The organism is Rhizobium sp. Root483D2 (assembly GCF_001426685.1).
Lineage (GTDB): Bacteria > Pseudomonadota > Alphaproteobacteria > Rhizobiales > Rhizobiaceae > Pararhizobium > Pararhizobium qamdonense.
In genome coordinates this window covers 18,478-76,148 of the sequence record NZ_LMFB01000013.1, presented here as the reverse complement: position 1 = coordinate 76,148, position 57,671 = coordinate 18,478, and the positions used below count along the sequence as shown (strand labels likewise).

The following is a 57,671-nucleotide window of genomic DNA, read 5'->3' as shown; positions in this document are numbered from 1 at the left end:
GCTTTTGGCCAGTGCTGCGCCCGGCCGTTTTCTCTGTGTCGCAAAGCAGTGGTGCGCGGCAACGGCAGCGCAGGGATGGCGGATTGTCACCGTCGATGATGCGCGGTTCATCGGCGTTGCCTGCGACGAGGCGGATATCGTCGTGACGCCGGCCATGCTGCGTTTTCGCACCTGCCGGTCGGGCGCGCTGCTGTTCAGCGGCCAGAGCCTGCGCCGCACGGGAGCCGTGGAGATTTTTGGCACGGGTGCGGGAACGGCGGACAAGGCAGATGGCCGGGCGGCGATGCGCATGGTGTTTGCGCAAGCGCAACTGCAACTTCCCTGGGCGCAGCACAGGACGTATGACTGGCGCAGCGGCCAGTTTGATGCGGGCGGAACGGTGGAATGAAAGCGCGAAATCTCACAGGATTGTTATTCTTGATTAAACTACTCCACAAATACTTGTCTTTCGTCCATAGTATGTCATATGAAGCCGCGATGGATGCAGGCGCGTGCGGCGCCGTCGTCAAATGATGTTTTACGTACTCCCGCCATCTTGTCCTCCCAAGGGGTTGGCGGGCGAAAACGAGGTAAGGATAGGTCATGCCGAACCGTGCAATGCAGAAATGGATGATGCTGGCGGCCGTGCTGCTGACGGTCTCGAATGCTGGAACGCTCCGCGCTCAGGAAACCCAGGCTCCTGCCGTCACCGAGACGCAGCAGCCGGCCGATGTGACACCGTCGGCAGGCGCCGTGCCGGTTACGCCGGCAAATGAAGCAACGCCCGCAGCGCCGGCCGATGATCAGATGGCACCTGCCGCCGGGACAGCAACGGACGAGGCACAGGCAACGTCGCCAAACCCGGTTCTGCCGCACGATCTGTCGCCGCTTGGCATGTTCATGGCCGCCGATATCATCGTCAAGGCGGTGATGACCGCTCTGGCGCTCGCATCCGTTGCCACCTGGGCGATCCTGTTTGCCAAATCCTTCGAGCTTGCCGCCGCCAAGCGCAGCGCCAAGCGTGCGGTGCGCATCCTGTCGGACGCCGTTGTCCTTCGCGACGCCCGCGAGATGTTGACGGCGAAAAAAGGCCCGGCGGCGCAGATGATTGCCGCCGCAAACGATGAATTGTCGAAGTCGGAAGCCATTCTCGATATCGTCTCGACGCAAGGGGTCAAGGAGCGCGTCGCATCGCAGCTCTCCCGCATCGAGGCAGGGGCGGGCAAGCGCATCGCCACCGGAACCGGCATTCTGGCGACGATCGGATCGATTTCGCCGTTCGTCGGCCTGTTCGGTACGGTCTGGGGCATCATGAATTCGTTCATCGGCATCAGCAAGGCGCAGACGACCAATCTTGCGATCGTGGCGCCCGGTATCGCCGAAGCGCTGCTGGCAACCGCCATCGGCCTCGTTGCGGCCATCCCGGCCGTCGTCATCTACAACTATTTCGCCCGCTCGATCAGCGGTTACCGCCTGATCCTGGCCGATGCCTCGGCTGCCACGGAGCGTCTGGTTAGCCGCGATCTCGATTTCCGTCAGGCACGCCGTCTGGCGCCGCGCAAGGCTGAAGGCCATGTGCATTCGGAAGCCGGCATAGCGCGGATCGGATAAGACCATGGCCAGCAAAATCAGCGAGGGTGGCGGCGATCTCGAAGAAAACAGCGAAATCAACGTCACGCCCTTCATCGACGTCATGCTCGTTCTTCTGATCATCTTCATGGTGGCAGCACCGCTCGCCACCGTCGATATGAAGGTCGATCTGCCGCAATCGGCAGCCGCTCCGGTAAAACGCGAAGATAAGCCGGTCTTCGTGACGCTGAAGGCGGATCTGTCATTGGCACTCGGCAACAACGAGATCAATCGCGACGGTTTCGTTGCCGAGCTGAACGGCATGACCGAGGGCAATATGGAAACGCGGATTCTTCTGCGCGCCGACAAGGCTGTCGACTACGGTGAGCTGATGACGGTGATGAACCTCATCCAACGGGCCGGCTATACCAAGATCGGCTTGGTTGGCCTGGAAGCCGCACCTGCCGGCTAAGGCCTACGGCTCTTAAGACGCCGTCGGCTTAGAACTTGTAGCCGATGGCGAGGCCGGCGTGGCTGAGGCCATTGTTCGGGCCGTCGCAGAGATTGGCATGCGACGAATGGTCGGCGGTCGCCAGGATTTGCCAATTGCCGGTGACGCGATAGCCGACTGCGACCTGTTCGCGAAAGAGCAGGCGGCAGCCCAGTTCCGGCCCTTGGCCGCTGCCCCCATTCAGCTTACCGTTATGAACGGTTGCTCCAAGTCCGAGCTCGACGAACAGGCGGCTGGTGATATCGGCGGTCCAGCTAAAGCCGCCAAACACCTGATCGACGCCGGAGCCGGTCCCGGCGGAGGCGCCGAGATAGATCCTTGGCTCGAGAATGCTTTGCTGCCATGTCGTCGCCGTACCGCTCGACAGTGGATCGAAGAAGATGGTCGCGGACGGGAAAAGACCGGATTCGCGGGAATTGCCCGTATTGATCGATCCGCTCGCCCCAAACCGCAGCTCGTCGAAAACCGTTTCGGCCGCCACCGCATGGCTCACGCTCAATGTGGAAAGCAGCACGCCGGCTGAGAGACAGACAAGCCGGGGCGCGAGGCGGCCTGGATGATGGAAACGTCCTGCCACTTTGTAAATCTCCTCTTCCGGTGATTCGCGCCGATACAGCGAATCTGCCCAAACTTGCTGCCCATTAGAAGAGCAGAATATGTTGACCGGCTTTCGCGAAGCTTGCTTTTTTGCAAGAACTGCATTCCATAGCTTGAAACGGCGGATGCGCGGATTTATGAGCGTGGCCATGCCCGGTCGGCTCAAGCGCCACCGGTTGTTTTATCTGCGTAAGCCAAAAGCGCGCACACGCCGGAAGACGATCCGGATTACGAGGTCAGGCAAGATGAATTTCGAAGCAGCACGCATCAAGATGGTCGACAACCAGATCCGCACGACGGACGTGACGTCGCACCCCGTTCTCGCGGCATTCCTGTCGGTCCCCAGAGAAGAATTCGTTCCTGCCGCATTAAAGCCTCTCGCCTATATCGACAGCGATATCGAGCTGGCTGCCAATGGTGCCGGTGGCCGGCGCTACCTGATGGAGCCGTCGCCACTGGCCAAGCTTCTTCAGCTGGCCGAAATTTCCAAGGATGACACGGTTCTCGAAATCGGCTGCGGCACAGGTTACGCTTCGGCGATCCTGTCGGAGCTTGCGGCGTCTGTCGTGGCCCTTGAGAGCGACGATACCCTGGCGTCGGAGGCGACGGCCACTCTTGGCCGGCTTGGGCACGCGAATGTCAAGGTGGTGACCGGCGATCTCGAAAAGGGTCATGCGGCGGGTGCGCCGTATGACGTGATCTTCGTTCATGGCTCTGTGGAGACCGTACCGGAAGATTTGCTCTCGCAGTTGAGCGACGGTGGGCGCCTGGTTGCCGTGGTTGGCTTTGGCAATGCCTCGAGAGCGCAACTTTTCCTGCGCGAAAATGGCCGGACATCCGAGCGCCTGGCGTTCAACACCGCCGTCAAGCCGTTGCCGGGCTTCCGTCTGGCACGCGAATTCGTCTTTTAACGGTTGAGCACCGATACATCTTTTGTGGATAGGGGATTGGCAAAACGATGATTTGCCAATCCATTGATTAAATATTAGTTAAAAATAATATAAAGATTGCGCTTGGCGACATTTTGACCATTTTTCCTCGATATCGGGACCGGACAACACGCGACGAACAGGTCCGGCATCGCCGGGGCGCCGCGTTTCGCAATGAGGATGTGCCCTGCCGGCCTTTGTTTTTGGAGTGATATGCGTGTCGATTTTTCGTAAAACGGCTTTGGCGGCCGCCCTTTCCTCCGCCGTGTGGCTTTGCCCACAGACCGTTCTTGCGGAAACCATTTCAGCCGCGATGGCAAAGGCCTATCAGAACAATCCGGATTTGAACGCCGTGCGTGCCGGGCTTCGCGCCACCGATGAGGGCGTGCCGATTGCCAAGGCCGGCTACCGGCCGCAGATCTCCGCCGCCATCACCGGATCGGCGACACGGCTGGGGGACGAGGGATTTGGACCGGGAACGCCGCTTGTCAGCCAGGACTATACCAATGGTTCTGCCAGCATCACCATCACCCAGCAGATCTTTGATGGCTTCCAGACGCTAAACAATGTGCGGGCTGCCGAGGCCAATGTCTTTTCAAGCCGCGAAACATTGAAGGCGAACGAGATTTCCATCCTTCTCGCCGCCGCCCAGTCCTATGCCAACATTGCCCGCGATCAACGGATCGTGGCGATCCGCAAGCAGAACCTGGCCTTTCTCAGGGAACAGCTGAGTGCCGCCAAGTCGCGGCTGGATGTGGGCGAGGGCACGCGCACCGATGTCAGCCAGGCGGAAGCGGAACTGGCAGGCGCGAAGGCCATTCTCGTCAATGCCGTCGCGCAGTTGAAACAGAGCGAAGCCGTCTACGTCCAGATCGTCGGCGATGCCCCGAAGGGCATCAAGCAGCCGGTGCCGGCATCGAAGGAACTGCCGAAAAGCCTGGATCAGGCTGTCGCTGCAGGCTTGCGCGATCATCCGACGATTGCCGCCGCTGAATATAATGTCGATGCCGCCGGATATCGGGTGAAATCCGCCGAAGGCACCATGCTGCCTGGCGTGGTGGTACAGGGTTCGGTGTCGCGCAACACGACCGATCGCACCAATAGCGGTGATAGTTCCAACGCGTCTATCACTGCCCGGCTGGAAGTGCCGCTCTATCAGGGAGGCGCCGAATACGGGCAGATCCGCCAGGCGAAGGAAAGAATGGGCCAGCAGCGCATCCTGGTCGATTCGGCCCGCGCCGAGGTGCAGCAGACGATCATCACGGCCCATGCCCAGTTTGAGGCAGCGCTGGCAACGACATCAGCCAACAAGGCCCAGGTCAGCGCCGCAAACCAGGCTTTGGCGGGCGTGATCGAGGAGCGCAAGGTTGGCCAGCGCACCACGCTCGATGTGCTCGATGCGCAGCAAAGCGTACTGGTTGCCGAAGAAAGCCTGGTGACGTCGCAGCGTAATGCCGTCGTTGCCAGCTATTCGCTGCTGGCATCCATGGGGCGGCTGACCATTCAGAGCCAGGGCCTGCAAGTGGCGGAGTACCGCGCCGAGGAACATTACGAGGCCGTCAAGGACAAGTGGTTCGGCCTTCGAACCGTCGATGGCCGCTGAACGTCATCCCTGTCACATTTCTGTCGATTGCTCCCGGCAAGTGCGCGCGCGTCGCTTTGCCGTGGACATGAGGCGGGTGACGCCGCCAACAAATCTGTGCAAGATTCCAGCTATATGATTCGCAGCGTTTTGTTCGGCGCCGAACTCGCATACAGTCCGCCGCAATGACGGCGCGGCCATGTATCGATCCGGCGCGACGCAGAAACGGGGATAATGATGGCACAGCCCAATGTAGCGCGTGAACCTTCGATGGACGAAATCCTAGCGTCCATCCGCAAGATCATCGAAAGCAATGAACCCGGCATTCCCGGCTTCCCCGCCAATGATCTCGGCCCGGCTTCGAACAATGCCTATCGCGGCTATGACGACGATGATTCCGGCGAAGATATTCATCTGACGATCGACGACGAGGTTCTCGCACAGGAATTTGAAGCCGGGGAGCAGAAGAATTTTGCGCCCATGGATCCCGCTTTGCGGGAGGCCCAGATGCTGGAGCCGCAATTGCCGGAAGCGCAGTCGCGCAGCGTCGAGGACGCCAAGCCGGCTGTGACCCCGCCGTCCATCACCCCGCCGTCCATGACCTCGCAGCCCGTATCGCCGCCACCCATGTCGCTTGCCGATGTCGCAGCCCGCGTCCGCGCTGCCTCGGAGCGGCATTCGGCACCCTTGCGCGATGCGGAAAACCAGACTGCCGCATCACGGGCGAAATCCGACAACCCGATGGTCACCGCGCGCATGGCGCCGACGTCTTCGCCTCCGCATGTCGAAAGCACGCAGGAAGCCGCACCAGTGCCGGCAGCTTCCGTGGCGCAACCTGTTGCCGCTCCGGACCAGCGCACTGAGACTGTCGAACCGTCTGTAGCTCCGATCGAGGAAGCCCCAGTGCAACGCCAGCCTCTGTCCATCATCAGTGAAAAGGATGTGGCAGCTTTGGTGTCGCCAGCCGTCAGCGAACAGGTCGCGCGCTCCTTTGGCGATCTGGCCCTGGCTGTGGACAGCAGTTCGCGCCGCTCGTTCGATGAGATCGCCGAAGACATGCTGCGCCCGATGCTGCACGAATGGCTCGACGACAATCTGCCAACACTCGTCGAACGGCTCGTGCGTGAGGAAATCGAGCGCGTTGCGCGCGGTCCACGGCGCTAGACCCCGCATTTCTCTCTTCCAAAGCCGCCAGCGATCACACTGGCGGCTTTTTTGCTGTTATTGTTGACAGCAATGCCCCGTTCCGATTTACAAACCACCGATATCAATCAGCAAGTTTGGCTTCAAAATGCTCGAAAAAACCTATGATTCCGCCGCTGTCGAACCGCGCATCGCCAAGATTTGGGATGACGAGGACGCCTTCCGTGCAGGTGCTGGGGCAAAACCGGGTGCAGAAAGCTTCTGCGTGGTCATCCCGCCGCCGAATGTGACGGGCTCGCTGCATATGGGCCACGCGCTGAACAATACGCTGCAGGACATCATGGTCCGCTTCGAGCGCATGCGCGGCAAGGACGTGCTCTGGCAGCCCGGCATGGACCATGCCGGCATTGCCACGCAGATGGTCGTCGAGCGCAAGCTGATGGAACAGCAGCTGCATCGCCGCGAGATGGGCCGCGAGGCGTTCATCGATAAGGTCTGGGAGTGGAAGGCCGAATCCGGCGGCCTGATCTTCAACCAGTTGAAGCGTCTCGGCGCGTCCTGCGACTGGTCGCGCGAACGCTTCACCATGGATGAAGGTCTGTCGAAGGCCGTCCTCGAAGTCTTCGTTTCGCTCTACAAGGATGGCCTGATCTACAAGGACAAGCGCCTGGTCAACTGGGACCCGAAGCTGTTGACCGCAATTTCCGACATGGAGGTCGAGCAGGTCGAGGTGAAGGGCAGCCTCTGGCATCTGCGTTATCCGCTGGAAGACGGCGTCACCTATCAGCACCCGGTTGCGTTTGACGAAGACGGCAAGCCGACGGATTGGGAAACGCGCGATTATCTCGTTGTGGCGACCACCCGTCCGGAAACCATGCTGGGCGATACCGGCATTGCCGTTCATCCCGATGACGAGCGTTACAAGGCGATCGTTGGCAAACATGTCGTGCTGCCTTTGGTCGGCCGCCTCATTCCGATCGTCGCCGACGAATATCCGGATCCGGCAGCTGGAACCGGCGCGGTCAAGATGACGCCGGCGCATGATTTCAACGACTTCGAGGTGGGCAGGCGCCATCATCTGCGCCAGGTCAATATCCTCACCATCGAGGGCCATCTGACGCTCGCCGGCAACGAGGAGTTCCTCGAAGGCCTGCCGGCAACTGATGCGCTGGAGGCGCTGGTCTCGGCGCTCGACGGCGTGGAGCGCTTTGCGGCACGCAAGGCGATCGTCATGATGTTCGAGGAACGCGGCCTGCTCGACAAGATCGAACCGCACCAGCACACCGTCCCGCACGGCGATCGCGGTGGCGTGCCGATCGAGCCGCGTCTGACCGAACAATGGTGGGTGGATAACAAGACGCTGGCCAAGCCCGCGATTGCGTCCGTCCGGGAAGGCCGCACCCAGTTCGTTCCGAAGAGCTGGGAAAAGACCTACTTCCAATGGCTGGAAAATATCGAGCCGTGGTGCATTTCCCGCCAGCTCTGGTGGGGACATCAGATCCCCGCCTGGTACGGCCCGGATGGTCAGGTCTTCGTTGAAAAGAGCGAAGAAGAGGCGCTGCATGCCGCCATTCAGCATTACCTCTCGCATGAAGGGCCGATGAAGGCCTATGTCGAGGATCTGCTGGAGAATTTCAGGCCGGGCGAAATCCTGACGCGCGACGAGGACGTGCTCGACACATGGTTTTCGTCCGCACTCTGGCCATTCTCGACGCTGGGCTGGCCGGACAAGACGCCGGAACTGGAAAGATATTATCCGACCAACGTTCTGGTCACCGGCTTCGACATCATTCCGTTCTGGGTCGTCCGCATGATGCAGATGGGCCTGCATTTCATGAAGGACGATGCCGGTAATCCGGTAGAACCTTTCCATACCGTCTATATCCACGCCCTGGTTCGCGACAAGAACGGCGCGAAAATGTCGAAGTCGAAAGGCAACGTCATCGATCCGCTCGACCTGATCGACGAATATGGCGCCGATTCCCTGCGGTTCACGCTGGCGATCATGGCAGCCCAGGGGCGCGACGTGAAACTCGACCCCGCCCGCATTGCCGGCTATCGCAATTTCGGAACGAAGCTCTGGAATGCAACACGCTTTGCCGGCATGAACGGCGTTGCCAACGATCCGAAATTCGTGCCGGAAACCTGCTCGCTGACGATCAACCGCTGGATCCTCACCGAACTCTCGCGCACGATCCGCGACGTCACCGAGGCGATCGAGAACTACCGCTTCAACGATGCCGCTGGCAGCCTCTACCGGTTCGTCTGGAACCAGGTCTGCGACTGGTACCTGGAACTGCTGAAGCCTGTCTTCGGCGGCGAGGATGAGGCCGGAAAGGCGGAATCGCGGGCCTGCGTCGCCTATATTCTCGACGAGACCTATAAGCTCCTGCATCCGTTCATGCCGTTCATGACGGAGGAATTGTGGGCGCAGACCGCAGGCGAGGGCGCGGCACGCGATGGCCTTCTGTGCCACGCGGACTGGCCTGCCGCATCCTATGCGGATGATGCTGCCGCCGGTGAAATCAACTGGCTGATCGATCTCGTGTCGGGCATCCGCTCGGTCCGCTCGGAAATGAACGTTCCGCCGGCTGCCATTGCGCCGCTGGTCGTGGTGGAAGCAAGCCTTGCGACCAAGGAACGCCTGGAACGCCACGCAGCCGCCATCCGCCGTCTGGCGCGTGTCGATGCGATCGATCTGGCAGCCTCGGCCCCCAAGGGCAGTGCGCAGATCGTCATCGGCGAAGCAACGGTCTGCCTGCCGCTCGGCAGCCTGATCGATTTGAGCGCTGAAAGGACCCGGCTGGAAAAAGCCGTCGGCAAGGTTGAGCAGGAACGCGAACGCATCCTCGGCAAACTGTCGAACGAGAAGTTCGTCGCCAATGCACGTCCCGACGTGGTCGAAGCGGAGCGGGAACGTCTGGCGGAACTCGACAGCCAAAAGGCGTCTCTCGCCGTGGCGCTGGCGAGGGTCGCCGACGCTGGTTAGTTCGGAGATGGGCCATGACGGGCCATGCCCAGCCTGATTGAATGTGGGATAAAATGATCAAAAAAGGCGGTTTCGACCGCCTTTTTCCGTTTTATGTGATTCTCGTGAGACTTCCCGAAAACGCTCGAAATGGCTCGATCTGCCCCTGCAGTCTCAATATCCCATTCAAGTTGCGCCCATCTTCCAAAAAATGGCATTGTTGTGTCGAAGTAACACACGCCAAAATTTATGGAGGATTATTCCTCTTCAGGCATTTTATTGCCGCGATGGCGAAATTATTTACCCAATTTTCTCATTTTGACGCGACGCTGGATTTTCTTACGTAAATTTTTAGTGCGCTGATGTGTCCGGTTGCGAAATTTAGGGATTTGCCTTTCGCCCTTCGCAGTCGATAGTTCCTTCAACAGGTTGGCGTCCGCGCCGGCCAAAGATCTGAATTCAGGGGGGAAACGGATGATTGACTTCAAAATCAAGGCGGCGATGACGGCAGCGGTTGCAGTGCTGTTGACCAGCACGGCAGCACATGCCGGCGGTCTTGAGCGCGGCGGCTACAATATCGACCTTTTGTTCGATCCATCGACCTATGCCGCCGAAGCTGCGGCAACCTATGTCAATCCGCAGCGCGAACTCGACAATGTGGTGGATGTTGATCCGACAGACGGCATTGGTTCGAACGGCATTGGTGGCGGCCGAACCGACGGTGTCAGGGATACCGAAGGCTATTGGGTGCCGCGCATCGGCGTGAAGGCCGGTTTCGGTGACAGCGTCGATTGTATGGCTGATTATTCCCAGCCCTGGGGTGCGCACACCAAGCCTGGCGCCAACTGGATGGGCGCCAACGACAATATCGAAACGAAAATCGAAAGCGACAACTACGCTGCGACCTGCTCGTACAAGTGGGATGTCGGCCAGGGCCAGTTCCGCATCATCGGCGGTGGCTTCTATCAGGAAGTCGGCGGCTTCAAGGAACGTCTCGTGACGCCGGTTCTCGCTCCGGGATTTGACGGCGTTGGCCGCCTCGACCTGGACGGCAGCGGCTGGGGCTGGCGCGCAGGCGCGGCCTACGAAATCCCTGAATATGCGTTCCGCGCCAGCCTTGTCTACAACAGCGCCGTGGATCTCGACAATCTGGGCGGTAAGATCGACCTGACCAAGGTTCTGCTTCCGAACGGCGTGGGCGGTTTTGTTCCGGGCACGAAGTACGACGTCTCCAGCTTCGCCTCCATGCCGGACTCTTTGGAACTGAAGGTTCAGTCCGGCGTCGCACCCGGTTGGCTCGTCTTCGGATCGATCAAGTGGACGGACTGGAGCCAGCTGCAGGTCATCCAGATTAATCCGAACAGCACGCTCGATCCCCGTAACCTTCCCACCAACCTCACTCTTCTTTATCGGGATGGCTGGACCGTGTCCGGCGGCGTTGGCCACAAGTTCAACGATCAGTGGAGCGGTGCGGCCAGCCTGACCTGGGACCGCGGTACCAGCCATGGCTACGGCAACCAGTCCGACACCTGGACGCTCGGCACCGGCGTTTCCTATTCGCCGACTGAAAATGTCGAGCTGCGGCTTGCCGGCGCAGTCGGTGTGCTGACGAGCGGCAGCTCCGTCGGCGAAGACGTTGCATACGATTTCGGCACCGATATCGTCACCGCAATCTCGACGTCTCTGAAGGTCAAGTTCTGATATTTGAAGACGCAGTAAAAACAATGGCCCGGTGTTCGCATCGGGCTATTTTTGTATGTGCAGGCCGGGCAGCGGCAAATTGTCTCCAATTCCATGACCATTGAATTTTGCAGATGAACGGGATCGACGGCAAAAACGCGTCTTGGTCATGGTTCTGCGGCAATTTATTTCAATGCCGGCAGCGGAAATTTATGGTCATAAGGCATCACGTTTTGTGACGATTCAGCAACACATTGTTTCTATACTTCGCGCCAGCTGGCTGGCTGGCGATTGTGTCTATTTCCCGCCACAAACTGGGAGCACCGATGGACTTGACAAAGATGCCGGTAAGTTTTGAGCATGCGGCATTTGGGGAAATATGAGTCACAGCGTTTTCGAGAAAGTTCAAATCTCCCATCATGTTACGAGGCTTCAAGGCAGCTTTTCGGAGCGGGTTGTCGCGTGCGGCATGGGGGAGGTGGATGGTGCAGCCGGGGCAGGCCGCACTCTTGCCGGAAACATTGGCTACTGTTTGGAAAATGCGGGTGTGAACAGCGCTTTCGACAGGGGCTCATTGGGAACTTTTATGGGTCGGCTCTTGGTTTCGAACGGAAGAAATAGACTATCATGCTGATACGCGGTTACCGGTCGTTGACGTTTCTTGTTCTGAGTGTGGCGCTTGCACTGTCCGCTGAGCACCGCATGGCCTACGCTTTTGATCCCAATGCCGGCGTCACCAAGGAATCGGGACCGTTCGCGCTCTTCAAGTTCGGTTTTTCCGCCTATAAGAACGGCCGCAAGGACGAGGCAGTCGAGGCCTACCGCTATGCCGCCGAACAGGGCCATACGGGGTCGCGCTGGGCACTGGCCAATATGTACGCCTATGGCGACGGCGTGGCTGAAAACGACCTGGAAGCTTTCAAGATCTATAACGAGATTGCCGAGAAGGGTGTCGAGCCCGGCTCTGAGGATACCGGCTATTTCGTCAATGCGCTGATTTCGCTTGCAGGCTATTATCGCCGCGGCATTCCCGACAGCCCCGTCAAGAGCGACCTCAGCCAGGCCCGCCAGCTCTATTTCCAGGCCGCCTCCACCTTCGGTGTTCCCGAGGCGCAGTTTCAGCTGGCCAAGATGCTTCTTTCCGGCGATGGCGGCAGCGTCAATGTGCAACAGGCCAAGAAATGGCTGAACCGCGCCCGCAAGAATGGCCATGCCGGTGCCATGGGCGTGTTCGGCAATGTGATCTTCCAGGAAGGCCAGACAGCGCGTGGGCTCGCCTATATGACGGCGGCACTGGACCAGTGTACGCCGAAGGAACGGCCATGGCTGCAGTCGCTGCAGGAGCAGGCCTTTTCGATTGCCGGTGAAGACGACCGCCGCAAGGCCGTCGCCATGTCCCACAGCATTCATCTGGACAGCGACAGCGACTGAGCCGTCAGGCCCTTTCGTTCATTCTTTCAAGCCGCAAAATTGAACTGGGCTGCCACCGGAACGTGATCGGACGGCTTTTCCCAGGCGCGCACGTGCTTTTCAATATCGGTCGAGACCAGCCGGTCGGCCGCTTCCGGCGACAGCATCAGGTGATCGATCCGGATCCCGAAATTCTTCGGCCAGCAACCGGCCTGATAATCCCAGAATGTATAAAGCGGTGCGGCATCCGTGGTTGAACGGACGGCATCGGTAAAGCCCAGGTTTTCAAGCCGGCGGAAAGCCTGGCGCGTGCGCGGCTGATACAGGGCGTCATTCTGCCAGACCTTCACGTCCCAGCAATCATGCGGCTCGGCAATGACATTGTAGTCGCCGGCGAGTATCAGCGGCTCCTCCAGGGCGAGCCGGCTCTCAGCGAAGGCGTTGAGGCGGTCCATCCAGGACAGCTTATAGGGAAATTTCTCCGTTTCGACCGGGTTGCCATTGGGCAGATAAAGCGAGCAGACGCGGATGGCGCCGCCCTCGACGGAAAAGACCCCCTCGATGAAGCGGGACTGCTCGTCTGCATCGCCGCCGGGCAGGCCGCGATTGATTTCGTCGGGCTTCAGCTTCGACAGGATGGCGACGCCGTTGAAACCCTTCTGCCCATGTGTCTCGACATGATAGCCAAGCGCCTCGATCTCGGCGCGCGGAAAGCCTTCGTCCATCGTCTTGATTTCCTGGAGGCAAACGATATCGGGCTGCGATTCCTTCAACCAGGCCACGAGAACGTCGATGCGGGCCCGAACGCCGTTGATGTTCCAGGTAACGATTTTCATGCAATCACGTCCTTTTGGCTGGCGGCGCAGCGGCCTGTCTTTCTTTTAGAGCGCTTCATCTTTAAACGGAAGCATTCTGCCGAAATTCATCCGGCCCTTCGGGTTGGCTGAAAACGGCCGTCCACTATGTCGGATGGCTGGCCCGATGGATCGGCATCGCTCTGCGCCACCTTTGTGTGGAACGGCCGTTTTGAGCCAACAGAATCGCTCCCGTTTAAAGATGAAGCGCTCTGGCGCCACCGCACCCTTTTCACAAACCCGGTGCAGACAAAGACGTGTGGACGGCAGGTGAATTGCTTCCTGATCGCGGCCCGTTATAGTTCCGTGCATGATCGATCTTTTGACAACCTATTGGCCGCATATCCTGGCGGCGCTCTCCATCATCCTTGGCGTTCCCGCCGCCATTCACGCGGCGATGACCAAGGATGAGGTACGCTCGGCGCTTGGCTGGGTGGGTGTCATCCTTCTGTCGCCGGTCATCGGTGCGCTGATCTACGCGGTTGCCGGCATCAATCGCATCCGCCGCTCGTCGATCGGACAGCAGCGGTCGCTGTTTCGCGAACGCGGACCGGATGCCATGGAAAAATTCGATATTTCCAGCACCGTGGTCGCCGAGCGGTTCGGGCAGCGATTCGGCGCCATGAAACTGCTTGGGGATCGCGTCAGCCGGCATCGCATGTGTGGTGGCAACGGCATCGTAATGCTGGAAGGCGGCGATAAAGCCTATGCGATGATGCTGGATCAGATCGGCGGCGCGACGCGCTCCATCCTTCTGGAAACCTATATTTTCGATCGCGATCCGATTGGCCTGCGTTTTGCAGATGCCCTGATTGCCGCTGCCAAACGCGGTGTTGCCGTTCGCGTCCTCATCGATGCCGTCGGCGCGCGCTATTCGGTGCCCAGCATTGTCGGTTACCTGCAGCAGGGGGGCGTGACGGTCAGGGTCTTCAACGGCAACATCATCATGGGGCTGCGGCTGCCCTATGCCAACCTGCGCACCCACCGGAAAATCCTCGTCGTCGATGGTGCCGTGGCCTTCACCGGCGGGATGAACATACGCTCTGGCTTTACCGGCGAGTTTGCCGGTGAAGGGCAGGCGCGCGACACGCATTTTCGCGTCACCGGCCCGGTCGTTGCCGATCTTTTCCAGGTGGCGTCGGAGGACTGGCGGTTTTCCAGCCGCGAAGCACTGGATGGGCCGGAATGGAAAATCTCTGCGGCACCATCCCAGCAAAAGCCCACCATGCTGATGCGCGCCGTGCCGTCTGGACCGGACCGCGCCAACGAATCCAACCACAAGATGATGATGGGAGCTTTCTCGGTCGCCAGACGCAATATCCGCATCATGTCGCCCTATTTCCTGCCGGACCGGGAGTTGATCAGCGCGCTGGTGACGGCATCGCTGCGCGGGGTCGAGGTCGATATCGTCGTCCCCGCCGTCAACAATCTGGTGCTGGTGGACCGGGCAATGACGGCGCAGTTCGACCAGACGCTCAAGGGCGGCTGCCGCATCTGGCGCGCCACCGGTGCGTTCAATCATTCCAAGCTGATGACGGTTGATGACCGCTGGGCCTATGTCGGCTCCTCCAATCTCGATCCGCGCTCGCTGCGGCTCAATTTCGAGATCGATCTGGAGGTTCTGGACGCAGGCTTTGCCAGCACCGTCGGCAACAAGTTGCAATCCGTGCTGAGCAGTGCCGAGCCAGTGACCCTCGCTGACCTGCGGGCCAAGCCGTTCACCACGCGCCTGCTCAACAAGATATTCTGGCTAGGATCGCCCTATCTTTAAAAGGCCAGGTGGCCGTCAGACCGAAAAACTGGTGCCGCAGCCGCAGCTTGCGACGGCGTTCGGGTTCTTGATCTGGAAGGATTGGCCGAGCAGGTTATCGACGAAATCGATTTCGGAGCCGCTCATATAGACCAGAGACAGGCTGTCGATCAGAACCTTGGCCTCGCCTTTTTCCAAGATGAGGTCGTCGTCATCGGCATCGCCGACCAGATCGAACTTGTAGGAAAAGCCAGAGCAGCCGCCACCTTCGACGGAAACGCGCATGGCCTTCTTCTCGGCATCCGATTTCAGGATGACGGCAATGCGTTTTGCCGCCGAGTCCGAGAGAGTTACGGTGTCTATCGTCATATCTACCTCCTGCCGGGGTCAAGAACCGGAGAGATTCGCTGTTCATATCACCCGTCGTCCAAAAGTGCCGGCGGACGGGAAGGATCGATTGCGCGGCAAATCCTTGTTTTCGTTCAAGGTCACGAGCGATTTCCACTCGGTGCTTTCCTGCAGCGCCCACTATAGGTATGAAGGCTTTCATACCGCGTCAATGGGATGCTGAACGGGAAATGACATTGGACAGACATGCGCTTGGTTTCGGTGCGGGTGAACGCGCGACTTTCGCCTCGGATCCCTGGTCCAGCCGCGGACGGCTTTATCCTGAAACCGGCAGCGCAACGCGATCCGATTTCCAGCGCGACCGCGACCGTATCGTCCACACCACCGCCTTCCGTCGGCTCAAGCACAAGACCCAGGTCTTCATCGCCGCCGATGGCGATCACTATCGCACGCGCCTCACGCATACGATCGAGGTGGCGCAGATTGCCCGGGCACTGGCGCGCGCCATGCGGCTGGACGAAGACCTCGCCGAGGGCGTCGCCCTGGTTCACGATTTCGGCCACACGCCCTTTGGGCATACCGGCGAGGATGCGCTGCACGAAATGCTCGCCCCCTATGGCGGCTTCGATCACAATGCCCAGTCGCTGCGCATCGTCACCAAGGTTGAGCGCCGCTATGCCGAGTTCGACGGGCTGAACCTCACATGGGAGAGCCTGGAAGGGCTGGTCAAGCACAACGGGCCGCTGGTGGCTGCAAATGGCGAGGGCACGCGCGGTCCCGTGCCGCAGCCTATCCTCGATTATTGTGCCGTCCACGATCTGGAGCTGGCAAGCTTTGCCAGCCTTGAGGCCCAGGTGGCGGCGATTGCCGACGATATTGCCTATAATACCCACGATATCGACGACGGGCTCCGCTCCGGCTATCTCAAGTTCGAGATGCTGGAGGAAATACCGTTCCTGGCCGGGCTGATGCGCGAGGTTGGCGAGCGTTATCCGGGACTTGAGGCCAGCCGCTTCACCCATGAAATCATGCGCCGCCAGATCACTGCCATGGTTGAGGACGTGATCACGGTTGCGCAGGACAATCTGAAGGAGATCCGGCCGCAGAGTGCGGCTGATGTGCGCAAAGCGGGCAGGGTGATTGCCACCTTCTCGCCTGCTATGGCCGAGACCGACCGGTTGATCAAGAAGATGCTGATGACGCGGATCTACCGCCATCCGGACGTCATGCGCGTGCGCAAGGATGCGGCCCTGATTGTCACCGACCTCTACAAGGCCTTCATGGCCAATCCCGGTGAAATGCTGAAACACTATTGGATCGGCCAGATCCCCGGCATGGCGGAACCGGCCAAGGCCCGCCATGTCGGCGACTATCTGGCCGGGATGACCGATACCTATGCAATCTCCGTGCACAGGCGATTGTTTGACCATACCCCTGATTTGCGGTAGTCACCGCGCCGGTTGGCGGCAGCATCGCGATATCGGGCTGCCGTTGATGTGAACGATAGGAACGCGGCCTTGCACCTGGAGGTGCAGCTGAGCGGATGGGTGCTATGAATCTTTTCACTGACTTCGGATCAAGAATTAAAAACGTGCTTGAAGCACTTGATATCGTGCGTGAAAACCGATCAGAGCTCGATTTCAGCCGAATCAGCGTGGAATCACCGCGTGACGCGAGCCATGGCGATGTCGCGACCAATGCGGCGATGGTCCTGGCCAAGCCGCTCGGCACCAATCCGCGCGCGCTCGCCGACCAGATCGTTTCCAAGCTGAAGGAAGATCCGGAAGTTGCCGGCGTTTCTGTCGCAGGCCCCGGCTTTATCAACGTCAAGCTTTCGATCGCCTATTGGCAGAAACTTCTGACCGTGATGGTTGCCGAAGGCACCGAATACGGCAAGAGCACCGTGGGCGCCGGCCGCAAGGTCAATGTCGAATATGTCTCGGCCAATCCGACCGGTCCGATGCATGTCGGCCATTGCCGTGGCGCCGTCGTCGGCGACACGCTCGCCAACCTGCTTGAATTTGCAGGCTACGAGGTGATCAAGGAATATTACATCAACGACGCCGGCTCGCAGATCGATACGCTCGCCCGCTCGGCCTTCCTGCGCTACCGCGAGGCGCTGGGCGAAAAGATCGGCGAGATCCCGGCGGGGCTCTATCCCGGCGACTACCTTGTGCCGGTCGGCGAGGCGCTGGTCGCTGAGTACGGCTCGAGCCTGCGCATCATGCCGGAAGACAAGTGGATGCCGCTCGTCAAGGAGCGCACCATTGCCGCGATGATGGTCATGATCCGCGAGGACCTGGCGGCTCTCAACGTTCATCACGACGTGTTCTTCTCCGAGCGCACGTTGCATGCGGATGGCGCAACGCGCATTCGCAACGCCATCAACGACCTGACCTTCAAGGGCCATGTCTACAAGGGCACGCTGCCGCCGCCGAAGGGCCAGCTGCCGGAAGATTGGGAAGATCGCGAGCAGACATTGTTCCGCTCCACCGAGGTTGGCGACGATATCGACCGGCCGCTGATCAAGTCGGATGGCGCCTATACCTATTTCGCCGCCGACGTTGCCTATTTCAAGGACAAGTACGATCGCGGTTTCAACGAGATGATCTATGTTCTCGGCGCCGACCACGGCGGCTACGTCAAGCGTCTGGAAGCGGTTGCGCGGGCTGTTTCCGGCGGTGCGTCGAAGCTGACGGTGCTCCTGTGCCAGCTGGTGAAGCTTTATCGTGACGGCGAGCCGGTGAAGATGTCGAAGCGGTCGGGCGATTTCGTCACGCTGCGCGACGTCGTCGAAGAGGTCGGCCGCGATTCGGTGCGGTTCATGATGATCTACCGCAAGAGTTCCGAGCCGCTGGACTTCGATTTTGCCAAGGTGACAGAACAGTCGAAGGATAACCCGGTCTTCTACGTACAATATGCGCATGCGCGCTGCATGTCGGTTTTCCGGCAGGCGGGCGAGGCGTTTCCGGGCATCGACTTTGATACCGTCGATCTGGCTGGCGCCATTCAAGGCAACATCTCTGATTCGAACGAGCTTCAGCTTGTTGCCAAGCTGGCAGAATATCCGCGTATTATCGAGGCTGCGGCACTGTCCCAGGAGCCTCATCGCATTGCATTTTACCTCTATGATCTTGCGAGCGCCTTCCACGCACACTGGAATAAAGGTAAAGATTCTCCAGAATTACGTTTTGTTAACGATAAAAATGGAGAATTGACCATTGCCAGACTTGGGCTGGTGCGTGCTGTCGCCTCGGTGTTGAAATCGGGCCTGTCCATTACAGGTACCGCTGCACCCAATGAGATGCGATAGTATTGTCACCATTTACCCACAATGAACTGGCAATGACTGGCTAGTACTTGTGAGTGGAGCGGATGGCAGAGAAACAATTGGCACGAAGCGGGGCTGCGGATTTCGGCGTATTGGCGGATGATGATCCATTGGCCGAACTCGCGCGCATCGTCGGCTATGACAATCGGCCCGCAGTCCAGCAGCTGCAGGAACTCGAACGGCATCGCGAGATGGTGAGCCGGGAGCCGGTTCTCGATCTCGAAGACGAGCTGTTGCGCGAATTCGATTTCTACGATGCGCCGCAGGTTGCGCCGGCAGTTCATGCCGTCGATCCTGTTCGGGCCGAAGAGCCCGTGCTTCATGAAGAGATCGTGCATCATGTTGCCGAGCCTGTGGCTGTCGAAGCGCCTCTGGCCTTTGCACCCGCACAGGACGAGCAGCCTGCAGCGCCGGAATATCCGGCCGAGCCGCCCGTCGTCGAATTCCAGGCTGTAGAAATCGCCGCTCCCCCTGTCGAAGCGGTCACGCCAGCGGAAAACATCGCGCCAGTTGCTGTCGATGCGCTGGTTTACGCGGAAAGCATTCCTGTCGAGGCAAGCGCCCCCGTCCATGACGTCGCGGTTGCTCCGGTTGCCGAACCTGTCCCGCACGTGGACGCTGGCTGGGCAGTCGAACAGTGGACTGCGCCAGATTTTGACGGCACGGACCTGGAGCGCGAACTTGAGCTGTCGATCGGTTACGACGACGCACAGGTTGAGGCAGCGCATGCAGAAGCGAGTGCGGTGCGGGCGCCGCATGACGAGCCGGAGCCGGATTTTTCCGCTGCTGCGATCGCAGATATCGCCGCGCCCGCTGGTTTTGAACCGGCCGTTGCTTCGCCCGTGATCGAGACCCCTGTTACTATCGAGACCCCGGTTGCGGTTGAGCCCGTGCACACGCCGCCTGCCACGCAGGCCGCCGTCGAGCCCGACGTTCTCATGCAAGCCGAATTGCCGGAATGGCAGGACACGCCGGTCTCCGGCAATGTCGTCATTTCGCCGGCGGATACCAATGGTATCGACGCTCTCCTAGCCGATATCGAGCGTTTTCCAGTCCCGCCCGCAGCCGAAGTGAAGGCTGCCTCTCCGGCGGAGGTTGCGCGCAAGGTCAATTACCCGTTTACGCCGACATTCAGCCGCGCGACCCCAGTTGCCTCCAACGGCGGCGCGTCCTCTCAGAAGGCCTATGCAACGCCGCTGGCTGCCGCTGTCGTGGCGACGCCTGTCATGGCGACTGCCGCTGAGGCTGTCTACCGGCCGGCAGAGGCTGCCGTCGAACCGGTGATTGTCGAAGCTGCCGAGGCCTTGAAGCCGGCTGTGAACGCTGAGCCGGAATTCGATCTCGACACGTTCGAACTGGATCTGTCCGATATCAACCTCGATATCGATCCCTCCGAGTTTGATGCGGCCGAGTTTGATGCGGCCGAATTTGCGGCGCCAGAATTAGCAGCGCCGGAACTCACACCCGCCGTCGTGCAAACCGCCCCTGCGCCCATAAAGACTGTTGCTGCTGAACCGGCGGTGGTAGCCCCAATTCCCGTTGCCGCACCAGAGCGCTATGTTCCGGAGGCCGTGGAAGAGGTTCGCGAGGAGCCGGAAAGCGCTCTGGCATTCGATCCGTCGATGATTTCGGAAACGGAAGAGGGCCTGACGGCGATCACAGATCTCAACGTTCCGCAATTGCCCGTTGTCGAGCAGGAGCGTCCGGTCGTTCAGCATACCGACTACGATCTCGACATCGATGCCGAAATGGCCCAGCTGTTCGCAGCGCCTGGCCGCAATGCCCAGAGCGTCGATCGCGGGTCCCATGCTCCACAGGCGGCGGCTCCGGTTCAGGCGTCCAATGTCCGCGTCGAAGAGGATTTCGACGAGTTTGAAAAGGCGATGGAAGAGGATTTCCGCCGCTCGCTTAACCAGCCGCAGGACAATGACCCGTCTTCCGATCGCCTGGCCGTCGGTTCCGGCTATGCCGCCAACAATGATTATGACGACGAGGGCCGGGGCTCGGGACGGCGGCGTCTGGCGCTGCTGGCCGCGACCGTTGCCGGTCTGGCGATCTTCGGCGGCGTCGGGGTCTATGCCTTCATGGGCGGCACCGGTTCTGCGCTCTCGGGCGGCGAGCCGAAAATCATTCTTGCCGACAAGTCGCCGGTGAAGATGGTGCCGGTGGAAAAGGGCGGCAAGACCGTTCCGAACCAGGACAAGGCCGTTTACGACCGTGTCGCCGGTGCGCAGGACACCACCCCCCAGCAGGGCACGCTGGTATCCTCCACCGAGGAGCCGATCGATGTGGTTCAGCGCACACTGACGCCGGAAAATATGCCGCTTGACGGCGCCGATAACGAACTTCCCGGTTTGATGCAGGCGGAGGAAGACGGCGATGAACGTCTCCTGCCGGATGGACAGACGGCCAGCACGGCCGATGCTGAACAGACGCCTGCCGTCTCGCCCCGCAAGGTGCGCACGATGATCGTCAAGCCGGATGGCACGCTGGTCGCCCGCGAGGAGCCGGCGCCTGAGCCGCAGACGAACGTGGCTGCCAATAGCGGCGATCCGCAGATCAATGTCGTCCGGACGACGACCGTGGCTGCGCCGATCGAAACCGCCTCGACGCCGAAGTCGCAGCCGGTGGTGGAACAACTGGCCGAGCAGGGGCAAAAGAGCGCTCTCGCAGAGGCCGCCGCCGCAACCGTCGATGAAACCGCACCGGTTCGCTCCGTCAAGACGACGGATGTGGCAAGTGCCGAAGCCGTACCGCAGACGCGTCCGGTGGCCGAGCGGAAGGTTGTCGATACGTTCAAGAACGATATCGCCGCAACCCAGCCTGCCGCTGCGGAAAAGCCGGTCGAGACAGCCTCGATTGCGCCGGGCACCTATGTGATCCAGATCGCGTCGCTGCCGTCTGAGGCCGAAGCCCAGACGTCCTACAAGACGCTTTCGGGCAAATTCGGCAGCGTGATCGGCGGCAAGGGTGTCGATATCAAGAAGGCTGACATTGCGGGCAAGGGCACCTACTACCGGGTCCGCATTCCCGCCGGTTCCCGCGATGCCGCCAATGCGATGTGCGCCCAGTACAAGAGCGCCGGTGGCAGCTGCCTGGTCACGCGATAATCTCGCATTGAACTGCCAGACTTTGAAGGGCGCGGCCACCAGCCGCGCCTTTTGCATGTCCGCATCGGCCGCAATCGCTGTGGAAGGTCAGGCAATACGAGAAACCGGCTTTCGCCGCCATGAGAGCTGCGGCTATCATGCGGCATGAGCGAATCAAAAGCATTCATTTCAGGCTGCAAAGGCCTGTCCATCACCCCCGACGAAAAGGCTTTCTTTGCGGACGAGCGTCCGTGGGGCTTCATTCTGTTCGGACGCAATATTGGCGAAGCCAGCCAGATCGCCGATCTGACGGCGTCATTGCGCGACAGTATCGGCAATCCCGATGCGCCGGTACTGATCGACCAGGAGGGCGGCCGTGTCCAGCGCATCCGCCCGCCGCTCGTTCAGCAATATCCGAATGGCGCCGCGATCGGCGAAATCTACCGCCGCGACCGCGAGCAGGGCCTGCGTGCCGCCTGGCTGATGTCGCGCCTGCATGCGTTCGACCTTATGCGGCTCGGTATCACCATCGATTGCCTGCCGGTGCTGGACGTGCCGATCGAGGGGAGCAGCGAGGTGATCGGCAATCGCGCCTATGGCTATGATCCGCACGCCGTTGCCGAAATCGGTGCTGCTGCGGCAGCCGGTCTGAAAGCTGGCGGCATGCTGCCGGTGATGAAGCATATGCCGGGTCATGGCCGGGCGTTTGTCGATTCGCATCACAAGCTGCCGGTGGTCGATGTGCCGTTCGAAGAGCTGGCGAAGAGCGATTTTCTGCCTTTCGTGGCGATGAAGGACGAGCTGATGGGCATGTCCGCCCATATCGTGTTCACCGCGATCGATCCGGACAATCCGGCGACAACCTCGGCCAAGGTGGTCCGTGACGTCATTCGCGGCCATATCGGTTTTGACGGCTTGCTGATGTCGGATGACGTCTCGATGAACGCGCTGGCGGGCAATATCGAGGAGCGCGCACGCGGTATTATCGCCGCCGGGCTCGATCTGGTGTTGCATTGCCATGGCATCATGGATGAAATGGATCAGGTCGCGCGGGTCGTGCCGGTTATCGCCGGAGACCGGTTGCGCCGTGTGCAGGCGGTTGAGGCTGGTTTTGCCAGGCCCGACGCTTCGGACGAGACAGCGCTGCGCGACGAGTTTAACGGCATGCTGACCATCGCTTAAGGGGCATGCGCTGATTTCAGGGGCAGGGGTATCGTGAGTAACGCCGGCGACATGCAGAAGAAACCGGCGGCGAAAGCGCCGATGGATCCGCTGTGGCAGGACGAGCCCTCCGATCGTGGCCTGCACGAGGAAGAGCTGGTCGTCGATATCGCCGGCTTTGAAGGTCCGCTGGATCTTCTGCTGCACCTAGCCCGTAACCAGCGCGTCGATCTCTCACGAATTTCGGTCCTGGCGCTGGCCGAGCAATATATCGCCTTCATCGAGCGTGCCCGCAGCATCCGGCTGGAGCTTGCCGCCGATTATCTGGTGATGGCCGCCTGGCTCGCATTCCTGAAATCGCGTCTGCTGATCCCCCAGCAGGCAAAGGACGAGGGGCCGTCCGGCGAGGAGATGGCGTCTGCTTTGGCTTTCCGGCTAAAGCGGCTGGAAGCCATGCGCGAGGCAGCGACCCGGCTGATCAACAGAAACCGGCTTGGCCGCGATGTGTTTGCCCGTGGCGCACCTGAACATATTCCGGTCGAAAAGAAATCCGCGTTCGAAGCCTCGCTTTACGATCTTCTCAATGCCTATGCGTCGCTGCGCCAGCGCGAGGCGGTGATGCAGGTGACGATCGAGAAGCGGCAGGTCTGGTCGCTTGCCGATGCCCGGCTCGTTCTGGCACGGCTGATCGGCGACATGGTCGACTGGACGGCGCTCGATCATTTCCTGCTGCGCTACATGACGAGCCCGAAGGAGCGGGCAACGGCCATCGCTAGCTCCTTTGCCGCCTCGCTCGAAATGGTGCGGGAAGGGCGGCTCGAAATCCGTCAGGACGGGGCGTTCGCGCCAATCTACCTGCGTCAGGGACCGAACCCGCTCACGCCGGAAGGGCTGGCGGCCATGGAGGCGGGGCGTGATTGAGCCGCAAGAGCGCCTGCCGGAAATGGTCGAAAACGAAGAGGACGGCGGTTCAGCCCAGATGACGCTTGATCCGCGCATCGAACTCGAAGCCGAGCGCATTGCCGAAGCCCTGGTCTTTGCCTCGGCCCAGCCGGTCTCCGAAGGCTATATTGCCGCCCGCCTGCCGCAAGGCGCAGACGTCAGGCGTATCATGATGCGGCTCAAATCCATCTATGCCGGCCGTGGCGTCAACCTGGTTCAGGTCGCCGATTACTGGGCGTTCCGCACGGCCGCAGATCTCTCCTTCGTGGTGCAGGCGGACGAAAACGAGGTGCGCAAGCTCTCGCGCGCAGCCCTCGAGGTTCTGGCGATCATCGCCTATCATCAGCCGGTGACGCGGGCCGAAATCGAGGATATTCGCGGTGTTCAGACCTCCAAGGGCACGCTGGACGTGCTGATGGAAGCCGGATGGATCCGCTTTCGCGGAAGGCGCCGCACACCAGGGCGGCCGGTGACATTCGGCAGCACGCGCGATTTCCTCGACCATTTCGGCCTGGAGGAACTGCGCGATCTTCCTGGTCTTGAGGAGTTGAAGGGGGCCGGCCTGCTATCCGGCCGTATTCCTGCGAATTTCCAGATCCCGGTTCCGCTGGGAGATGATGGTTTTGGCGATGACGAGGATCCGATCACGCAGCTCGATCTGGAAGAACTCGGGCTTTTGCCGCCATCGGGCGGGGACGGCTGATAGCGCCGTGTTCTGATCCCGCTCTTTCCACCGTTTTCCGGTCACGTCCCCGTGAGCATACGGTAAAATGCGCTGGAAAGCTTCGATATTCCGGCAGTTGGCTCTATCGCCGCCTCAGTCTCGCTGTAAGGATTGCGCGACGCGCACCTTTCCGCTAACCAGCGAAATGAATTGCTGTTTGAAAAAGATGGTTGAACATCTTAAATCGGGGTTACAGGCTTCAAGGGAGTAAGAATATGGGTTCCTTTAGTATTTGGCATTGGCTGATTGTTCTCGTCGTGGTTCTGCTGCTGTTCGGCCGTGGCAAGATCCCCGAACTGATGGGCGACGTTGCCAAGGGCATCAAGAGCTTCAAGAAGGGCATGACGGACGACGAAGCGGCGGCTGCCGAAAAGGGCGTCGATGGCAAGACTGTCGAACACAAATCCGACGAAGTCCGCTGATCATGCATTTTGTTCAGGGCCTGACCTTTAAGGGCGGGCCCTGTCGCCTTCGGTTTTGTGGAGTTCCTGAGAATGCTTGATGTCGGCTGGACCGAGCTTGTCGTTATCGCGATCGTCCTGATCATCGTGGTGGGGCCGAAAGACCTTCCGCCCATGTTACGAACCTTCGGCAAGATGATGACGAAGATGCGCGGCATGGCGAATGATTTCCGCCAGCAGTTCGATGAAGCGCTCAAGGAGGCCGATCTCGACGACGTGCGAAAGACGTTGAGTGACGCTCAAAAGCTCAATCCGGCCCACACCATCCGCGAGGCGATGAACCCGCTGCGGCAGATGGGCAACGAGATCAAGGCCGATCTGCAAAAGGCAACGGCCGCCGAGAGCAAGCCGGCGGCGCAACCGGATGTGCCGGCTGCAGCTGAGGTTTCCGCCGATGCCGTCGTTCCCGCAGAACAACCGAAAGTCGATCCGGTTGCCGCCGCCGCTGTCGCTTCCGCAGCCAAGCAGCTGAACCGGGCAGCAGAGGCTGAAAAGCCGAAGGTCAAGCGTGTTTCCAAGCCGAAGATTGTGGCTGCTGACGCCGCTGCCGTTGTTGCGCCGGTTGCCAAAGCACCGGCAAAGCGGGCGAAAGCGGTTCTTGCCAGCGATGTGAAACCGGCTGTGAGCAAGCCTGCTGCCAAGACGGCGACGAAGAAAAAAGGTGACGCATGAGCGGCGATATCGAAGACAAGCCCCAGCCGCTGATGGCGCACCTGATCGAACTGCGCGCCCGCCTGATGTGGGCGGTCGGCGCATTTTTCGTCGCGTTTCTCGTCTGCTTCTATTTTGCCAAGGGCATCTTCAATATCCTGGTCCAGCCTTTCAAATGGGCCGTTGACTGGGCAGGGCTCAATCATGGTTCGGTCGAGCTGATCTACACGGCGCCGCAGGAATTTTTCTTCACCCAGATCAAGGTGGCGATGTTCAGCGCGCTGGTGATCGCGTTTCCGGTGATTGCCTCGCAGGTCTACAAGTTCGTGGCGCCGGGGCTCTACAAGAACGAGCGCGCGGCCTTCCTGCCGTTTTTGATCGCATCGCCGCTGCTGTTCATCATGGGCGGCTGCCTTGTCTATTTCTTCTTCACGCCGATGGTCATGTGGTTCTTCCTGGCCATGCAACAGGATGGCAGCAACGGGCAGGTGTCGATCCAGCTTCTGCCCAAAGTCTCCGAATATCTCAGCCTGATCATGTCGCTGATCTTCGCATTCGGCCTGGTGTTTCAGCTGCCTGTCATCACCACGCTTCTGGCGCGCGTTGGTTTCGTGACGGCTGATGGCCTGAAGGAAAAGCGAAAATACGCCATCGTCATCGCCTTTATCGCTGCGGCAATCCTCACGCCGCCGGATCCGGTTTCCCAGATCGGCCTTGCCCTGCCAGCCATCCTTCTCTACGAGATTTCCATCTACACGGCCCGACTCATCGAGCGGCAACGGGCGCGCGACGCTGCTGCGCGTGAGCTTGCCGAGGCGGAGGAAAACGCTGGCTGATACCAGAAGTATCAGCCGAGGCGTTCGGGTCACAGTTTTACCAAGACCGATCAGGACCTGAACGACCATGCTTGATATCAAATGGATTAGGGACAATGCCGAAGCCCTGGACGCCGCATTGGCAAAGCGCGGCGCAGAGCCCCTGTCGGCCGCACTGATTTCACTCGATGAAAAGCGCCGTTCCCTGGTCCAGTCGCTGCAGGACATGCAGTCGCGCCGCAATGCCGCCTCCAAGGAGATCGGCGCTGCGATGGCGCAGAAGAATGGCGCGCTTGCCGACACGCTGAAGGCAGAAGTGGCCGAGTTGAAGACCACGATGCCGGCGCTGGAAGAGGAAAACCGGCTGACGGACGCCGCCCTCATCGAGGCCTTGTCCAGCATTCCCAACATTCCCCTCGACGATGTGCCAGTCGGCAGCGACGAGCATGGCAACGTGGTCAAGCATACCTCTGGCCAGAAGCCGGGCTGGAACCACACGCCGAAGGAACATTTCGAAATTGGCGAGGACCTTGGCTGGCTCGATTTCGAGGGCGCTGCCAAGATTGCCGGTTCGCGCTTCACCATCGTCAAGGGCCAGCTGGCGCGCCTCGAGCGGGCGCTTGGGCAGTTCATGCTCGACCTGCACACGAGCGAGCACGGCTATCTCGAAGTCCAGCCGCCGCTGATGACGCGGGATGAAGCCATGTATGGCACCGGCCAGCTTCCGAAATTTGCCGAGGACCTGTTCAAGACCACCGATGGCCGCTGGCTGATCCCGACAGCCGAGGTGCCGCTGACCAATATGGTGCGCGAGCAGATCCTTGAGGCCGACACGCTGCCGCTGCGCTTTACGGCGCTGACGCCATGCTTCCGGTCCGAGGCCGGCTCGGCTGGCCGCGACACGCGCGGCATGCTGCGCCAGCATCAGTTCAACAAGGTGGAACTTGTGTCGATCACCGACGCGGAAAGCTCGATCGATGAGCATGAGCGGATGACGGCCTGCGCCGAGGAAGTCCTGAAACGCCTCGGCCTGCATTACCGCGTCATGACGCTCTGCACGGGCGACATGGGTTTCGGCGCCCGCAAGACCTATGATCTGGAAGTCTGGCTGCCGGGACAGGATGCCTACCGCGAAATTTCGTCCTGCTCGGTCTGCGGCGATTTCCAGGGGCGGCGCATGAACGCGCGCTACCGCGTCAAGGACGACAAAGCGCTGAAGTTCGTTCATACGCTGAACGGCTCCGGCACCGCCGTCGGCCGCGCCCTGATCGCCGTCATCGAAAACTATCTGAATGAAGACGGATCGGTAACCATCCCGGAGGTATTGTTGCCCTATATGGGCGGCCTCACGAAGATCGAAAAGGCCGGTTGAGCCGCGTCTTGCGGCAGGGGTTAAGATGCGAATTCTGCTGACCAATGACGATGGCATCCATGCCGAGGGCCTTGCCGTTCTCGAGCGGATTGCCCGCACGCTCTCCGACGACGTCTGGGTGGTGGCGCCGGAAACGGACCAGAGCGGCCTTGCGCATTCGCTGACCCTGTCGGAGCCTCTGCGGCTGCGGCAGATTTCGGAAAAGCATTTTGCCCTGCGCGGCACGCCGACCGATTGCGTCATTATGGGCGTGCGCAAGGTTCTCGACATCAAGCCGGACCTCATCTTCTCCGGCGTCAATGTCGGCGCCAACATGGCCGATGACGTCACCTATTCCGGGACGATCGCCGGTGCCATCGAAGGCACGCTGCAGGGTATCCGTTCGTTTGCGTTGAGCCAGGCGTTTCGCCATACGGACGGCGGCATCGTTCCCTGGGATGTCGTGGAAACCCATGCGCCAAAACTTTTGAAAAAGCTAATGACGCTGGATCTGCCCGATGGGACATTCCTGAACCTGAATTTCCCGAATTGTGCCGCTGATGCGGTTGCTGGCACCGAAGTGACCTGCCAGGGCAAGCTCGATTTCGGCCTGACGATCGACGAGCGTTCCGACGGGCGCGGCCATCCGTATTTCTGGCTGCGTTTCGGCGAGCGCTTTGGCGATTTCCGGGCAGGGACCGATATTCATGCCATCCGCGAAAACAAGATCTCCGTGACGCCGTTGAAGCTCGACCTGACGGATTATGCCGTGCAGGACCGGGTCGCCCGCGCGCTTCTGGACGGAGAGGCCGATTGAGCCCGCGCGTCATCGAGCAGGAGGGATTTGCCGCCTTGGTGTTGCGCCTGCGGGCCGAAGGCATTTCCAGCAAGGAATTGCTCAACGCCGTCGAACAGACGCCGCGATCGATATTCACGCCGCCGCAATATCAGGAAAACGCCTATTCCTCGCGGCTGGTACCGCTCGATTGCGGGTCGTTCATGGAAGGCTTCGATTTTGCCGTGCGGCTGTTGCATTGCCTCAATGTCAAATCCGGCCAGCGCGTGCTTGAAGTCGGCACCGGCAGCGGATTTACGGCCGGCGTCATGGGGCGGATGGCAGAGCGCGTGCTGACGATCGAGCGCTACAAGACACTGGCGACGGGCGCCCAGCGCAACCTCGAAAAAGCAGGCATCCGCAACGTCATCGTCCGTCACGCCGACGGCAGCATCGGCCCGACGGGCGAGGGGACCTTCGACCGCATCCTGGTGACCACCGCCTTCTCCAGCCTGCCGCGGGTGTTTTCCGATCACCTCGTTTCGGGCGGCATTCTCATCGTGCCGATCATGATGAGCGAAACAGAATGCCGGATCGTCCGGTTGACGCGCACCGGCAGCCGCTTCGACCGCGAGGACCTGTTCGAGGCGCCTTACCTGCCCTTCGTGCCGCAAGTCGCTTCATTCCTGTAAGTTCAGATATCCTGCCTTTGGCATGACGAGCGTCCGGGAAGCTTCGGGCAATCGCCTTGAATGCAGGCCGATTCCTTCGTCTTCCGGGCAAAGCGGAAATTTGCGCGCGCTCACGGCTGCTTATCCGGTGATTTATTCCTGCAGAAACAGAGCGTTAATCCTCCGTTAACTTTGGTCAGTTTCGCGCAAGCTTCGGGGCCTAACCGAAGTCTGTACGCCATAGTCATACCGATGAGCTGACCTCTGAGCGGAAGCGTATATGTCAGTTCCGGTCCGGGCGTCAAAACGCAGGAGACGGCAGATGCAGATCGCGAACAGATTGACCTCGGCAGCCACCGGCGACGGCCTGAACAATCTTGCCGGCCGCGCAGGCGCGCCGGGCGCATCGGGCAACCGGGAGGACGGCGGCGCAGCAGTCTTGCCAGTGGGCGGCTATGATCCTTCTTCGCGTGTCTCGCTTTCGGCGGAAGCACTGCTGTTCCTCGGCCGCACCAAGCGGGTTCAGGAAAAATATCCGCCACTGACGCGGGACGAGTGGAGCAACCAGCTCTCACCGCAGCTTGCCGCACGCGAATACCAGGCTTTCGGCAAATATAGCGAAACAGGCGATCACAAAGCCTATTACCGCGCCTTCATCGAATATTACGACAACCTTCGGCCGGAAGATCAAAACAGCCTTCGCTATTTCGGCACAAGGGATGCGGCCATCGCCGGCGCCCGCTCCGTCGCCTATAATGACGAAAGTGGCATCGATGGCGCAGCGGCATTCCAGACGCTGGTCAGCGTTCTTCTGGACACGGACAAGGTACAGTCCGAACTGACTTCGACGCAGCCGACCGCCGGCATGGTCACCGGCGACATGTTCGGCTGGGACACCGGCACCATCAGCTACGAGGATGTCACGCAGACCCGTAGTCCCGTCTCCGGGATAGAAAAATTCTACCGCGAAAATTTCTGATCCCCGTATAAAAAACGCAAATGCAAAGTTTCCTGCGCTCTCGGGGCCGGGCGCCGGTTAAGACGGAAGCCCTTTGATCATAAGGCGTCAGCGCCTGTCCGTGGCTCGTCCGCATGGGCATTTCGCCGGGCAAGCCAGGCTTGGTTCAGCCGGCTGCGGCGATCATGGTTATCAATTCATCAAAAAATATGGGTGCCGGGGGCCGTTTTAACTGCGCGGTAACTCTAATGCGTTTTAATCATTTTACACCGAGTTGTGTTCCAAGTGGGTAAAGTGTCATGCGTATGAGAGTTTCGTCGATTGTGGGAAAATCCGCTGTTCGCCTGCTTGCAGCGGTCTTGCTGGCAAGTGCCGCGACAGGATGCAGCTCCGATGCGAGCCGCTTTGGCGGGCTTTTTTCGAAGTCCGATAATCTAACGACCAGCTCCGTTCCCAATAACAATGTGCCGGTTCCGCGCAACGATGTGCAGGGTGGCGGCATGGCGATGGCGCCGGCGGCGAACAATCGTCAGGATGCCGTCGATCAGCCGTTCCCTGATCCGGTGAACACGGCATCGATGCCGGTTTCGCGGGCTCGTGAAGCCTCTACACCGATCAACGTCCAGCGCGGCGTTCTTACCGAGCCCACCGCAAAGGCGCGCGATACCTCGCTGCAGCAGCCTTTCCCATCGGCCCGCGAAACGGCGAAGGCTGAGCGGAAGCTCAATGCCGATCCAGTCACGACAGCGACGACATCCAAGGGTGGCTGGTCCACGGCAAATGCTCCGGCTGTCCTGCTTCGCCAGGGCGATACGGTCGCCACGCTTTCCAAGCGGTTCGGTGTGCCGGAAAAGGAAATCCTGAAGGCGAACGGCCTGACATCCTCGTCGCAGGCTGAGCCCGGCCAGCGCATTCTGATCCCGACCTTCGGCGTTGCCAGCAGTGCTGCCAAGGCGTCCGCATCGGATGCCGCCGCCAGCCTCGATGTCGACAAGCAGAAGAACATTCCGGTCCAGCCCGACAGCCGCGATGTGGCCATCCTTCCCGGACAGTCCCAATCCCGCGAAAAGGGCGTCAACCGTACCGACATGGCTGCCGGCAAGCAGCCGGTTTCGGGCGACGGCAACGGGCAGAGCGGCACCTACACCGTCAAGGCGGGTGATTCCATCAACCGGATCGCCAAGGCAAACAACGTGTCGGTCGATGCCCTGCGCAAGGAAAACGGCCTGACCAGTGCTGCAATCCGTATCGGCCAGACGCTGAAAATCCCCGGCGGCAGTGCCGCAGGCGCCGATCAGGTCGTCACGGCTTCGGTTCCGAAGAAGGCCGAGGCGAAGGTTGCCAAGGCGGAAAGTGGCAAGCCTGCCGAATACACCGCGCCGGTCGCCAAGCAGTCGGTGACGGAGGTCGCCTCGAAGGAGGACACGACCGAGGCGTCGCCGAAGGCAACCGGGATCAGCAAATACCGCTGGCCGGTGCGTGGCGCTGTCATCGCCGGCTATGGTGCCAATGTCGAAGGCAACCGCAATGACGGCATCAACATCTCGGTTCCAGAGGGAACGCCGATCAAGGCAGCCGAAAATGGCGTGGTCATCTATTCCGGCAGCAGCCTGAAGGAACTCGGCAACGCTGTCCTGGTTCGCCACGACGACGGCACGGTCACGGTCTATGGCAATGCGTCTGAGCTGAAAGTTCAGCGCGGCCAGAAGATCCAGCGCGGCCAGACGCTGGCTGCATCCGGCATGAGCGGCACGGCAACGCAGCCGCAGGTTCACTTCGAAGTGCGCAAGAACGCCGCTGCGGTCAACCCGGCGACCTTCCTCGAATAGCCGCTCCTGGCGCCATTAATCAGCACAGGAAAAGCCCCGTTTCGGGGCTTCTCTGCGTTTTGGCGCGCTTCCGGCTGACGATGAAGCGCTTTAGACCAGATCGATCTTCTTCTGCGCGCGCCCGGCGAGGTCCTGGATGAATTGCCAGGCGACGCGGCCGGAGCGCGCGCCGCGTGTCGTGCTCCATTCCAATGCATCCGCATGCAGCTGTTTGGGATCGGTCTCCAGCCCGAAATGAGCGGCATAACCGTCGATCATCGCCAGATAATCGTCCTGGCTGCACTTGTAGAACCCGAGCCAGAGCCCGAAACGGTCCGACAGCGACACTTTTTCTTCGACGGCCTCGGAGGGATTGATGGCGGTCGACTGCTCGTTTTCCATCATGTGACGCGGCAAGAGATGGCGCCGGTTGGAGGTCGCATAGAGCAGAACATTGGCCGGACGGCCCTCGATGCCACCATCGAGAACCGCTTTCAGCGACTTGTAGGACGTGTCATCGTGATCGAAGGACAGGTCGTCGCAAAAGACGATGACCGGAACCGGTGCGGCTTTGAGGATCTCCATCAGGGTGGGCAGCGTCGCGATATCCTCGCGATGCACCTCGACCAGTTTCAACCGCACGCCGGCATCCGCCGCAACGCTGGCATGGACCGCCTTGACCAGCGACGATTTACCCATGCCGCGCGCGCCCCAGAGCAGCACGTTGTTGGCCGGAAAACCCTGCGCAAATCTGAGCGTATTGTCGAACAGGATATCGCGGACATGATCGACGCTTTGAATGAGCTTGAGTTCGACGCGGTTCGGCTTGACGACCGGCTGGAGATGCAGGCGCTGGGGGGACCAGACGAAGCATTCGGCGGCGTCCCAGTCGTTGACGGCAGGGGCGGGACCGGCGATCCGCTCGATTGCATCAGACAGCTTGCGCATCTCGGCGATCAAAAGGTCGATTTTCGTATCCTGCATGTGAACTTCCCCAAGAATGACTGTGGTTTTGGCTGTGGGGCCGAACTGTCCGGTAGCATGGCTGATCTAACGGTAAAAGGCGTGAAATCCAGTAGAAAGGGCTTCTCCTGAGGCCGATTTCATGTATGAGGCTGAAGACAGAAGCCGGTTGGTCTGTTGTTGCATTGAAATCAGCCTTTCCTATAGTCCGGCGATCCGAAACGCGGGCATCCGTCCGCCAAACTGCATTCAAGGAGTGATTGATGTTCATTACCGAGGCATTCGCCCAGACGGCACCCGGCGCAAGCGCTGGCGGCGCTGATATTCTCATGTCGATCCTGCCGTTCCTGCTGATCTTCGTCGTGATGTACTTCCTGATCATCCGTCCGCAGCGCGCCAATATGAAGCGCCGCGAAGAACTGTTGAAGAACATCCGCCGTGGCGACCAGATCGTGACCGGTGGCGGAATTCTCGGCAAGGTGACGAAGGTCGTCGATGACAGTGAACTTGAAGTCGAAATTGCTGACGGCGTGAAGATTCGTGTGGTACGCAGTGGTGTATCCGAAGTCCGTGTGAAGGGCGAACCTGTCAAGGAATAAGCTTGCAGGGGGGCCGGGCACACTGGCCACCTTGTAACGACATACCTTCGAGAGCTTCATGCCGTATTTTTCCCGCTGGAAAACCATCATCGTCTGGCTCGTCGTGCTGTTCAGCATTCTGGTGGCTGTGCCCAACGCGGTACCAACCGCGACGCTGGCCAGCCTGCCGGACTGGCTTCCCAAGAAGCAGATGATGCTCGGCCTCGATCTTCAGGGCGGATCGCAGATCACGCTGAAGATCGAACGGGACGATGTCGTCAAGGCGCGGCTCGAAGCTGTGATCAACGATGTCGGCACGCGCCTTCGCGCTGCCGGCATAGGCTATTCCGGGCTTTCGGGAACAGGCCAGGCAATCCAGCTTCGCCTTCGCGACCCCGCCCAGGCTGATGCGGCGCGCGCGGCCCTCAAGCCTCTGACCGATCTGGTCAAGGCTGCCGGCCTGACCAAGTCCGACTTCACCGAAGTGACCATCAACCCGTCGCCGGACGGAACGCTCTCGATTGCCATCACCGACGAGGGCATCAACCACAGGATCGCGGCAACGGCCGATAGCGCGATCGCGGTTCTGCACAGCCGTTTGACGGAACTCGGCTCCCTGCAGCCGAAAATCCGCAGGCAGGGTGGCGACCGGATCATCGTCCAGATCCCCGGGCGCTATGATCCCGAGCAGGTCAAATTCATTCTCGGCCAGGCGGGGGCTCTGTCCTTTCGCAGCATCGATATGTCGATGCCGGTGCAGGACGCGGTCAACGGCCAACCGCCGGTCAATTCTGAAATTCTCTATTCGGCCGATGATCCGCCGATCGGCTATCTGTTGCGCCGTCAGCCTATCATCGATAACAATGACATCACCGATGCCCGGTCGGCGGTCAATGCCCAGTCGGGAAATCCCGTCGTCAACCTGCGGCTTGGTCCGGATGGCACGACGCGGCTTGCGCAGGCGACGGCCGATAGTTCCGGCACGACGATCGCGATCGTTCTCGATGGCGCGGTCATTGCGGCGCCACTGGTGCGCAAGGCGATTACCGACGGTACGATCCAGCTTGCTGCGGATATGAGCACGGAAGGCGCTGACGATCTGGCGCTTCTGTTGCGCGCCGGCGCCTTGCCGACGCCGCTGACCGTTGTCGAGGAACGGTCCATCGGGGCCGGACGCGGCGCTGATTCGATCCACTCGATCATGACAGCCGGCGCCATCGGCGCCGTCCTCGTCATTGCCTTCATGGTTGGTTTCTACGGATTATTCGGCGCGGTTGCGAGCCTTGCAGTCACGCTCAACGTCGTGATGATCATTGCGGTTCTGACGGCGACCGGTCTGCCTTTGACGCTGCCGGGCATTGCCGGGATCGTGTTGACCATTGGCATGGCGGTCGATTCGAACGTGCTTATCTATGAGCGTATCCGCGAGGAGGTCCGCCAGGGCCGCTCGGTGCGGGACGCTTTGCAATATGGCTTCTCGCGCGCCTTTGCGGCCATCGTCGACGCTAATATCACCACCCTGATCGCCGCTATCATCCTGCTGTTTCTCGGAACCGGCTCAGTCCGCGGCTTTGCCGTCACGCTTGCCATCGGTATCGTCACCACGCTGTTCACCGCGTTTACGCTGACGCGTGTGATGCTCGAAATCTGGGTCGATCGCCGCCGCCCGACGGCCCTGCCGGATGGCATCCGCACCGGCATATTCGATGGTGCCGCCTTCCGCTTCATGGCGATCCGCAACTATGTCTTTTCGCTGACCGCAATTTTATCCGTCATCAGCATGCTGCTGTTCGGCGCGCTCGGCATCAATCTCGGCATCGATTTTTCCGGCGGTTCGGTGATCGAGCTGAAGGCGCGCGAGGGCAATGCCGATATCGAGGATATTCGCGGCCGCCTTTATGAACTGAATATCGGCGATGTCACGGTCAGGCCGTTCGGTTCGCCGCAGGACGTGGTCGTGCGGGTGCATTCGCGCGACGGCGGCGAAAATGCCGAGCAGACATCGGTGATCATGATCCGCGGCGAGCTTGAGGATCAATACGAGTTCCGCCGCGTCGAAGTTGTCGGGCCGTCGGTATCGGCCGATCTCACCACCGCTGCCACGATCGGCGTGCTGGTGTCGCTTCTGGCGATCCTGATCTACATCTGGGTGCGGTTCAAATGGCAGTTCGCTGCGGGCGCCATCGTCGCCACGCTGCACGATGTGCTGTTGACCATCGGCCTGTTCGTCGTGACCGGCATGGAGTTCAATCTGACGAGCATCGCCGCGCTTTTGACCATTGTCGGCTATTCGCTCAACGATACCGTCGTCGTCTACGACCGTGTCCGCGAGAATCTGAGGCGATATCCGCGCATGCCGCTGCCGATCCTGATCGATACGTCGATCAACCAGACCCTGTCGCGCACCGTGCTCACCGGCGCCACGACGATGCTGGCGCTGGCAGCGTTGTGCATCTTCGGCGGCGAGGCGATCCAGGCCTTTGCATTCGTCATGCTGTTCGGCGTCGCTGTCGGCACCTTCTCGTCGATCTATGTGGCGGGCCCGGTCCTCATTCTCTTCAAGCTCGGGCAGGGCACGCCCGGTGACGCCGAAAAAGCCGGCGGGATCGGCGTGCAGACGGCCAGGGGAGTGCAGTAAATGCGCAAGCCCATTGAAATTCGCCAGGCCCATTTTCCGGGCCGGGCGCCGATCGACAGTTATGGCAATGGCGGCTTCCGTTTTGCGGAAATGTCCCATCGCGGTTCACTGCTGATGCTGCCTTCGGGTATCTATGGCTGGGACATGGTGGAAGGCGATCCCTTGACGCCGGAAAATTTCCAGCGGGTTTTCGAGGAAGCGGCCGATATCGAGGTTATTCTGGTGGGGACCGGCAAGGATATCCGACCATTGCCCGCCGCCTTGAAAACGAAGTTCAAGGAACACGGGATTTCATCCGATCCGATGAGCACGGGCGCCGCCATCCGCACGTATAATATCATGCTTGCCGAAGGCCGCGCCGTCGCCGCCGCTCTCACTGTCCTTTGAACGATGCCCATGCCGGAAAATACCACGCCTGTTGCGCCGCCCGTCTACGATTTCAGCCTGGCCGCGCTGCGCGACAGTGACCGCGACCGTTATCTCGCCTGCCTGCTTTCACCGCCAGATAAACGCGGACCGCTTTCCGCGCTCTATGCGTTTCACGCAGAGATTGCCCGCGTGCGCGACCTTGTGCGTGAACCCTTGCCCGGCGAAATCCGGCTGCAATGGTGGCGCGACGTGCTTGAGGATCCGACCGGCACAAGCGGCGAGGGCAATCCGCTCGCGGAGGCGCTCATGGACTGCGTCAAGGCTCACAATCTGCCGGTCAATGTCCTCACCGACATGATCGATGCCCGCATCTTCGATCTCTATGATGATCCGATGGAAAGCCGCGCCTCGCTCGAAGGCTATGCGGGGGAAACGGCCTCAGCGCTCATTCAGCTGTCCAGCCTGATTCTCGATCCTTCACATGCGCAGAATTCTGCTTCAGCGGCCGGGCACGCCGGCGTTGCCCAGACAATTGCCGGTCTGCTTCTGCTCCTGCCGTTGCATCGCCGCCGTGGTCAGGTCTATTTTCCGGCGGAGCTTCTGGCCGCGACCGGGCTGGACCGCGATGGTTTCCTGACGGGCGGCAACGAACAGTCGGTAACCTCAGCAATCCGCGCCTTTGCCGGTCTCGGCCGCGAGCACCTGGCAAAGGCCAGGGCAGCAGCCGGTTCCATTTCGCACATGAACCGCTCCGCGTTCACCGCAGTGGCGCTGGCAGAGCCTGTCTTCGATAGTGCCGAACGGGCTGGCGCAAAGCTCTTTGATCAGTCGATCGTGCCGCCACAGTGGCGCCGCCAATGGTGGATGTGGAAAGCGGCCCGAAGCGGCAGATGGTAGAAGTGCTGGTCTTAGAGCCTCGTACGATCAATGAGGCGCATTTATCGTACGAAGGCTCTAGGATCAGCTCTTGGCATCAGGCGGCGGCACATTGGCGCAAGGTTCGCCTTTTAGGGTCGCTCACGTTATACTGATAAACTGTGTAAAAGGATGCGGCGTCATGGGTTGGCCGATTGTCATCATCTGCGTTCTGATCGCCGCCATGTTCTACATGCGCATGAAAGCGCGCGCCGACAAAGACAGGCGCGAGCCGGATGCCGGCATCGCTATCCTTGATTTCGGCCGGGCCTTTCCGGACGAGGCCATTCGGGCCATTCATGCGACTGCGGATGAAAAGGCCTATTTCGTCCGTCTCCACGACGGCAAGGCCGGCTTCATGGCGGCCCATGGAACGCATTTCGTCTGCCACCTCATCGAAGCCGGGAAGGTGAATGTCGGAAACGTGACGAGCGGTCGCGGGCTGAGCGTGCATTTCACCGACTTTTCGCATCTGGACGGTGTCTACGAATTCGAAAGCCCGGACATCGCAGCCGAGGTGTCCCTCTGGCTGCTGGGCAGTTTCCATCCGATATTCGAGCCCGTTCAGGCGCGTTGATCCGCCTGCAGCCAGGCCGCGCAGTCGTCGAGCGCGCGCTGCGCCACCAGCTGCTTCTTCATCACCGTCTTGTCCTTGCCGCGAAAGCGCTTGACGCCCTCCGGCTTGACGATGGCGCCGGGCTCCAGCAGCGGAAACAGGCCGAAATTGATGTTCATCGGCTGGAACGAGCGCTTGCCCGGTTCGTCATCCGAGACGATATGCCCGCCGGTAATGTGGTTGAGCAGCGCCCCGAAGGCGGTGGTCTCCGGCGGCAGCGGCAGGGGCTGGCCCTTGCGCTCGGCAGCGGCAAAACGGCCGGCCAGAAGGCCGATGCTGGCGCTTTCGACATAGCCTTCGCAGCCGGTGATCTGACCGGCGAATCGCAAGCCTGGCCGGGATTTCAGTGTCAGCGACCGGTCGAGCAACACGGGTGAATTGATATAGGTGTTGCGGTGCAGGCCGCCGAGGCGGGCGAATTCGGCTTTCTCCAGTCCGGGGATCATCCGGATGACTTCGGCCTGCGCACCATATTTCAGCTTCGTCTGGAAGCCGACCATGTTGTAGAGCGTGCCCAGTGCATTGTCCTGGCGCAGCTGCACGACGGCATAGGCTTTGACCGTGGGATTATGCGCATTGGTCAGGCCCATCGGCTTCATCGGCCCGTGACGCAGGGTTTCACGGCCGCGTTCGGCCATAACCTCGATCGGCAGGCAGCCGTCGAAATACGGCGTGCCCTCCCATTCCTTGAAGCCGGTCTTGTCGCCGGCGATCAGCGCATCGACGAAAGCATTGTACTGCGCCTCGTTCATCGGGCAGTTGATATAATCCTTGCCCGTGCCACCCGGTCCGACCTTGTCGTAACGGGACTGGAACCAGCAGACATCCATGTCGATGCTTTCGGTATGGATGATCGGCGCGATGGCATCGAAGAAGGCGAGCGCATCGGCACCGGTTTCGGCCTGGATAGCACTGGCAAGCGACGGCGCCGTCAAGGGGCCGGTGGCAATGATCGCGAGATCCCAGTCCTTCGGCGGCAGTCCGCTGACTTCCTCGCGCGTCACGGTAATCAGCGGATGGCTGCTAATCGCCGCCGTCACGGCATCGGAGAAGCCGTCGCGATCGACAGCAAGCGCGCCGCCGGCCGGAACCTGGTTCTTGTCGGCGCAGGACATGATGAGCGAACCGGCAAGCCGCATCTCGGCATGCAGCACGCCAACGGCATTGCTGGTGGCGTCATCGGAGCGGAAGGAGTTGGAGCAGACCAGTTCGGCGAGGCTATCGGTCTTGTGCGCATCCGTGCCGCGCACGCCGCGCATCTCGTGAAGGATGACCGGAATGCCGGCCTCAGCGATCTGCCAGGCAGCTTCGGAGCCGGCAAGGCCGCCGCCGATAACATGGATGGGGGAGTGGGAAGATGTATCTGTCATGCGCCGTTTCTTAGAGCAAGGCGGGCAGGAAGGAAACCGGTTCCATGCGGATGATATCGACGCAAGGCCCGGAATCAAAAACGGCACCCGATGGTGCCGTTTTTAGGTCCTCGACATTCCCGTCCGGTCAACGGACACGTCCGATTAACGGAAGGAACGCGAAGCGATGTTGCGGATGTCGAAGCGGGTGATGCCGATGTCCGTCAGGGCGTGGTTGGACAGGTTGCCAAGTTCAGCAACGGTACGGCGATAGTTGATCCAGCTTTTTGCGATACGAATCGGGTTCATGATCTTTTCCTTGAGATACCAAATGAGCAGTGCAGTGATTGCCTGCTTCGTTGACATCCTTGTACGCCTTGCGCGGGAAAAGATGGAGTGCAAAGAAAATGCATCTGCTATGCGTTTGTGCAATGCGATGCTGTTTCGCTGAGCAATTCGGGCGAATGCCGAAAAAGAAGCCACCGGTTAACGCTGGAGTTGGTGGTGCCGAATTCCGTTTAACTCTCTGTTTCTTTGGTGTGTTTTTTGTGGCGGAATTGTGCCCGGGCAGGGATATGGGCAAGCGAGCGGCGCCAGGCGTCACGCAGACGATACTGCCAAGGAAATAGGCAGCATTCAGATGCTGCACCGCGTCGAAAGCTATGGTTGATTTGCGCCGCCATCAGGGTTGGCTTGAACATCGAACCGGTAAAGCCTGCGAATAAAATCTGGACGAAAAAAAACGCCCGCCGGTTTGAGCCGGAGGGCGTTTGGTCGCTGCGCATATGGCCGAAGGAACCGGCCGGCTGCGAGACTTACTTGACTGCCTGACGGGCAACGTACTGGATGTCGCCACGGCCGATGCCGAGGTCGTTCAGTTCGCGGTCGCTCATGCGGCCGAGTTCGTTGCAGGTCTGACGGTACTTGCGCCAATTGTTGAACGAGCGAGCGATATTCATGATGCTGGTCCTTTCTAGGTTTGCCAGCACCTCGCTGGCCCTCATCTGATGGTCGGAATATAGGTGGTTTACCCCTAAAATTACAGAGACAATGCTGCATCGCACCCATGCGCCGATTGCAAGCCTCGGAATTCAAATGCCCGCCATCTGGCCAAATTCGGTGCGCTTGCGCAGGCGCTAACTATGGAAAGCTGATTTGCTTTGAAGGGGATAAACAAAAGACAACGCCCGTCAGGGGAGGAGGTCCGACGGGCGTTGCTTGTTCTGATCGACAACTGGGAGGAGGAGTGTTGCCGATCCCATCAGGGCGCGCTGGGAGGAGGAGTGCGCTGCCCTGAAGCTGTATTCAAGATAATGCCGGCTGGCGTGAATGTGTAGCGGCAATGCTGAATGGCACCCATGTGGCGAATGCATAGCTGCAAGTTTTATGCTGGCGCATCTGATCAAATTTTAAGCGAATGCGCACATAAGGTGCAGCCAAGGGGAACGGCGGATTCCATGGAAGGCCGGAACGAATAACGCCCGCTGGGGGAGGAGATCCAGCGGGCGTCATTTGAGGGGATGAGCAACTGGGAGGAGGAGTGTTGCCCATCGGATCGGAGCGGCGCTGGGAGGAGGAGTGCGCCACTCCGAATTCTATAAGGCGAACCTTCCGGTCCGCCGGCCTTTTCCACTTCTGAGCGGAAGCGGCTGGCCTTGCCGCTGACGGCCCCGATCGCTTGCGCTGATCTCATTCCGTCTTCTTGAGTTCAATATAGGCAATCATCCGAAATTTGTGCAGTGCAATGTCATCATGGATGATATGCAGCTTGCGCATGACCTCGGCGGTACGTCCTTAAACACCATGCTCGCATGCAAACCTTCACGCTTCGTTAACGATGATCCGCTCTGCAGAAACTTTCCTCGCGGCAATGCCTGACCTCGCTTCAAAGGTCCCGGTTCCGGGTTGAACGGGGCAGGTCGCCTTGATTCGATTGGGAATTACCTGCCCGCCCGGTTGTCGATGCTCTTGTCCATGATATGTGTTGGCCGACACGCGCATGCAAGGAGATCGGCCGATGTACCGGGGACGGATCGAAAAAGACTTCAATCTATGGGTTTCAAAGGGCCTGCTCGATGCCGGAGCGGCAAGAGCGATGCTGGCGGAATATGATGGACGCGAAACGGTCTTCAGCGCCGGCCGCGTTCTTCTGGTTCTGGCGGCGATCCTAGTCTCGGCTGCCATCCTTCTTCTTGTCGCTGCCAATTGGGAAGCCATTCCGCGCGTTGCGCGCGTTGCCGGTATCGTCGGCCTGATCTGGGCATTCTATCTGGGTGCCGCCGCCTGCCTGGGGCGCGGGTTCAAGGCGATGGGTGCCGCATTGCTGGTGCTGGCGACCATGACCTTCGGCGGTGCCATCGCGCTGGTCGGGCAAATGTATCATCTGTCGGGGGATTCGACCGATGCGCTGCTGGTCTGGTTTGCAGCAGCCTGCGTGGCGGCCTTGGCCTTTCGCTCGGCCGCACTGGCGGTGTTCTGCGGTTTTCTCGCCTGGGCGATCTTCGGAGAACTGGTCGTCGATAACGATGCCTCCTTCGAGGGCAACGGCTATATCTACCTCGTGCCGATGCTGGTCCTCGTCGTCATGGCCTTGGTGCGGTACGCCAATGCCGGCATGGCCCGGCATCTCGCCTATCTTCTGGCGCTCGCCTGGCTCGGCTGGTTCTACATCGAATTGCCGGAGCTTTGGGTCGCAAGCCTGCTCTTCGGCGCCGGCCTCGTGGCGTTTCTATTGGCAAGCCTTCCCCTGTCGCCGCTCTACCGCCTGGCCCGCGATGCCGGAGCAGCCCCAGCCTTCTACAGTTTCGCGCTGGCCGTGATGGGATTGGCGGCGCTTCACACCGAAGTGGAAGGTCTGGGCCAGGATATTGCGATTGGTGCGACGACGCTTGCGGTGGCGCTCGGTGGCATCGCCATTGCCGGACGGCTGAACGGCCCGGTGCGTTTTCTCGGCTACACGGTTTTTGCCGTCGAAACCCTTTATCTGGCCTCCGAGACGCTCGGCAGCATCCTTGGCACATCCGGTTTCTTCCTGATCGCCGGCCTCGTCGTGGCATTGATTGCCTGGCTGGTCATCCGGCTGGAGAAACGCCTGTCTGGTAAAACCCCGGTGGAAGGGAGCGCGGCATGAGCGGCAATCCGTTGATAAGACCCCTGTTCGCAGCGATCCTGGTCGCTCTCTTGCAGACCGCCTTCCTCGGCTACATGATCGAAAGCCGCGCCTCGATCCTGCGCAACGGGGTCGACGTGGTGCTGAAAACCGTTCCCGTCGATCCGCGCGATCTCCTGCGCGGCGACTATGTCATCCTCTCCTACGATATTTCGGCCATTCCGGCTGAGAAAGTGACAGGCGGCTTTCCCACCGAGGCAACCGACGCACAGCTTTCTGTGCGGCTGGAACCGCAACCGGACGGTTTCTGGGCCGTTTCGGAAGCGTCCTTCAACGCTCTTCCACCAAAGGACGGCAGCGTCATCGCCAAAAGCGCACCATTCTATTTCTATCCGGCGGTGGACAGTCCGCAAGGATCGTTGAATGTCGAATACGGGATCGAGCGCTATTATGTGCCGGAAGGCGAGGGCAAGGTTCTGGAAGAGGCGCGCAATGCCAGCGCATTGTCGGTGACCGCAAGGGTAGATGACGACGGCCGCATGCAGATCCGCCTGATCGCGATCGACGGCAAGCCACTCTACGAGGAGCCGCTTTATTGATGCCGGGACGCGGTTTCCCGGCGTGAAGGTGACAGAAACACGACAAAAGCCGCATTTTTCCATTCACCCCGATTTTTCCTTTGATCCCTTGGAAACGGGTGATATAGAGACGCCGCGCTCGGGAACGCCCTGAACCCGGTGCAGGTCTGCCACAGGCGTTGCCGCCGTGACTGTTCTGTGCCGATGCGAGCAGGCGCTGCGGTTTTCTGAACGCGGGTATGGTGAAATTGGTAGACACGCCAGATTTAGGTTCTGGTGCCGCAAGGCGTGGGAGTTCAAGTCTCTCTACCCGCACCAGAATGAAGGGACGTCCAGGGCTTGCCTTGGCGTCGATCGAGAGGACGGCGCCATTTTGCTTGCAAAACGGTGACTGATTTGCGTAAAGCCACTCCCGGCAAATGGATCGGCTCAAGTGCTCGTGTACAAGAACACCGACAGAGCCCTGTCAACGTGAAATGAAGGTTTGAACATGCAGGTTATCGAAACGCTCGCTGAAGGGCTGAAGCGCGAACTCAAGGTCGTTATCCCGGCCAAGGACATGGAAGCTCGTATGAACGAGCGTCTTGCCGAAACCAAGGACAAGGTCCGCATCAACGGTTTCCGTCCGGGCAAGGTGCCTTTCGCACATCTGAAGAAGATGTACGGCAAGTCGATCATGGCCGAGCTCGTCAATGAACTCGTTCGCGAAAAGCCGACCGAAATCCTGTCCGAGCGCGGCGAAAAGTCTGCGACGCAGCCGGAAATCGCGATGACCGAGAACGAAGCCGAAGCGGACAAGATCCTCAGCGCTGAAGCCGATTTCGAATTCACGCTGGCTTACGAAATCATCCCGGCGATCGAACTCAAGGAGGTCAGCGGCATCAAGGTGACCCGCGAAGTCGTTGATATCGACGAAGCCGAAGTGACCGAGCAGATCCTCAAGATCGCCGAAAATGCCCGCACCTACGAAACCAAGAAGGGCAAGGCCGCCAATGGCGACCGCGTGACCATCGATTACCTCGGCAAGGTCGATGGCGAAGCCTTCGACGGCGGCAAGGACGAAGACGCTGAGCTGGTTCTCGGCTCCAACCGCTTCATCCCCGGCTTCGAAGAGCAGCTGGTCGGCCTGAAGGCTGGCGACGAGAAGGTCATCAATGTAACGTTCCCGGCTGAATATCCGGCTGCGAACCTTGCTGGCAAGGAAGCCACCTTCGACATCACCGTCAAGGATGTTGCTGCCGCTGCCGACGTTGAAATCAACGACGAGCTCGCCACCAAGCTCGGCCTGGAATCGGCCGACAAGCTGAAGGAAGTCGTTCGCGGCCAGATCGAAAGCCAGTACGGCTCGATGACGCGCCAGAAGGTCAAACGTCAGATCCTCGACCAGCTGGACGAACTCTACCAGTTCGATACGCCGCAGCGCCTCGTCGATGCCGAATTCGACAACATCTGGCGCCAGATCAACACCGACCTCGAGCAGGCCGGCAAGACCTTCGCCGATGAAGACACGACGGAAGAAGAAGCCCGCAGCGAATACCGCAAGCTGGCTGAACGCCGCGTCCGCCTCGGCCTGGTTCTCTCCGAAATCGGCGAAAAGGCCGGCGTTGAGGTAACCGACGAAGAAATGCAGCGGTCGCTGTTTGAACAGCTGCGCCAGTTCCCGGGCCAGGAAAAGCAGATCATTGACTATTTCCAGAAGACCCCGGGTGCCGCCGCCTCGCTGCGCGCCCCGATCTTCGAAGAAAAGGTCGTCGATCACCTGCTCTCCGAAGTTAATGTCACCGACAAGACCGTCAGCAAGGAAGAACTGCTGGCTGACGACGAGGACGACGCTTCGGACGTGAAGAAGGCTCCGAAGAAGAAGGCTGCCAAGGCTGAAGCTGCGGAAGGCGAAGAAGCCGCCCCGAAGAAGAAGGCTCCGGCCAAGAAGAAGGCCGCTGACGACAGCGCCGAATAATCCTGCGCCTCAAAAGCATGATTTTGGAAAGCCGTCCCGCAAGGGGCGGCTTTTTCCGTTTGCGAGTGGGCAAAAGACCATTCCGATATCGATCGCTTTGCGGCTGCGGGCGTTTGGCGCGTCGCAATCGTGTCAGGGGTGGATTTCAGCGATAGGGAATGAAACGGGATCGGTCAGGCGGGCTTGTTGAGCCCCTGCCGCCGGAAGATGAAGGCAGCAGCGGCCGCCTTCATCTGATCTGGATATTCACAAAGGCAATGCCGGCAATCGGTTAAATCTTCGGGGCGATCTCGCCCATCCGGTTGCCGGCATCCAGGCCTGCAATCTTGTAGGCTTCGGCAAGCGTCGGGTAATTGAAGGTGTTTTCGACGAAATATTCGACCGTGCCCTTCAGGTTCAAGACCGCCTGGCCGATATGGACAAGCTCGGTCGCGCCTTCGCCGACAATGTGCACGCCAAGCAGGCGGCGGGTCTTCAGCGAGAAAATCAGCTTCAAAAGCCCGGAATCGAGCCCCATGATATGGCCCCGCGATGTCTCGCGAAACCGGGCAATGCCGCATTCATAGGGGATACCGCGTTCCTTGACCTCTTCCTCTGTCAGGCCGCAGGTGGAGATTTCCGGAACGGCGTAAATGCCGTAGGGGAAGAATTTTGGCGGTTCCTTGGCGATCGCCCCGACGGCGACGCGCGCTGCGATGCGGCCCTGTTCCATCGAGGTGGAGGCAAGGCTCGGGAAGCCGACGACGTCGCCTGCGGCATAGATGTTGGGAACCGAGGTCTGGAACGTCTCCGGATTGACGCTGAGGCGGCCGCGATTGTCGGCTTGCAGGCCGGCAGCCTCCAGATTGAGCGAATCGGTGGCGCCCATGCGCCCGGCAGCAAACAGCACCATTTCGCACAGGATGACGCGGCCGCTATCGAGCTTGATCGAGCATTTGCCGTCCGGCGTCCGCTCCACTTTTTCGGCCTTCTGCCCAAGATGCAGCTTCATGTTGCGGTCGCGCAGCTGATAGGTGAAATCCTCGACGATCTCCTTGTCGATGAAATCGAGCATCGTGGATTTTGGATCGATCAGCGTGACCTGCGTGTCCAGCGCACTGAAGATGGTCGCATATTCGATGCCGATGACACCGGCGCCGATCACGGCCATGGAGCGTGGCAGCTCCTGGATTTCCAGCAATTCGTCGCTATCGAGAACGGTCTTACCGTCGAAGGGAATATAATCCGGCCGGAACGGTTTCGTGCCGACGGCCAGCAGGATGCTGGTCGCGGACACCTGGATGATCTCGCCATCTTCCTTCAGGATCTGCATCGTCCGTGGATCGATGAAGCTCGCCTTGCCGCGAATATGCTGGACGCGGTTGCGGGCGAACTGGTGTTCCAGCACCTCGACCTCGTGATCAAGGGTGATGAGCAGGCGCCGGCGCAGGTCCTCCGCGCTGATCTCTTCCTTCACCCGGTAGGCGCGGCCATAAAAACCGCGCTCGCGCCAGCCGGTGAGGTTGAGTGCCGTCTCGCGCAGGGTTTTCGATGGGATCGTGCCGGTATGCACCGAGACGCCGCCGACACGCTTTCCCTGCTCGATGACAAGAACCTTCTTGCTCAGCTTGGCGGCCTGGATGGCGGCCCTGCGCCCAGCAGGTCCACTGCCGACAACCACGAGATCATACTGGTTCATGACGCGTTTCCGATGATGGAGGAGAATCATTGTGCGTTGCGGCAAATGTCGCCCGCAAGCGTCTATATCGTCAATCTTACAGTTTAATAAAGCCTTTGGAACAGGCCCGGGCGTGGCGATGCTTATTTTACCAAAAGGGATTATATTGAGCCGAAGCAATGTGCTGGTTGGCTAAGGAGAACGCTTTCCGCACAATGCCGATTGACCGGCACAGTCCGGCATGCGTGATGGGAGGGTACCATGGCTTTGCAGGAAGCAGAAGACAGGCTCGGCAGCGATAAAGCTGCATCGCCCGATGCCAGCGGCTCCGGTGCCGGTGCATCCGGTACGGACCATGCGCCGCCCAACAAACCGCGCAGCCGCCCCGGCGTCATCGCGGCCGCCGTCTACGAACATGGCCAGCGCATCCTCGATATCGAGATCAAGGACGCGCATACCTGGAAAGGACGCGACAAGGCCGTGGTCTGGATCGGCCTGCATGAGCCGGATGAGGCGCTGCTGCGCGAGGTTCAGGCGGAGTTCGGCCTGCATGAACTGGCGATCGAAGATGCCGGCCATGCCCACCAGCGCCCGAAGCTGGAAATCTACGGGGACGCCATCTTCGTGGTGGCGCGTACGGCCCATATGATGGGCGAGGAGATCGTCTTTGGGGAAACCCATCTGTTCGTCGGGCGCGGCTATGTGGTCTCGGTGCGCCATGGGCCCTCGACCTCCTACAATCTGGTCAGGCAGCGCTGCGAGGCGTCTCCTGCCGCCCTGGCGCATGGCGAGAACTACATCCTCTATTCCATCCTCGATTTCATCGTCGACAACTACATGCCCGTCGTGGAAGGCATCCATGCCGAAGTCGAAGAACTGGAAGAAAGGGTTCTGCGCGACCGGCTGAACAAGAAGGATATCGAGCGGCTTTATTTCCTGCGCCGCAGCCTGCTGCGCTTGCGCAATGCGGTCGTGCCTCTGGTCGATGTCTGCCGCCGCCACGAGCATCTCGATCTGCCCGGCATGGACGCAACGCTGCACGCACTGTTCCGCGACGTGACAGACCATGTCCGCCGCGTGCAGGAGGATATCGATACGCTGCGCGAGGTGCTTGCCTTCACCTTCGAGGCCAGCTTGATGATTGGGCAATCCGAGCAAACGGAAATTTCGCGCAAGCTCGCATCCTGGGCGGCAATCCTCGCGGTTCCGACAGCGATTGCCGGGATTTACGGGATGAATTTCGATGACATGCCGGAACTGAAGTTCAAATACGGCTACTTTGTCGTCCTTGCCCTGATCTTCGTCGTCTGCAGCATGCTCTACCGGATGTTCCGGCGGGCGAAGTGGCTCTGAAGCAGGCTGCGATCAGATCAGGCGCAGCCCTTTCAGGCTGGCATGGCCATCCTTGCCGATGATGATGTGATCATGGACGGTGATCCCCAGCGGTTTGGCGGTATCGACGATCATCTTCGTCATCTCGATATCGGCCCTCGAGGGGGTCGGATCACCGGACGGATGATTGTGGACGAGAATAAGGGCGGTCGCCGACAGTTCCAAAGCGCGCTTGACCACTTCGCGTGGATAGACCGGCGTATGATCGACGGTCCCGGTCTGCTGCACTTCGTCGGCGATCAGCGCATTGCGCTTGTCGAGGAAGAGAATGCGGAATTGCTCGCGGGTCTCGTGCGCCATGGCGGCATGGCAATATTCGATCACCGACGACCAGGAGGCGAGAACCTGCTTGCCCTTGAGATCGCTTTTAAGCGTCCGGTGCGCCACGGTCGAAATCAGCTTCAGATCGAACGCCACCGCTTCGCCGATGCCCTTCACTTCCTGCAGCAAAGCCGGGGAAGCGCCGAAAACGCCGGCTAAGGTTCCAAAGCGCTCCAGCAGCGCCTTGGCGATGGGCTTGGTGTCGCGGCGCGGGATCAGCCGGAAGAGCAGGAGTTCGAGGATCTCGTAATCGGCCAGCGCCGTGTCGCCGTGGTCCTTGTAGCGCGTGCGCAGCCGGTCGCGATGGCCGTGATAGTGCGCGTCGTCCTGCGGCGCTGCAGGCAGCGTCAGCGCCGGGCGCTTGGATTGCTGTTCGGCGAAAAAGCCCCTCTCATCAGGCGGTTGCGAATGGTCACCGTCGAAAGAGAAGGGGGGCTTGCTCATGGAAAACCCTATGCTGGCAGGCCTGGACGGTCGAGCCCGCCCGGCGACAGGGTGAAAATCTCGCAGCCGGTGGCGGTCACGCCCACGGCATGCTCGTATTGCGCCGACAGGGACCGGTCGCGGGTGACCGCCGTCCAGCCATCGGCCAGAACCTTCACATGCGGGCGGCCGAGATTGATCATCGGCTCGATGGTGAAGATCATGCCTTCGCGCATTTCCGGCCCTTCGTTGGCCCGGCCGTAATGCAGGATGTTGGGCGCATCGTGAAACAGCCGGCCGACGCCATGGCCGCAGAAATCGCGCACCACCGAACAGCGCTCGGCTTCGGCAAAGGTCTGGATGGCTTCGCCGATCGCGCCGGTGCGGGCGCCGGGCTTGACGGCGGCGATGCCGCGCATCAGGCATTCATGGGTGACCTCGAGAAGCCGCTGGGCGGCCCGCTTGATTTCGCCGACCGGATACATCCGGCTGGAATCACCGTGCCAGCCGTCGATAATATAGGTGACGTCAATATTGACGACATCGCCTTCGCGCAGCGGCTTTTCATTGGGAATGCCGTGGCAGACCACATGGTTGATCGAGGTGCAGGACGACTTGGTATAGCCGCGGTAATTCAGCGTGGCGGGCAGGGCGCCGTGATCCATGCCGAAATCGAACACGAACCGGTCGATCTCGTCGGTCGTCACGCCCGGCTTGACGCGGCTCGCCAGTTCGTCGAGGCAGAGCGCGGTGATCTGGCAGGCGCGCTTGATCCCGGCAAAATCCTGCGGCGTATAGAGGCGGATGACGCCGGTATTCTTGTAGGGCGCTGACGCCGCCTCGATATAGGTGACCATTACAATACTTTCAGTTGTCTTTCCCTGATGTCATAGATCAGCACAGGCGGGTTCGTCTATCGGGATCAGCCCGTCTGGCGTAATTTGCTGCGGCCAAACCCGGCATTTGACGGCGAAGGCCTCAACCCCGCGCTGCATGGCCCGGCGGAACGCCGTTGCATAAACCGGGTCGAGATCGCAGCATATCCTGAACCTTGTGCAGTCGTCGCGCTGGATCAGATAGATCATGATGCCGCGATGGCCGGCCTCGACCATATCGCCGAGTTCTTCCAGATGCTTTGCACCGCGCGCGGTCGGGCTGTCTGGAAATTCGGCAAGCCCCCGAGAGCGGCTGAAATGCACGTTCTTGACCTCGACATAGGCGCGGCCGCGCTCCGGGTCGCTTAAAAGCATGTCTATGCGGGAATTGCGGCCATATTTCTGCTCCCGCTGGATGGTCACGTAAAGCTGGAGGTCGCCGACCTGTCCGGCCCGGATGGCTTCCTCAGCCAGCCTGTTGGGAAGGCCGGTATTGATGCCGATGACGGTGCCACCGACTTCGACCATTTCAAACATATGCTGATATTTACGTGTCGGACTGTCGTGCTCGGACAGCCAGATGCGCGAGCCGGGCGTCGTCAGCCCACGCATCGAGCCGGTATTCGGACAGGAGCCGGTGATGGCGCGCCCATCTTCAAGCACGGCATCGAACAGGAAGCGTTTGTAGCGCTGGATCAGGACGGCGGGCACCAATGGCCTGTCGAAGAACATGGAGTATCCGTATCCCGGTCAGGCGCGTGCGCGGACATAGGAGCCCGGCGCTTCTTCCAGGGAGTTGAGCTTTCCGCCCGTCTTTCGTGCCGGCACGCGTTCGCCGTCCAGCGTCTCGATCCAGGCCTGCCAGTGCGGCCACCAGGAACCCGGCGTTTCCTTGGCCGTTTCCACCCAGTTTTCGAAGTCGCCGATAGCCGGTCCGCCGGTCCAGAACTGGTATTTTCCCTTGTCCGGCGGATTGACAACCCCGGCAATATGCCCTGAGCCCGACATGACATAGGTGACATCACCGCCAAAGAACTGGCTGCCGACGAAGACGGATTTCGCAGGCGCGATGTGATCTTCCTTGGTGGCCAGATTGTAGATCGGGATTTTCACGTCACCGAGCGAGATCGTCTTGCCGGCCAGCACCATGGCCCCGCGGGTCAGGTTGTTCTGCAGATAGCAGTTGCGCAGATAGAAGGAGTGGTTGGCCGCAGGCATCCGGGTCGAATCGGAATTCCAGTAGAGCAGGTCGAAGGCCGAGGGTTCCTGTCCCTTCAGGTAGTTGTTGACGAAATAGGGCCAGATCAGGTCCGACGCCCGCAGCATGTTGAAGGCCATGGCCATCTTCGAGCCGTCGAGATAGCCGGTTTCCTTCATCCGCTCTTCCATCTGGGCGATCTGCTCCTCGTCGGCAAAGACCTTGAGGTCACCGGCATGGGTGAAATCGACCTGTGTGGTGAAGAGGGTGGCCGAGCGGATGCGCGTGTCGCCTTCCTGCGCATGCAGCGCAAGCGTTGCGGCAAGCAGGGTGCCGCCAACACAGTACCCGATCGCATTCACATCCTCTTCGCCGGTCGCCTGGCGGATGGTGTCGAGTGCAAAGCCGATGCCCTCGCGCGCATAGGATTCCCAATCCTTGCCGGCATGGCGCTCGTCCGGATTGACCCAGGAGATAACGAAGACGGTATGGCCCTGGTCAACAGCCCATTTGATGAAGGATTTCTGCGGGTTGAGATCCAGCACATAGAATTTGTTGATCCATGGCGGGCAGATCAGCAGCGGCCGCTTCAGAACCGTTTCGGTCGAGGCATCATATTGCAGCACCTGGCAGACATCGCTCTGGGCAATCACCTTGCCCGGCGTGATGGCGATGTTTTCGCCAACCGCGAATTTGCTGACATCGGTCTGGCGCAGTTTCAGGTCACCCTTGCCGGCGGCGATATCCTCGGCCAGCATCTGCATGCCCTTGACGAGGTTGGCGCCGCTGGAGGCGACCGTTTCGCGATAGAGCTGCGGATTGGTCGTGACGAAATTGGCCGGCGACAGGGCGCTGGAAATCTGCCGCACATAGAAGGCGGCCTTGTGCTTGGTGTGGTCGTCGAGCCCCTCGGCATCGCGCACCATCCGGTCGGCCCAGTTGGACGTGATGAAATAGGCCTGGCGCAGGAAATCGAAGAACGGGTTGGCGACCCAGTCCGCATCGGAAAACCGCTTGTCGTTGCGCGGCACGCCGTCGGGATCGCCGACCGTCTCGCCACCCATTTTCTGCAGCGTGCGCGTCCACATCATAAAGAAGCTGCCCATCAGGTGGGTCTGGGCTTCGAGCGTGCGTCTCGGATCAGACAGCCAGTATTCGGAAACCTTGGAAAGGGTCTTGACCATATCGACCATCGGGTCGGCGACCATGTCGGTCTTTTCGCCGCTTTCGCGGGGGGCAAGCCAGGCAGACGCGGCCTTGCCGAGTTGCTCGACGGAGCGGGCAAGGTTGATCGTAAAGGCTTCCGGGTCCCTGACGATGTAGGGTTCGACGGATTTCGGGTCAAAACCGGGAAAGCCATCCGTGCTGTTGCCGGTCTGGCCCTCGGCCTTCCTGTCTTCTGCCACCCAGTTTCCTCCACAGATGTTTGTTTGTTTTGTCTTTTTACATTCTGCCTTAAAATGATTACAAGTGCCAGCGCATGTTGGACTCGGGGCACGTTGCTCGTCTGCCGGTTTCGGTCGTAGTTTCAACCAAAGGCCGGGCAGGGGCGAGATGACGAAGTCGGGGAAAACAGTGATGACGCGGATGGTGACGGCCTTAAGGATGGCAGCCGGTATGGCAGGTTTGACGCTTGCGCTTGCCGCCTGCACGTCGGCAAAAGTCGAGGAGCAGCCGTCGATCTATTCGGTCACCATGGCCAAGCCTATTCCTGCCGATGTCTATCCGGTCATCGAAGGCAAATTGCCGGCGGCAACGACGCAGATGAGCAATGAGGCGGCCGCCAGCCAGTCGGCGCGATTGACCGCTTTGGGCGCTGCACGATCGTCCGGGAAAATCTCCGAGGCGGAATATCAGCGCCGCATGAAGGAGCTGCAGTTGCTGGCCACGAACCACGGCAGCGATACGCTGAAAGAGATACAGAAATAGCGCTTGCGTTTCAGGTGATTTGGACGCAAATCGTTTCATGGCCGCGTGGGCCTGATTGCACCGCGCGCGTCTCCTTGCACGCATGAATCCTGCACGGGGACGGCGCAAGACGAGGTTTAGAGATGGAAGAGTTTCACAAAGTCCGGCGTCTGCCGCCTTACGTTTTCGAACAGGTCAACCGTTTGAAAGCCAGCGCGCGAGCGGGTGGAGCTGATATCATCGATCTCGGCATGGGCAATCCGGATCTTCCGACGCCGCAATCTGTGGTCGATAAATTGTGCGAGGTCGTGCAGGACCCGCGCACCCACCGCTATTCGTCCTCCAAGGGCATTCCGGGCCTTCGCCGCGCGCAGGCTGCCTATTATGCCCGCCGTTTCGGCGTCAAGCTGAACCCGGATACCCAGGTTGTTGCGACGCTCGGCTCCAAGGAAGGCTTTGCCAACATGGCGCAGGCGATCACCGCGCCTGGCGACGTGATCCTGTGCCCGAACCCGACCTACCCGATCCATGCTTTCGGCTTCCTGATGACCGGCGGCGTCATCCGCTCGATCTCGGTCGAGCCGGACGATACGTTCTTTCCGCCGTTGGAGCGGGCGATCCGCCATTCGATCCCCAAGCCGATCGCGCTGGTGATCAACTATCCGTCAAACCCGACGGCGCATGTGGCAACGCTGGATTTCTACAAGGAAGTCGTTGCGTTTGCGAAGAAGCACGACATCGTCATCCTGTCGGATCTGGCCTATTCGGAAATCTATTTCGACGGCGTTCTGCCGCCGTCCGTTCTGGAAGTTCCAGGCGCGATGGACAACACGGTCGAGTTCACCTCGATGTCGAAGACATTCTCCATGCCCGGCTGGCGCATGGGCTTTGCCGTCGGCAACGAGCGCCTGATCGCTGCGCTGACACGGGTAAAGTCCTATCTCGATTACGGCGCCTTCACGCCGATCCAGGTGGCCGCAACCCATGCGCTGAACGGCGATGGCTCGGATATCGCGGAAGTGCGCAATATCTACAAGCGCCGCCGCGACGTGCTGGTCGAAAGCTTCGGCAAGGCCGGGTGGGATGTGCCGCCACCGGCCGCGACAATGTTTGCCTGGGCGAAGATCCCGGAAAAATTCCGTCATCTCGGTTCGCTGGAATTCTCCAAGCTTCTGGTCGAAAAGGCCGATATCGCGGTTGCGCCCGGCATCGGCTTCGGCGAGCAGGGCGACGACTATATCCGCATCGCGCTGGTTGAAAACGAGCACCGGATTCGCCAGGCCGCCCGCAGCCTCAAGAAGTTTCTGTCGACAGCCGATGATACGTTGCACAACGTCATCTCGCTGAACGCTCACCGCTGAGGCACCGGCCTATCCGGTCCCCTCAAAATCTGCTCCGCCGTCTCAGGCGGAGCGCTCTCTGTAGGTTATGTTAGGAATTGTGTATGGCAGATGCCCTTAAAATCGGCATTGCGGGCTTGGGAACTGTTGGTGCCTCGCTCGTGCGTATTCTCCAGGAGCGCCACGAGGCGCTGGCGACGACATGCGGCCGGGCCATCGAAATTACTGCCGTCACGGCACGCGACAGGAACCGTGATCGCGGCGTCGATATTTCCACCATCGACTGGCATGCAGATGCGCTTTCGCTGGCAAGCACCGCCGATATTGACGTTTTCGTCGAATTGATGGGCGGTGCCGGTGAGCCGGCGCTGTCGGCCGTCAAGGCGGCCTTGTCGCGCGGCGTGCATCTGATCACCGCCAACAAGGCGCTGCTCGCTGCCCACGGCATCGAACTGGCCGGTCTGGCCGAATCCCATGGCGCGCTGTTGAACTACGAAGCGGCCGTTGCCGGTGGCATTCCGGTGATCAAGGCGCTGCGGGAATCGCTGACGGGCAACACGATTTCGCGCGTCTACGGCATCATGAACGGCACCTGCAACTACATCCTGACCAAAATGGAAAAGGAAGGCCTGTCGTTTGAGGACTGCCTGAAGGAAGCGCAGCGCCTCGGTTACGCCGAAGCAGATCCAGCTTTTGACATCGAAGGCAACGACACCGCCCACAAACTGTCCATCCTCACCAGCCTTGCCTTCGGTACGGCCATCGCCGCCGATGACATTTATCTGGAAGGCATCACCAATATCTCGATCGACGATATCCACGCCGCAGCCGATCTCGGTTACCGCATCAAGCTGCTCGGCGTCGCCCAACGCACCGAGAGCGGTATCGAGCAGCGCGTGCACCCGACCATGGTGCCGCTCGATTCGGTGATCGCGCAGGTTGACGGCGTGACCAATGCGGTGGCGATCGAATCCGATATTCTCGGCGAATTGCTGATGGTCGGGCCAGGTGCTGGCGGCAACGCCACGGCATCCGCAGTTCTCGGCGACATCGCCGATCTCGCAAAGAGCCGTCCCGGCGCCCAGCACGTACCGGCTTTCGGACGCCCCGTCACGGCGCTCTTGCCCTACAAGCAGGCGCAGATCCAGAGCCATGAGGGCGGATATTTCATTCGCCTCAAGGTTCTCGACAAGACCGGCGTCTTTGCAAGCATTGCAACCCGCATGGCGGAAAACCGGATTTCGCTGGAATCGATCGTCCAGCATTCAAAACAGCCCGTCGATACCGATGGCCCGCAGACGATCATTCTCGTCACCCATGCCACGACCGAGGATTCGGTCCGCAAGGCCGTGGCGTCCATCAAGGGCGAAGGCTATCTCGTCGGCGAACCGCAGGTGATCCGCATCGAGCGGCCGAAAGCCGCCTGATCCGATCGTGTCGTGAATTATCGTGCGGCCCCATCCGGCTTCTCTCCGGATGGGGCCGTTTTCGTTGCGGTTTGCGCAGGATGCAAAAGCCGCGTACGAACGGTCAAAAGTCATGGGTGTACGATGAGTGATGTGCCAGATCCCGTCCAGCGGGCGTTTCTCAATGTCGAGCGGTCTGCCAGCGGACAGCGCTGGGTGTCGCGGCTGGATCAGGCCGGGCAGAACCGCGCGCTGGCCATCAGCCAGGTCCATGGTTTCTCCGACCTGATTGCCCGCGTTCTGGCCGGGCGCGGCGTGACGATGGACGATGCGGTCGCTTTCCTTGATCCCACCATCCGCTCGCTGATGCCCGACCCCGATACGTTGACCGATTGCGGCAAGGCCGCCGCCCGCATCGTCGCTGCCGTCAAGGCTGGCGAAAAGGTCGCGATCTTCGGTGATTACGATGTCGATGGGGCCGCATCCTCGGCTCTCATGTTCCGGTTCCTGCGCCATTTCGGTGTGGACGCGGAAGTCTATATTCCCGATCGCATTTTTGAAGGGTACGGCCCCAACCCGGCGGCGATCAATCAGCTCATCGACAATGGCGCCAAGCTGATCGTCACCGTCGATTGCGGCTCCACCAGCCACGAATCGCTTGCCACGGCCGCCGCGCGCAGCATCGATGTGGTCGTGATCGATCACCATCAGGTCGGGGCGGAACTGCCGCAATGCGTGGCACTGGTCAATCCGAACCGCGAGGACGATCTGTCGGGGCAGGGGCATCTCTGCGCCGCCGGCGTCGTCTTCCTCGTTCTGGTCAATGCCGTGCGCCTGCTGCGCGAAGCAGGTGACAAGCGCGTCGCCTCCTTCGATTTGCTCGCCCTGCTGGATATCGTGGCACTGGCGACCGTCTGTGACGTGGTGCCGCTCAAGGGCCTGAACAGGGCCTATGTGGTGAAGGGACTGGTCGCCGCGCGGCATATGCAAAATCCCGGATTGTCGGCGCTGTTTCGCAAGGCCGGGCTCGGCGGTCCGGTTACGCCCTATCATTTCGGCTTCCTGATCGGCCCGAGAATCAACGCGGGCGGACGGATTGGCGATGCCGCACTTGGTAGTCGTCTGCTTACGCTTGAGGACGAAGGCGCCGCCGAAGAGATCGCTGCAAAGCTCGACGAACTCAACCGTGAACGCCAGGTCATGGAGGTTGCCATGCTGGCCGAGGCGGAAGCCGAAGCGCTGGCGGAATACGGCACTGGCGAGACCGCCTCGATCATCGTCACTGCGCGCGAAAACTGGCATCCCGGCATTGTCGGCCTTCTCGCTGCGCGCCTGAAGGAAAAGTTCCGCCGTCCGGCCTTTGCGATCTCATTCGATGCCAATGGCAAGGGCACGGGATCCGGCCGCTCGATCAGCGGATTCGATATCGGCAAGATCGTTCGTGCCGCCGTTGATAGCGGTCTCCTGGTCAAGGGCGGTGGTCATGCCATGGCGGCAGGTTTGACGGTTGAGCGCGCCAACCTTGGAAAACTGCGGAATTTCTTCGATGAAAAGGCGCAAAACACCGTCAAGGATCTGGTTTCATCCGAAACGCTGAAGATCGACGGCGCGCTGGGGGCCGCCGGTGCCAATCTGGCGCTGATCGACCAGCTGGAGCAGGCCGGACCCTATGGGGCAGGGCACCCGCAGCCCATCTTTGCACTCCCGGCCCATCGCTTGCGCGATTCCCGCCAGGTTGGCGCCAACCACGTCAAGGTGACGCTGGAGGGCCAGGATGGCTCGCGGATCGAAGGCATTGCCTTTCGCGCGCTGGAGACGCCGCTTGGCGATTTGCTGCTGTCGGAACGGGGAACATCCCTGCATGTGGCGGCATCGATTTCCGCCGACCTGTGGCAGGGAACACGGCGCGTGCAACTACGGGTGATCGACGCGGCCAAGGCGTTATGAGCGGCCGCAAAAGACAGTTGGCAGCCGCAAAATGCAGTTTCCAGAGGGGACATCAATGTGGGAAATTTGAGAACC

General features: G+C 60.4%; 50 protein-coding genes and 1 tRNA gene (1 of these 51 running past the window's edge). 38 read left to right on the top strand and 13 right to left on the bottom strand.

The window, feature by feature from the left end:
- The 3 genes from ASD32_RS11885 to exbD form a co-directional block, all read left to right on the top strand.
- Nucleotides 1–388: the end of a ComEC/Rec2 family competence protein gene (locus ASD32_RS11885; RefSeq protein ID WP_244490157.1), read on the top strand. The gene continues 2,120 nt to the left of window position 1, outside the view; the window shows 388 of its 2,508 coding nt (coding positions 2,121–2,508); the start codon falls outside the window, past its left edge; the stop codon is at nt 386–388.
- A gap of 194 nt (nt 389–582) precedes the next feature.
- Nucleotides 583–1,590: a tonB-system energizer ExbB gene (exbB, locus tag ASD32_RS11880; RefSeq protein ID WP_060638258.1), complete on the top strand. Its 1,008-nt coding sequence runs from the start codon at nt 583–585 to the stop codon at nt 1,588–1,590.
- 4 nt (nt 1,591–1,594) lie between these two features.
- Nucleotides 1,595–2,020: a TonB system transport protein ExbD gene (gene exbD, locus ASD32_RS11875; RefSeq protein WP_060638257.1), complete on the top strand. Its 426-nt coding sequence runs from the start codon at nt 1,595–1,597 to the stop codon at nt 2,018–2,020.
- 28 nt (nt 2,021–2,048) lie between these two features.
- Here exbD and ASD32_RS11870 read toward each other — a convergent pair whose 3' ends face one another.
- Nucleotides 2,049–2,636 carry an acyloxyacyl hydrolase gene (locus tag ASD32_RS11870; RefSeq protein ID WP_244490156.1) on the bottom strand — a complete coding sequence of 196 codons (588 nt, stop codon included), beginning with the start codon at nt 2,634–2,636 and terminating at the stop codon, nt 2,049–2,051.
- 265 nt (nt 2,637–2,901) lie between these two features.
- On the opposite strand from ASD32_RS11870, the gene ASD32_RS11865 reads away from it, so the two are divergent.
- The 6 genes from ASD32_RS11865 to exoR all read left to right on the top strand — a co-directional run bounded on the left by ASD32_RS11865 (nt 2,902) and on the right by exoR (nt 12,389).
- On the top strand, nt 2,902–3,567 hold the full coding sequence (locus ASD32_RS11865) for a protein-L-isoaspartate O-methyltransferase (protein WP_060638256.1): 666 nt from the start codon (nt 2,902–2,904) through the stop codon (nt 3,565–3,567).
- A 235-nt stretch (nt 3,568–3,802) separates the two neighbouring features.
- The gene (locus tag ASD32_RS11860; protein ID WP_060638399.1) at nt 3,803–5,188 is read left to right on the top strand and encodes a TolC family outer membrane protein; all 1,386 of its coding nucleotides are present in this window, start codon (nt 3,803–3,805) and stop codon (nt 5,186–5,188) included.
- A 216-nt stretch (nt 5,189–5,404) separates the two neighbouring features.
- Complete coding sequence (locus ASD32_RS11855) at nt 5,405–6,331, top strand: PopZ family protein (RefSeq protein WP_082546758.1); 927 nt, start codon at nt 5,405–5,407, stop codon at nt 6,329–6,331.
- A 127-nt stretch (nt 6,332–6,458) separates the two neighbouring features.
- The gene (locus tag ASD32_RS11850; RefSeq protein ID WP_060638254.1) at nt 6,459–9,299 is read left to right on the top strand and encodes a valine--tRNA ligase; all 2,841 of its coding nucleotides are present in this window, start codon (nt 6,459–6,461) and stop codon (nt 9,297–9,299) included.
- A gap of 453 nt (nt 9,300–9,752) precedes the next feature.
- Nucleotides 9,753–10,979 carry an OmpP1/FadL family transporter gene (locus tag ASD32_RS11845; RefSeq protein ID WP_060638253.1) on the top strand — a complete coding sequence of 409 codons (1,227 nt, stop codon included), beginning with the start codon at nt 9,753–9,755 and terminating at the stop codon, nt 10,977–10,979.
- Nucleotides 10,980–11,585: 606 nt separating this feature from the next.
- Nucleotides 11,586–12,389, top strand: coding sequence for an exopolysaccharide production regulator ExoR (gene exoR, locus ASD32_RS11840; protein ID WP_060638252.1), 804 nt, complete (start codon nt 11,586–11,588; stop codon nt 12,387–12,389).
- A gap of 26 nt (nt 12,390–12,415) precedes the next feature.
- Here exoR and xth read toward each other — a convergent pair whose 3' ends face one another.
- Nucleotides 12,416–13,204: an exodeoxyribonuclease III gene (gene xth, locus ASD32_RS11835; RefSeq protein ID WP_060638251.1), complete on the bottom strand. Its 789-nt coding sequence runs from the start codon at nt 13,202–13,204 to the stop codon at nt 12,416–12,418.
- Nucleotides 13,205–13,532: 328 nt separating this feature from the next.
- Here xth and ASD32_RS11830 point away from each other — a divergent pair, with 328 nt between their 5' ends.
- On the top strand, nt 13,533–14,993 hold the full coding sequence (locus ASD32_RS11830) for a phospholipase D-like domain-containing protein (RefSeq protein WP_060638250.1): 1,461 nt from the start codon (nt 13,533–13,535) through the stop codon (nt 14,991–14,993).
- 15 nt (nt 14,994–15,008) lie between these two features.
- Here ASD32_RS11830 and erpA read toward each other — a convergent pair whose 3' ends face one another.
- Complete coding sequence (gene erpA, locus ASD32_RS11825) at nt 15,009–15,341, bottom strand: iron-sulfur cluster insertion protein ErpA (protein WP_060638249.1); 333 nt, start codon at nt 15,339–15,341, stop codon at nt 15,009–15,011.
- Nucleotides 15,342–15,550: 209 nt separating this feature from the next.
- Here erpA and ASD32_RS11820 point away from each other — a divergent pair, with 209 nt between their 5' ends.
- The 14 genes from ASD32_RS11820 (at nt 15,551) to ASD32_RS11755 (ending at nt 32,078) form a co-directional block, all read left to right on the top strand.
- A complete protein-coding gene (locus ASD32_RS11820; RefSeq protein ID WP_060638248.1) occupies nt 15,551–16,768 on the top strand; it encodes a deoxyguanosinetriphosphate triphosphohydrolase in 1,218 nt (405 codons plus the stop codon).
- 104 nt (nt 16,769–16,872) lie between these two features.
- A complete protein-coding gene (gene argS / locus ASD32_RS11815) occupies nt 16,873–18,633 on the top strand; it encodes an arginine--tRNA ligase (RefSeq protein WP_060638247.1) in 1,761 nt (586 codons plus the stop codon).
- Nucleotides 18,634–18,695: 62 nt separating this feature from the next.
- Entirely contained in the window at nt 18,696–21,761 is a 3,066-nt protein-coding gene (locus tag ASD32_RS11810; protein ID WP_082546750.1) for an SPOR domain-containing protein, read from the top strand.
- 126 nt (nt 21,762–21,887) lie between these two features.
- On the top strand, nt 21,888–22,922 hold the full coding sequence (gene nagZ, locus ASD32_RS11805; RefSeq protein WP_156383152.1) for a beta-N-acetylhexosaminidase: 1,035 nt from the start codon (nt 21,888–21,890) through the stop codon (nt 22,920–22,922).
- Nucleotides 22,923–23,003: 81 nt separating this feature from the next.
- Nucleotides 23,004–23,822 (top strand): ScpA family protein, encoded by an 819-nt coding sequence (locus tag ASD32_RS11800; RefSeq protein WP_113550256.1) that lies wholly within the window; start codon nt 23,004–23,006, stop codon nt 23,820–23,822.
- Nucleotides 23,823–23,844: 22 nt separating this feature from the next.
- Nucleotides 23,845–24,546, top strand: a complete 702-nt coding sequence (scpB, locus tag ASD32_RS11795) for an SMC-Scp complex subunit ScpB (RefSeq protein ID WP_060638398.1) — start codon at nt 23,845–23,847, stop codon at nt 24,544–24,546.
- Between the two features lie 236 nt (nt 24,547–24,782).
- A complete protein-coding gene (locus ASD32_RS11790; protein WP_060638243.1) occupies nt 24,783–24,989 on the top strand; it encodes a twin-arginine translocase TatA/TatE family subunit in 207 nt (68 codons plus the stop codon).
- A 72-nt stretch (nt 24,990–25,061) separates the two neighbouring features.
- On the top strand, nt 25,062–25,700 hold the full coding sequence (tatB, locus tag ASD32_RS11785; protein WP_060638242.1) for a Sec-independent protein translocase protein TatB: 639 nt from the start codon (nt 25,062–25,064) through the stop codon (nt 25,698–25,700).
- Nucleotides 25,697–26,515, top strand: a complete 819-nt coding sequence (gene tatC, locus ASD32_RS11780) for a twin-arginine translocase subunit TatC (RefSeq protein WP_060638241.1) — start codon at nt 25,697–25,699, stop codon at nt 26,513–26,515. The genes tatB and tatC overlap by 4 nt, the downstream gene beginning before the upstream one ends.
- Before the next feature lie 67 nt (nt 26,516–26,582).
- Nucleotides 26,583–27,866, top strand: a complete 1,284-nt coding sequence (gene serS, locus ASD32_RS11775; RefSeq protein ID WP_060638240.1) for a serine--tRNA ligase — start codon at nt 26,583–26,585, stop codon at nt 27,864–27,866.
- A 25-nt stretch (nt 27,867–27,891) separates the two neighbouring features.
- Nucleotides 27,892–28,662: a 5'/3'-nucleotidase SurE gene (gene surE / locus ASD32_RS11770; protein ID WP_060638239.1), complete on the top strand. Its 771-nt coding sequence runs from the start codon at nt 27,892–27,894 to the stop codon at nt 28,660–28,662.
- Nucleotides 28,659–29,312 (top strand): protein-L-isoaspartate(D-aspartate) O-methyltransferase, encoded by a 654-nt coding sequence (locus tag ASD32_RS11765; RefSeq protein ID WP_060638238.1) that lies wholly within the window; start codon nt 28,659–28,661, stop codon nt 29,310–29,312. The genes surE and ASD32_RS11765 overlap by 4 nt, the downstream gene beginning before the upstream one ends.
- Nucleotides 29,313–29,613: 301 nt before the next feature.
- Nucleotides 29,614–30,270 (top strand): hypothetical protein, encoded by a 657-nt coding sequence (locus ASD32_RS11760; protein ID WP_060638237.1) that lies wholly within the window; start codon nt 29,614–29,616, stop codon nt 30,268–30,270.
- A gap of 278 nt (nt 30,271–30,548) precedes the next feature.
- Nucleotides 30,549–32,078: a LysM peptidoglycan-binding domain-containing M23 family metallopeptidase gene (locus ASD32_RS11755; RefSeq protein ID WP_060638236.1), complete on the top strand. Its 1,530-nt coding sequence runs from the start codon at nt 30,549–30,551 to the stop codon at nt 32,076–32,078.
- Nucleotides 32,079–32,168: 90 nt separating this feature from the next.
- On the opposite strand, the gene ASD32_RS11750 is transcribed toward ASD32_RS11755, so the two are convergent.
- Complete coding sequence (locus ASD32_RS11750) at nt 32,169–33,041, bottom strand: ATP-binding protein (protein WP_060638235.1); 873 nt, start codon at nt 33,039–33,041, stop codon at nt 32,169–32,171.
- Nucleotides 33,042–33,283: 242 nt separating this feature from the next.
- Between ASD32_RS11750 and yajC the strand changes: the two genes are divergently transcribed.
- The 5 genes from yajC to ASD32_RS11725 all read left to right on the top strand — a co-directional run bounded on the left by yajC (nt 33,284) and on the right by ASD32_RS11725 (nt 38,097).
- On the top strand, nt 33,284–33,619 hold the full coding sequence (yajC, locus tag ASD32_RS11745) for a preprotein translocase subunit YajC (protein ID WP_060638234.1): 336 nt from the start codon (nt 33,284–33,286) through the stop codon (nt 33,617–33,619).
- A gap of 58 nt (nt 33,620–33,677) precedes the next feature.
- Nucleotides 33,678–36,236, top strand: a complete 2,559-nt coding sequence (gene secDF, locus ASD32_RS11740) for a protein translocase subunit SecDF (RefSeq protein WP_060638233.1) — start codon at nt 33,678–33,680, stop codon at nt 36,234–36,236.
- Nucleotides 36,237–36,623: an Mth938-like domain-containing protein gene (locus tag ASD32_RS11735; RefSeq protein ID WP_060638232.1), complete on the top strand. Its 387-nt coding sequence runs from the start codon at nt 36,237–36,239 to the stop codon at nt 36,621–36,623.
- A gap of 9 nt (nt 36,624–36,632) precedes the next feature.
- Nucleotides 36,633–37,502, top strand: a complete 870-nt coding sequence (locus tag ASD32_RS11730; RefSeq protein ID WP_060638231.1) for a phytoene/squalene synthase family protein — start codon at nt 36,633–36,635, stop codon at nt 37,500–37,502.
- Nucleotides 37,503–37,662: 160 nt separating this feature from the next.
- Complete coding sequence (locus tag ASD32_RS11725) at nt 37,663–38,097, top strand: hypothetical protein (RefSeq protein ID WP_060638230.1); 435 nt, start codon at nt 37,663–37,665, stop codon at nt 38,095–38,097.
- Here the strand turns inward: ASD32_RS11725 and trmFO are convergent.
- The 4 genes from trmFO to ASD32_RS28970 form a co-directional block, all read right to left on the bottom strand.
- Nucleotides 38,085–39,506, bottom strand: a complete 1,422-nt coding sequence (gene trmFO, locus ASD32_RS11720; RefSeq protein ID WP_060638229.1) for a methylenetetrahydrofolate--tRNA-(uracil(54)-C(5))-methyltransferase (FADH(2)-oxidizing) TrmFO — start codon at nt 39,504–39,506, stop codon at nt 38,085–38,087. The genes ASD32_RS11725 and trmFO overlap by 13 nt on opposite strands.
- A 144-nt stretch (nt 39,507–39,650) precedes the next feature.
- A complete protein-coding gene (locus ASD32_RS11715; RefSeq protein ID WP_081927849.1) occupies nt 39,651–39,794 on the bottom strand; it encodes a DUF1127 domain-containing protein in 144 nt (47 codons plus the stop codon).
- 209 nt (nt 39,795–40,003) lie between these two features.
- Entirely contained in the window at nt 40,004–40,270 is a 267-nt protein-coding gene (locus ASD32_RS29565; RefSeq protein WP_156383150.1) for a hypothetical protein, read from the bottom strand.
- A gap of 30 nt (nt 40,271–40,300) precedes the next feature.
- Nucleotides 40,301–40,444 (bottom strand): DUF1127 domain-containing protein, encoded by a 144-nt coding sequence (locus ASD32_RS28970; RefSeq protein WP_068955544.1) that lies wholly within the window; start codon nt 40,442–40,444, stop codon nt 40,301–40,303.
- A gap of 1,058 nt (nt 40,445–41,502) precedes the next feature.
- On the opposite strand from ASD32_RS28970, the gene ASD32_RS11710 reads away from it, so the two are divergent.
- The 4 genes from ASD32_RS11710 to tig all read left to right on the top strand — a co-directional run bounded on the left by ASD32_RS11710 (nt 41,503) and on the right by tig (nt 45,129).
- Nucleotides 41,503–42,615, top strand: coding sequence for a DUF2157 domain-containing protein (locus ASD32_RS11710; protein WP_060638227.1), 1,113 nt, complete (start codon nt 41,503–41,505; stop codon nt 42,613–42,615).
- The gene (locus ASD32_RS11705; protein WP_060638226.1) at nt 42,612–43,193 is read left to right on the top strand and encodes a GDYXXLXY domain-containing protein; all 582 of its coding nucleotides are present in this window, start codon (nt 42,612–42,614) and stop codon (nt 43,191–43,193) included. Before ASD32_RS11710 ends, ASD32_RS11705 begins: the two co-directional genes overlap by 4 nt.
- Before the next feature lie 212 nt (nt 43,194–43,405).
- Nucleotides 43,406–43,490, top strand: a tRNA-Leu gene (locus ASD32_RS11700).
- Nucleotides 43,491–43,662: 172 nt separating this feature from the next.
- Nucleotides 43,663–45,129, top strand: a complete 1,467-nt coding sequence (gene tig, locus ASD32_RS11695) for a trigger factor (protein WP_060638225.1) — start codon at nt 43,663–43,665, stop codon at nt 45,127–45,129.
- 271 nt (nt 45,130–45,400) lie between these two features.
- On the opposite strand, the gene sthA is transcribed toward tig, so the two are convergent.
- Complete coding sequence (sthA, locus tag ASD32_RS11690; RefSeq protein WP_060638224.1) at nt 45,401–46,807, bottom strand: Si-specific NAD(P)(+) transhydrogenase; 1,407 nt, start codon at nt 46,805–46,807, stop codon at nt 45,401–45,403.
- 240 nt (nt 46,808–47,047) lie between these two features.
- Between sthA and ASD32_RS11685 the strand changes: the two genes are divergently transcribed.
- Nucleotides 47,048–48,139 carry a magnesium and cobalt transport protein CorA gene (locus tag ASD32_RS11685; protein WP_060638223.1) on the top strand — a complete coding sequence of 364 codons (1,092 nt, stop codon included), beginning with the start codon at nt 47,048–47,050 and terminating at the stop codon, nt 48,137–48,139.
- 12 nt (nt 48,140–48,151) lie between these two features.
- Here the strand turns inward: ASD32_RS11685 and radC are convergent, their stop codons facing one another.
- Genes radC through phaC form a run of 4 tightly spaced genes read right to left on the bottom strand, consistent with a single transcriptional unit; the run spans nt 48,152 to nt 52,401 of the window.
- On the bottom strand, nt 48,152–48,943 hold the full coding sequence (radC, locus tag ASD32_RS11680) for a DNA repair protein RadC (RefSeq protein WP_060638222.1): 792 nt from the start codon (nt 48,941–48,943) through the stop codon (nt 48,152–48,154).
- A gap of 8 nt (nt 48,944–48,951) precedes the next feature.
- Complete coding sequence (gene map / locus ASD32_RS11675; RefSeq protein ID WP_060638221.1) at nt 48,952–49,779, bottom strand: type I methionyl aminopeptidase; 828 nt, start codon at nt 49,777–49,779, stop codon at nt 48,952–48,954.
- Nucleotides 49,780–49,809: 30 nt separating this feature from the next.
- Nucleotides 49,810–50,529: a DNA/RNA nuclease SfsA gene (sfsA, locus tag ASD32_RS11670; protein ID WP_060638220.1), complete on the bottom strand. Its 720-nt coding sequence runs from the start codon at nt 50,527–50,529 to the stop codon at nt 49,810–49,812.
- An 18-nt stretch (nt 50,530–50,547) separates the two neighbouring features.
- A complete protein-coding gene (gene phaC, locus ASD32_RS11665; protein ID WP_060638219.1) occupies nt 50,548–52,401 on the bottom strand; it encodes a poly(3-hydroxyalkanoate) polymerase subunit PhaC in 1,854 nt (617 codons plus the stop codon).
- 211 nt (nt 52,402–52,612) lie between these two features.
- Between phaC and ASD32_RS11660 the strand changes: the two genes are divergently transcribed.
- From ASD32_RS11660 to recJ, 4 genes are all read left to right on the top strand, one after another.
- Nucleotides 52,613–52,924 (top strand): hypothetical protein, encoded by a 312-nt coding sequence (locus ASD32_RS11660; protein ID WP_156383149.1) that lies wholly within the window; start codon nt 52,613–52,615, stop codon nt 52,922–52,924.
- A gap of 122 nt (nt 52,925–53,046) precedes the next feature.
- Complete coding sequence (locus tag ASD32_RS11655; RefSeq protein ID WP_037101088.1) at nt 53,047–54,264, top strand: LL-diaminopimelate aminotransferase; 1,218 nt, start codon at nt 53,047–53,049, stop codon at nt 54,262–54,264.
- 83 nt (nt 54,265–54,347) lie between these two features.
- Nucleotides 54,348–55,670, top strand: coding sequence for a homoserine dehydrogenase (locus ASD32_RS11650; protein ID WP_060638217.1), 1,323 nt, complete (start codon nt 54,348–54,350; stop codon nt 55,668–55,670).
- Nucleotides 55,671–55,793: 123 nt separating this feature from the next.
- On the top strand, nt 55,794–57,596 hold the full coding sequence (gene recJ, locus ASD32_RS11645; protein ID WP_060638216.1) for a single-stranded-DNA-specific exonuclease RecJ: 1,803 nt from the start codon (nt 55,794–55,796) through the stop codon (nt 57,594–57,596).
- Nucleotides 57,597–57,671 lie beyond the last annotated feature (75 nt).

What these genes read in the sequence shown, in the direction of transcription:
- ASD32_RS11800 (WP_113550256.1), top strand. Translation starts at nt 23,004, where the DNA reads ATGGATCCGCTGTGGCAGGACGAGCCCTCCGATCGTGGCCTGCACGAG.
- radC (WP_060638222.1), bottom strand. Translation starts at nt 48,943, where the DNA reads ATGAGCAAGCCCCCCTTCTCTTTCGACGGTGACCATTCGCAACCGCCT.
- tig (WP_060638225.1), top strand. Translation starts at nt 43,663, where the DNA reads ATGCAGGTTATCGAAACGCTCGCTGAAGGGCTGAAGCGCGAACTCAAG.
- argS (WP_060638247.1), top strand. Translation starts at nt 16,873, where the DNA reads ATGAATCTTTTCACTGACTTCGGATCAAGAATTAAAAACGTGCTTGAA.
- trmFO (WP_060638229.1), bottom strand. Translation starts at nt 39,506, where the DNA reads ATGACAGATACATCTTCCCACTCCCCCATCCATGTTATCGGCGGCGGC.
- scpB (WP_060638398.1), top strand. Translation starts at nt 23,845, where the DNA reads ATGGTCGAAAACGAAGAGGACGGCGGTTCAGCCCAGATGACGCTTGAT.
- serS (WP_060638240.1), top strand. Translation starts at nt 26,583, where the DNA reads ATGCTTGATATCAAATGGATTAGGGACAATGCCGAAGCCCTGGACGCC.
- ASD32_RS11725 (WP_060638230.1), top strand. Translation starts at nt 37,663, where the DNA reads ATGGGTTGGCCGATTGTCATCATCTGCGTTCTGATCGCCGCCATGTTC.
- ASD32_RS11710 (WP_060638227.1), top strand. Translation starts at nt 41,503, where the DNA reads ATGTACCGGGGACGGATCGAAAAAGACTTCAATCTATGGGTTTCAAAG.
- ASD32_RS11715 (WP_081927849.1), bottom strand. Translation starts at nt 39,794, where the DNA reads ATGAACCCGATTCGTATCGCAAAAAGCTGGATCAACTATCGCCGTACC.
- ASD32_RS11755 (WP_060638236.1), top strand. Translation starts at nt 30,549, where the DNA reads ATGCGTATGAGAGTTTCGTCGATTGTGGGAAAATCCGCTGTTCGCCTG.
- tatC (WP_060638241.1), top strand. Translation starts at nt 25,697, where the DNA reads ATGAGCGGCGATATCGAAGACAAGCCCCAGCCGCTGATGGCGCACCTG.
- exbD (WP_060638257.1), top strand. Translation starts at nt 1,595, where the DNA reads ATGGCCAGCAAAATCAGCGAGGGTGGCGGCGATCTCGAAGAAAACAGC.
- xth (WP_060638251.1), bottom strand. Translation starts at nt 13,204, where the DNA reads ATGAAAATCGTTACCTGGAACATCAACGGCGTTCGGGCCCGCATCGAC.
- ASD32_RS11850 (WP_060638254.1), top strand. Translation starts at nt 6,459, where the DNA reads ATGCTCGAAAAAACCTATGATTCCGCCGCTGTCGAACCGCGCATCGCC.
- ASD32_RS11735 (WP_060638232.1), top strand. Translation starts at nt 36,237, where the DNA reads ATGCGCAAGCCCATTGAAATTCGCCAGGCCCATTTTCCGGGCCGGGCG.
- ASD32_RS11730 (WP_060638231.1), top strand. Translation starts at nt 36,633, where the DNA reads ATGCCGGAAAATACCACGCCTGTTGCGCCGCCCGTCTACGATTTCAGC.
- ASD32_RS28970 (WP_068955544.1), bottom strand. Translation starts at nt 40,444, where the DNA reads ATGAATATCGCTCGCTCGTTCAACAATTGGCGCAAGTACCGTCAGACC.
- secDF (WP_060638233.1), top strand. Translation starts at nt 33,678, where the DNA reads ATGCCGTATTTTTCCCGCTGGAAAACCATCATCGTCTGGCTCGTCGTG.
- surE (WP_060638239.1), top strand. Translation starts at nt 27,892, where the DNA reads ATGCGAATTCTGCTGACCAATGACGATGGCATCCATGCCGAGGGCCTT.
- ASD32_RS11650 (WP_060638217.1), top strand. Translation starts at nt 54,348, where the DNA reads ATGGCAGATGCCCTTAAAATCGGCATTGCGGGCTTGGGAACTGTTGGT.
- ASD32_RS11845 (WP_060638253.1), top strand. Translation starts at nt 9,753, where the DNA reads ATGATTGACTTCAAAATCAAGGCGGCGATGACGGCAGCGGTTGCAGTG.
- ASD32_RS11660 (WP_156383149.1), top strand. Translation starts at nt 52,613, where the DNA reads ATGGCAGGTTTGACGCTTGCGCTTGCCGCCTGCACGTCGGCAAAAGTC.
- sthA (WP_060638224.1), bottom strand. Translation starts at nt 46,807, where the DNA reads ATGAACCAGTATGATCTCGTGGTTGTCGGCAGTGGACCTGCTGGGCGC.
- ASD32_RS11760 (WP_060638237.1), top strand. Translation starts at nt 29,614, where the DNA reads ATGCAGATCGCGAACAGATTGACCTCGGCAGCCACCGGCGACGGCCTG.
- recJ (WP_060638216.1), top strand. Translation starts at nt 55,794, where the DNA reads ATGAGTGATGTGCCAGATCCCGTCCAGCGGGCGTTTCTCAATGTCGAG.
- exbB (WP_060638258.1), top strand. Translation starts at nt 583, where the DNA reads ATGCCGAACCGTGCAATGCAGAAATGGATGATGCTGGCGGCCGTGCTG.
- sfsA (WP_060638220.1), bottom strand. Translation starts at nt 50,529, where the DNA reads ATGTTCTTCGACAGGCCATTGGTGCCCGCCGTCCTGATCCAGCGCTAC.
- map (WP_060638221.1), bottom strand. Translation starts at nt 49,779, where the DNA reads ATGGTCACCTATATCGAGGCGGCGTCAGCGCCCTACAAGAATACCGGC.
- ASD32_RS11820 (WP_060638248.1), top strand. Translation starts at nt 15,551, where the DNA reads ATGACATTGGACAGACATGCGCTTGGTTTCGGTGCGGGTGAACGCGCG.
- ASD32_RS11655 (WP_037101088.1), top strand. Translation starts at nt 53,047, where the DNA reads ATGGAAGAGTTTCACAAAGTCCGGCGTCTGCCGCCTTACGTTTTCGAA.
- ASD32_RS11705 (WP_060638226.1), top strand. Translation starts at nt 42,612, where the DNA reads ATGAGCGGCAATCCGTTGATAAGACCCCTGTTCGCAGCGATCCTGGTC.
- exoR (WP_060638252.1), top strand. Translation starts at nt 11,586, where the DNA reads ATGCTGATACGCGGTTACCGGTCGTTGACGTTTCTTGTTCTGAGTGTG.
- erpA (WP_060638249.1), bottom strand. Translation starts at nt 15,341, where the DNA reads ATGACGATAGACACCGTAACTCTCTCGGACTCGGCGGCAAAACGCATT.
- tatB (WP_060638242.1), top strand. Translation starts at nt 25,062, where the DNA reads ATGCTTGATGTCGGCTGGACCGAGCTTGTCGTTATCGCGATCGTCCTG.
- ASD32_RS29565 (WP_156383150.1), bottom strand. Translation starts at nt 40,270, where the DNA reads ATGCGCAGCGACCAAACGCCCTCCGGCTCAAACCGGCGGGCGTTTTTT.
- ASD32_RS11865 (WP_060638256.1), top strand. Translation starts at nt 2,902, where the DNA reads ATGAATTTCGAAGCAGCACGCATCAAGATGGTCGACAACCAGATCCGC.
- ASD32_RS11790 (WP_060638243.1), top strand. Translation starts at nt 24,783, where the DNA reads ATGGGTTCCTTTAGTATTTGGCATTGGCTGATTGTTCTCGTCGTGGTT.
- ASD32_RS11685 (WP_060638223.1), top strand. Translation starts at nt 47,048, where the DNA reads ATGGCTTTGCAGGAAGCAGAAGACAGGCTCGGCAGCGATAAAGCTGCA.
- yajC (WP_060638234.1), top strand. Translation starts at nt 33,284, where the DNA reads ATGTTCATTACCGAGGCATTCGCCCAGACGGCACCCGGCGCAAGCGCT.
- ASD32_RS11830 (WP_060638250.1), top strand. Translation starts at nt 13,533, where the DNA reads ATGATCGATCTTTTGACAACCTATTGGCCGCATATCCTGGCGGCGCTC.
- ASD32_RS11810 (WP_082546750.1), top strand. Translation starts at nt 18,696, where the DNA reads ATGGCAGAGAAACAATTGGCACGAAGCGGGGCTGCGGATTTCGGCGTA.
- ASD32_RS11750 (WP_060638235.1), bottom strand. Translation starts at nt 33,041, where the DNA reads ATGCAGGATACGAAAATCGACCTTTTGATCGCCGAGATGCGCAAGCTG.
- ASD32_RS11855 (WP_082546758.1), top strand. Translation starts at nt 5,405, where the DNA reads ATGGCACAGCCCAATGTAGCGCGTGAACCTTCGATGGACGAAATCCTA.